The sequence below is a fragment of the Pseudomonas sp. SJZ078 genome (assembly GCF_007828255.1).
In the GTDB taxonomy this organism is placed as follows: Bacteria; Pseudomonadota; Gammaproteobacteria; order Pseudomonadales; family Pseudomonadaceae; genus Aquipseudomonas.
Window position 1 is genome coordinate 114,351 of record NZ_VIUG01000009.1, and the last position, 54,865, is coordinate 169,215.

56 protein-coding genes and 1 pseudogene (2 of these 57 only partly in view) are annotated in these 54,865 nt (G+C 60.3%); 30 read left to right on the forward strand and 27 right to left on the reverse strand.

The annotated features are described in order from the left end of the window. From FBY02_RS11140 to FBY02_RS11150, 3 genes are all read left to right on the forward strand, one after another. Positions 1–94: the final stretch of an arylesterase gene (locus tag FBY02_RS11140; protein ID WP_144927285.1), read on the forward strand. The gene continues 512 nt to the left of window position 1, outside the view; 94 of the gene's 606 nt are visible here — the last part of the coding sequence; the start codon falls outside the window, past its left edge; it ends in the stop codon at positions 92–94. Positions 95–150: 56 nt separating this feature from the next. Then, complete coding sequence (locus tag FBY02_RS11145) at positions 151–444, forward strand: hypothetical protein (protein ID WP_041020059.1); 294 nt, start codon at positions 151–153, stop codon at positions 442–444. Between the two features lie 143 nt (positions 445–587). Next, positions 588–1,559: a L,D-transpeptidase family protein gene (locus FBY02_RS11150; RefSeq protein WP_047701546.1), complete on the forward strand. Its 972-nt coding sequence runs from the start codon at positions 588–590 to the stop codon at positions 1,557–1,559. A gap of 126 nt (positions 1,560–1,685) precedes the next feature. Here the strand turns inward: FBY02_RS11150 and oprI are convergent, their stop codons facing one another. After that, positions 1,686–1,937, reverse strand: coding sequence for an outer membrane lipoprotei OprI (gene oprI, locus FBY02_RS11155; RefSeq protein ID WP_011335311.1), 252 nt, complete (start codon positions 1,935–1,937; stop codon positions 1,686–1,688). Positions 1,938–2,570: 633 nt separating this feature from the next. Between oprI and FBY02_RS11160 the strand changes: the two genes are divergently transcribed. Further along, the gene (locus tag FBY02_RS11160; RefSeq protein ID WP_024776680.1) at positions 2,571–2,852 is read left to right on the forward strand and encodes a GNAT family N-acetyltransferase; all 282 of its coding nucleotides are present in this window, start codon (positions 2,571–2,573) and stop codon (positions 2,850–2,852) included. 74 nt (positions 2,853–2,926) lie between these two features. On the opposite strand, the gene FBY02_RS11165 is transcribed toward FBY02_RS11160, so the two are convergent. After that, positions 2,927–4,003 (reverse strand): 3-deoxy-7-phosphoheptulonate synthase, encoded by a 1,077-nt coding sequence (locus FBY02_RS11165; protein WP_003183777.1) that lies wholly within the window; start codon positions 4,001–4,003, stop codon positions 2,927–2,929. A gap of 266 nt (positions 4,004–4,269) precedes the next feature. Between FBY02_RS11165 and FBY02_RS11170 the strand changes: the two genes are divergently transcribed. From FBY02_RS11170 to cysB, 4 genes are all read left to right on the forward strand, one after another. Continuing rightward, entirely contained in the window at positions 4,270–5,223 is a 954-nt protein-coding gene (locus tag FBY02_RS11170; protein ID WP_144927288.1) for a putative 2-dehydropantoate 2-reductase, read from the forward strand. Positions 5,224–5,243: 20 nt separating this feature from the next. Beyond that, on the forward strand, positions 5,244–6,149 hold the full coding sequence (locus tag FBY02_RS11175) for a 5'-nucleotidase (protein ID WP_144927291.1): 906 nt from the start codon (positions 5,244–5,246) through the stop codon (positions 6,147–6,149). A gap of 87 nt (positions 6,150–6,236) precedes the next feature. Beyond that, the gene (locus FBY02_RS11180) at positions 6,237–6,737 is read left to right on the forward strand and encodes a universal stress protein (RefSeq protein WP_047701543.1); all 501 of its coding nucleotides are present in this window, start codon (positions 6,237–6,239) and stop codon (positions 6,735–6,737) included. Between the two features lie 109 nt (positions 6,738–6,846). Then, entirely contained in the window at positions 6,847–7,821 is a 975-nt protein-coding gene (cysB, locus tag FBY02_RS11185) for an HTH-type transcriptional regulator CysB (RefSeq protein WP_041020064.1), read from the forward strand. A gap of 6 nt (positions 7,822–7,827) precedes the next feature. On the opposite strand, the gene FBY02_RS11190 is transcribed toward cysB, so the two are convergent. Next, positions 7,828–8,310, reverse strand: a complete 483-nt coding sequence (locus tag FBY02_RS11190) for a GreA/GreB family elongation factor (RefSeq protein ID WP_144927294.1) — start codon at positions 8,308–8,310, stop codon at positions 7,828–7,830. A 2-nt stretch (positions 8,311–8,312) separates the two neighbouring features. Then, positions 8,313–8,699 (reverse strand): cytochrome b/b6 domain-containing protein, encoded by a 387-nt coding sequence (locus tag FBY02_RS11195; RefSeq protein ID WP_144927297.1) that lies wholly within the window; start codon positions 8,697–8,699, stop codon positions 8,313–8,315. A 121-nt stretch (positions 8,700–8,820) separates the two neighbouring features. On the opposite strand from FBY02_RS11195, the gene earP reads away from it, so the two are divergent. Next, entirely contained in the window at positions 8,821–9,954 is a 1,134-nt protein-coding gene (earP, locus tag FBY02_RS11200) for an elongation factor P maturation arginine rhamnosyltransferase EarP (RefSeq protein WP_144927300.1), read from the forward strand. Between the two features lie 48 nt (positions 9,955–10,002). Further along, complete coding sequence (locus FBY02_RS11205) at positions 10,003–10,572, forward strand: elongation factor P (protein WP_007955690.1); 570 nt, start codon at positions 10,003–10,005, stop codon at positions 10,570–10,572. An 87-nt stretch (positions 10,573–10,659) separates the two neighbouring features. Here the strand turns inward: FBY02_RS11205 and FBY02_RS11210 are convergent, their stop codons facing one another. The 3 genes from FBY02_RS11210 to FBY02_RS11220 all read right to left on the reverse strand — a co-directional run bounded on the left by FBY02_RS11210 (position 10,660) and on the right by FBY02_RS11220 (position 12,945). Next, complete coding sequence (locus FBY02_RS11210) at positions 10,660–11,673, reverse strand: alpha/beta hydrolase (RefSeq protein ID WP_144927303.1); 1,014 nt, start codon at positions 11,671–11,673, stop codon at positions 10,660–10,662. Between the two features lie 34 nt (positions 11,674–11,707). Next, entirely contained in the window at positions 11,708–12,127 is a 420-nt protein-coding gene (locus FBY02_RS11215) for an organic hydroperoxide resistance protein (protein WP_144927306.1), read from the reverse strand. Positions 12,128–12,483: 356 nt separating this feature from the next. Further along, positions 12,484–12,945: a MarR family winged helix-turn-helix transcriptional regulator gene (locus tag FBY02_RS11220; RefSeq protein ID WP_144927309.1), complete on the reverse strand. Its 462-nt coding sequence runs from the start codon at positions 12,943–12,945 to the stop codon at positions 12,484–12,486. 144 nt (positions 12,946–13,089) lie between these two features. On the opposite strand from FBY02_RS11220, the gene FBY02_RS11225 reads away from it, so the two are divergent. Beyond that, the gene (locus FBY02_RS11225; RefSeq protein WP_144927312.1) at positions 13,090–13,839 is read left to right on the forward strand and encodes a sulfite exporter TauE/SafE family protein; all 750 of its coding nucleotides are present in this window, start codon (positions 13,090–13,092) and stop codon (positions 13,837–13,839) included. On the opposite strand, the gene FBY02_RS11230 is transcribed toward FBY02_RS11225, so the two are convergent. Further along, positions 13,829–14,683: a LysR substrate-binding domain-containing protein gene (locus FBY02_RS11230; RefSeq protein WP_024776693.1), complete on the reverse strand. Its 855-nt coding sequence runs from the start codon at positions 14,681–14,683 to the stop codon at positions 13,829–13,831. The genes FBY02_RS11225 and FBY02_RS11230 overlap by 11 nt on opposite strands. 97 nt (positions 14,684–14,780) lie before the next feature. On the opposite strand from FBY02_RS11230, the gene FBY02_RS11235 reads away from it, so the two are divergent. Further along, entirely contained in the window at positions 14,781–14,999 is a 219-nt protein-coding gene (locus tag FBY02_RS11235; protein WP_082432450.1) for a DUF1127 domain-containing protein, read from the forward strand. Positions 15,000–15,063: 64 nt separating this feature from the next. Further along, complete coding sequence (locus FBY02_RS11240) at positions 15,064–16,293, forward strand: winged helix-turn-helix domain-containing protein (RefSeq protein WP_144927314.1); 1,230 nt, start codon at positions 15,064–15,066, stop codon at positions 16,291–16,293. 133 nt (positions 16,294–16,426) lie between these two features. Here FBY02_RS11240 and FBY02_RS11245 read toward each other — a convergent pair whose 3' ends face one another. After that, entirely contained in the window at positions 16,427–17,773 is a 1,347-nt protein-coding gene (locus tag FBY02_RS11245) for a class II 3-deoxy-7-phosphoheptulonate synthase (RefSeq protein ID WP_144927317.1), read from the reverse strand. A gap of 139 nt (positions 17,774–17,912) precedes the next feature. Between FBY02_RS11245 and FBY02_RS11250 the strand changes: the two genes are divergently transcribed. After that, the gene (locus tag FBY02_RS11250; RefSeq protein WP_047701534.1) at positions 17,913–18,668 is read left to right on the forward strand and encodes a spermidine synthase; all 756 of its coding nucleotides are present in this window, start codon (positions 17,913–17,915) and stop codon (positions 18,666–18,668) included. A 269-nt stretch (positions 18,669–18,937) separates the two neighbouring features. Next, positions 18,938–20,645, forward strand: a pseudogene (locus tag FBY02_RS11260) (DEAD/DEAH box helicase). A gap of 135 nt (positions 20,646–20,780) precedes the next feature. On the opposite strand, the gene FBY02_RS11265 reads toward FBY02_RS11260, so the two are convergent. Next, positions 20,781–21,548 carry a class III extradiol ring-cleavage dioxygenase gene (locus FBY02_RS11265; protein ID WP_144927320.1) on the reverse strand — a complete coding sequence of 256 codons (768 nt, stop codon included), beginning with the start codon at positions 21,546–21,548 and terminating at the stop codon, positions 20,781–20,783. Positions 21,549–21,651: 103 nt separating this feature from the next. Between FBY02_RS11265 and FBY02_RS11270 the strand changes: the two genes are divergently transcribed. After that, positions 21,652–22,305, forward strand: a complete 654-nt coding sequence (locus FBY02_RS11270; protein ID WP_144927323.1) for a thiopurine S-methyltransferase — start codon at positions 21,652–21,654, stop codon at positions 22,303–22,305. A gap of 155 nt (positions 22,306–22,460) precedes the next feature. On the opposite strand, the gene htpX is transcribed toward FBY02_RS11270, so the two are convergent. Both htpX and FBY02_RS11280 read right to left on the reverse strand, forming a co-directional pair. Beyond that, positions 22,461–23,348, reverse strand: coding sequence for a protease HtpX (htpX, locus tag FBY02_RS11275; protein WP_041020684.1), 888 nt, complete (start codon positions 23,346–23,348; stop codon positions 22,461–22,463). A 299-nt stretch (positions 23,349–23,647) separates the two neighbouring features. Next, positions 23,648–24,859 carry a pyridoxal phosphate-dependent aminotransferase gene (locus tag FBY02_RS11280; protein WP_053155200.1) on the reverse strand — a complete coding sequence of 404 codons (1,212 nt, stop codon included), beginning with the start codon at positions 24,857–24,859 and terminating at the stop codon, positions 23,648–23,650. 217 nt (positions 24,860–25,076) lie between these two features. Between FBY02_RS11280 and msrB the strand changes: the two genes are divergently transcribed. The 3 genes from msrB to FBY02_RS11295 all read left to right on the forward strand — a co-directional run bounded on the left by msrB (position 25,077) and on the right by FBY02_RS11295 (position 26,651). Then, positions 25,077–25,472 carry a peptide-methionine (R)-S-oxide reductase MsrB gene (msrB, locus tag FBY02_RS11285; RefSeq protein WP_144927327.1) on the forward strand — a complete coding sequence of 132 codons (396 nt, stop codon included), beginning with the start codon at positions 25,077–25,079 and terminating at the stop codon, positions 25,470–25,472. Between the two features lie 235 nt (positions 25,473–25,707). Then, the gene (locus tag FBY02_RS11290) at positions 25,708–26,193 is read left to right on the forward strand and encodes a glutathione peroxidase (RefSeq protein WP_144927330.1); all 486 of its coding nucleotides are present in this window, start codon (positions 25,708–25,710) and stop codon (positions 26,191–26,193) included. After that, entirely contained in the window at positions 26,190–26,651 is a 462-nt protein-coding gene (locus FBY02_RS11295) for a MarR family winged helix-turn-helix transcriptional regulator (RefSeq protein WP_144927333.1), read from the forward strand. Before FBY02_RS11290 ends, FBY02_RS11295 begins: the two co-directional genes overlap by 4 nt. Here the strand turns inward: FBY02_RS11295 and FBY02_RS11300 are convergent. After that, entirely contained in the window at positions 26,635–28,956 is a 2,322-nt protein-coding gene (locus FBY02_RS11300; protein ID WP_144927335.1) for a response regulator, read from the reverse strand. The genes FBY02_RS11295 and FBY02_RS11300 overlap by 17 nt on opposite strands. A 163-nt stretch (positions 28,957–29,119) precedes the next feature. Between FBY02_RS11300 and FBY02_RS11305 the strand changes: the two genes are divergently transcribed. Together FBY02_RS11305 and FBY02_RS11310 are read left to right on the forward strand one after the other, a co-directional pair. Continuing rightward, entirely contained in the window at positions 29,120–30,010 is an 891-nt protein-coding gene (locus FBY02_RS11305; protein ID WP_144927339.1) for an ATP-binding protein, read from the forward strand. Beyond that, positions 30,007–30,489 carry a GAF domain-containing protein gene (locus FBY02_RS11310; RefSeq protein ID WP_055127277.1) on the forward strand — a complete coding sequence of 161 codons (483 nt, stop codon included), beginning with the start codon at positions 30,007–30,009 and terminating at the stop codon, positions 30,487–30,489. Before FBY02_RS11305 ends, FBY02_RS11310 begins: the two co-directional genes overlap by 4 nt. A gap of 118 nt (positions 30,490–30,607) precedes the next feature. On the opposite strand, the gene FBY02_RS11315 is transcribed toward FBY02_RS11310, so the two are convergent. The 7 genes from FBY02_RS11315 to FBY02_RS11345 all read right to left on the reverse strand — a co-directional run bounded on the left by FBY02_RS11315 (position 30,608) and on the right by FBY02_RS11345 (position 40,923). Continuing rightward, positions 30,608–33,559 carry an HD domain-containing phosphohydrolase gene (locus FBY02_RS11315; protein WP_144927342.1) on the reverse strand — a complete coding sequence of 984 codons (2,952 nt, stop codon included), beginning with the start codon at positions 33,557–33,559 and terminating at the stop codon, positions 30,608–30,610. 141 nt (positions 33,560–33,700) lie between these two features. After that, positions 33,701–37,309, reverse strand: a complete 3,609-nt coding sequence (locus FBY02_RS11320) for a transporter substrate-binding domain-containing protein (protein ID WP_371921413.1) — start codon at positions 37,307–37,309, stop codon at positions 33,701–33,703. Positions 37,310–37,332: 23 nt separating this feature from the next. After that, positions 37,333–37,959 carry a response regulator transcription factor gene (locus tag FBY02_RS11325; RefSeq protein WP_041020693.1) on the reverse strand — a complete coding sequence of 209 codons (627 nt, stop codon included), beginning with the start codon at positions 37,957–37,959 and terminating at the stop codon, positions 37,333–37,335. Between the two features lie 373 nt (positions 37,960–38,332). Then, positions 38,333–39,661 carry a deoxyguanosinetriphosphate triphosphohydrolase gene (locus tag FBY02_RS11330; RefSeq protein WP_144927348.1) on the reverse strand — a complete coding sequence of 443 codons (1,329 nt, stop codon included), beginning with the start codon at positions 39,659–39,661 and terminating at the stop codon, positions 38,333–38,335. A 224-nt stretch (positions 39,662–39,885) separates the two neighbouring features. Next, complete coding sequence (locus tag FBY02_RS11335; RefSeq protein ID WP_144927351.1) at positions 39,886–40,221, reverse strand: hypothetical protein; 336 nt, start codon at positions 40,219–40,221, stop codon at positions 39,886–39,888. Continuing rightward, a complete protein-coding gene (locus FBY02_RS11340) occupies positions 40,218–40,607 on the reverse strand; it encodes a phage holin family protein (protein ID WP_047701522.1) in 390 nt (129 codons plus the stop codon). The genes FBY02_RS11335 and FBY02_RS11340 overlap by 4 nt, the downstream gene beginning before the upstream one ends. Position 40,608: 1 nt before the next feature. Then, positions 40,609–40,923: a YqjD family protein gene (locus tag FBY02_RS11345; protein WP_144927354.1), complete on the reverse strand. Its 315-nt coding sequence runs from the start codon at positions 40,921–40,923 to the stop codon at positions 40,609–40,611. A 350-nt stretch (positions 40,924–41,273) separates the two neighbouring features. Between FBY02_RS11345 and FBY02_RS11350 the strand changes: the two genes are divergently transcribed. Further along, entirely contained in the window at positions 41,274–42,482 is a 1,209-nt protein-coding gene (locus tag FBY02_RS11350) for an ammonium transporter (RefSeq protein ID WP_144927357.1), read from the forward strand. A 4-nt stretch (positions 42,483–42,486) separates the two neighbouring features. On the opposite strand, the gene FBY02_RS11355 is transcribed toward FBY02_RS11350, so the two are convergent. Continuing rightward, the gene (locus FBY02_RS11355) at positions 42,487–44,199 is read right to left on the reverse strand and encodes a monovalent cation:proton antiporter-2 (CPA2) family protein (RefSeq protein ID WP_144927361.1); all 1,713 of its coding nucleotides are present in this window, start codon (positions 44,197–44,199) and stop codon (positions 42,487–42,489) included. 179 nt (positions 44,200–44,378) lie between these two features. Between FBY02_RS11355 and FBY02_RS11360 the strand changes: the two genes are divergently transcribed. The 3 genes from FBY02_RS11360 (at position 44,379) to FBY02_RS11370 (ending at position 45,994) form a co-directional block, all read left to right on the forward strand. Next, on the forward strand, positions 44,379–44,618 hold the full coding sequence (locus tag FBY02_RS11360) for a glutaredoxin family protein (protein ID WP_144927364.1): 240 nt from the start codon (positions 44,379–44,381) through the stop codon (positions 44,616–44,618). Between the two features lie 93 nt (positions 44,619–44,711). Further along, on the forward strand, positions 44,712–45,032 hold the full coding sequence (locus FBY02_RS11365; RefSeq protein ID WP_144927367.1) for a transcriptional regulator: 321 nt from the start codon (positions 44,712–44,714) through the stop codon (positions 45,030–45,032). Positions 45,033–45,103: 71 nt separating this feature from the next. Then, complete coding sequence (locus tag FBY02_RS11370) at positions 45,104–45,994, forward strand: pseudouridine synthase (protein ID WP_144927370.1); 891 nt, start codon at positions 45,104–45,106, stop codon at positions 45,992–45,994. 82 nt (positions 45,995–46,076) lie between these two features. Here FBY02_RS11370 and FBY02_RS11375 read toward each other — a convergent pair whose 3' ends face one another. Both FBY02_RS11375 and mobA read right to left on the reverse strand, forming a co-directional pair. Further along, positions 46,077–46,298, reverse strand: a complete 222-nt coding sequence (locus tag FBY02_RS11375) for a YgdI/YgdR family lipoprotein (RefSeq protein WP_024776721.1) — start codon at positions 46,296–46,298, stop codon at positions 46,077–46,079. 103 nt (positions 46,299–46,401) lie between these two features. After that, on the reverse strand, positions 46,402–47,013 hold the full coding sequence (gene mobA / locus FBY02_RS11380) for a molybdenum cofactor guanylyltransferase MobA (protein ID WP_144927373.1): 612 nt from the start codon (positions 47,011–47,013) through the stop codon (positions 46,402–46,404). A 79-nt stretch (positions 47,014–47,092) separates the two neighbouring features. On the opposite strand from mobA, the gene moaB reads away from it, so the two are divergent. Both moaB and glp read left to right on the forward strand, forming a co-directional pair. After that, on the forward strand, positions 47,093–47,632 hold the full coding sequence (gene moaB, locus FBY02_RS11385) for a molybdenum cofactor biosynthesis protein B (protein ID WP_047701515.1): 540 nt from the start codon (positions 47,093–47,095) through the stop codon (positions 47,630–47,632). Between the two features lie 22 nt (positions 47,633–47,654). Then, positions 47,655–48,842, forward strand: a complete 1,188-nt coding sequence (glp, locus tag FBY02_RS11390; RefSeq protein ID WP_178115354.1) for a gephyrin-like molybdotransferase Glp — start codon at positions 47,655–47,657, stop codon at positions 48,840–48,842. 143 nt (positions 48,843–48,985) lie between these two features. Here glp and FBY02_RS28375 read toward each other — a convergent pair whose 3' ends face one another. Further along, the gene (locus FBY02_RS28375) at positions 48,986–49,294 is read right to left on the reverse strand and encodes a hypothetical protein (RefSeq protein ID WP_256662484.1); all 309 of its coding nucleotides are present in this window, start codon (positions 49,292–49,294) and stop codon (positions 48,986–48,988) included. Positions 49,295–49,631: 337 nt separating this feature from the next. Between FBY02_RS28375 and yegS the strand changes: the two genes are divergently transcribed. Continuing rightward, complete coding sequence (gene yegS / locus FBY02_RS11400) at positions 49,632–50,549, forward strand: lipid kinase YegS (RefSeq protein WP_144927381.1); 918 nt, start codon at positions 49,632–49,634, stop codon at positions 50,547–50,549. Here yegS and FBY02_RS11405 read toward each other — a convergent pair. The 3 genes from FBY02_RS11405 to FBY02_RS11415 form a co-directional block, all read right to left on the reverse strand. Next, positions 50,533–51,195 carry a response regulator transcription factor gene (locus FBY02_RS11405; protein WP_144927384.1) on the reverse strand — a complete coding sequence of 221 codons (663 nt, stop codon included), beginning with the start codon at positions 51,193–51,195 and terminating at the stop codon, positions 50,533–50,535. The two genes, yegS and FBY02_RS11405, sit on opposite strands and share 17 nt — an antisense overlap. Beyond that, positions 51,192–52,085 (reverse strand): sensor histidine kinase, encoded by an 894-nt coding sequence (locus FBY02_RS11410; protein ID WP_144927466.1) that lies wholly within the window; start codon positions 52,083–52,085, stop codon positions 51,192–51,194. Before FBY02_RS11410 ends, FBY02_RS11405 begins: the two co-directional genes overlap by 4 nt. Before the next feature lie 235 nt (positions 52,086–52,320). After that, entirely contained in the window at positions 52,321–52,791 is a 471-nt protein-coding gene (locus tag FBY02_RS11415; protein WP_144927387.1) for a hypothetical protein, read from the reverse strand. Between the two features lie 418 nt (positions 52,792–53,209). Between FBY02_RS11415 and FBY02_RS11420 the strand changes: the two genes are divergently transcribed. Both FBY02_RS11420 and FBY02_RS11425 read left to right on the forward strand, forming a co-directional pair. Then, the gene (locus tag FBY02_RS11420) at positions 53,210–54,133 is read left to right on the forward strand and encodes a chemotaxis protein CheV (RefSeq protein WP_144927390.1); all 924 of its coding nucleotides are present in this window, start codon (positions 53,210–53,212) and stop codon (positions 54,131–54,133) included. 69 nt (positions 54,134–54,202) lie between these two features. Continuing rightward, positions 54,203–54,865, forward strand: partial view of an MOSC domain-containing protein gene (locus FBY02_RS11425; protein ID WP_144927394.1) — the 5' portion only. Its footprint extends 147 nt past the window's final position; only the first 663 of its 810 coding nucleotides appear in the window; its start codon is at positions 54,203–54,205; its stop codon lies off the right edge, out of view.

Genomic DNA, 54,865 nt, shown 5'->3' on the forward strand with positions numbered 1-54,865 from the left:
AGGGATGATGCAGGGTGACGGACTGCACCCGTCCGTCGCGGCCCAGGGCAAGTTGCTGGAAAATGTCTGGCCGACACTGAAACCGCTGCTTTGACGCTTTTCTAGAGACGGTCTTTCGGCTAATGTGGCGCCCCCGATTTGGAGCCCCCGATGCCGCGTCCTGCCTGGTCCCTGTTTGCCTACCAACTGATCGAGCCTGACGAACAGCTGGACCTGTTCGCCTGCCAGGAAGTGCGGGTGCATCTGGTGACCCGGCAACTGGAGCTCGGTGGTTCGGCGGACCGCACGCTCTGCGGCAGCCTGCTGCCGGCCCAGCCGCGCTGGTCGGGCGTCGATCGGCGGATATTCCAGGATCATCGCCTGTGCTCGCTGTGCCGGGCGATCCTCGAGTCCCAGAAGCGCGGTACCTCCCCGATCTGGCCGGAACTGCGGTTCGAGTTGTAATTTTCAGCTTCGAAACTTGCCCTGTGAGGTGAGCTGGACGGCAGTGTATCGGACGGACCATCGCCGCTCTCCCCGTAATACCGGGCTGCGGTGTACAATCGCCGTTTTCATACCCTCTGTTCGATCTGCGAAGGATGTCCCGGATGTTGCTGCGCTTGCCTGCCGTCGCCCGCTGCCTGTCTCTTGCCGCCCTGTGTACGGCGGGGCCCGTTGCTGCACTGGAGCTGCCTCTGCCGCCGCCGGGCGAGGACATCGTTGGTCAGGTGCAGGTGATCAAGGCCAAATACGAAGACACCTTCGCCGACCTGGGCACGACCTATGACCTGGGTTACACCGAGATGGTCGCCGCCAACCCGGGCGTCGACCCCTGGTTGCCCGGAGCTGGCACGGAGATTGTACTGCCAACGCGTTTCATCCTGCCGCCAGGTCCGCGCGAAGGCATCGTGATCAACCTTGCCGAATACCGCCTCTACTACTTCCCCAAGGGCAAGAACGTGGTCTATACCTTCCCGTTGGGAATCGGTCGTGAAGGTTGGGGCTCGCCCATCGCCCACACGAGCATTACTGCCAAGACGCCGAACCCGACCTGGACCCCGCCGGCGTCGATCAGGGCCGAACACGCCGCCGACGGCGACCCGTTGCCCAGCGTGGTGCCGGCGGGACCCGATAATCCGCTGGGGCCATTCAAGTTCACCCTGGGCACCCCGGGCTATCTGATCCATGGCTCGAACAAGAAATTTGGTATCGGTATGCGCACCAGCCACGGTTGCTTCCGGATGTTCAACAACAATGTCCTGGAAATGGCCGGTATGGTGCCAGTGGGCACGTCGGTACGGATCATCAACGACCCTTACAAGCTGGGCTTGAGCGGCGGCAAGGTTTATCTGGAAGCCCATACGCCGTTGGATGACAAGGGCAACCCATCGGTGGTGGACAAGCACACCGCGGTGATCAACGCGATGCTCAAGCGTGAAGACATCACCAGCAACCTGCGCATGGACTGGAACGTAGTGCGTGACGTGGTGGCCGCCGAAGATGGCCTGCCGGTCGAGATCGCCGTCCCGAATGCTTCGGCGCCGATGGTCTCGAGCGCACCGATCGACCTGCAGCAGTAAGGTCCTGTTTCGACCCGCCGGCGTCTTGCGATGCCGGCGGGTTTTTTATTGCCTGGGGGAAAACACCGGGCAATAAAAAAGCCGACCCAAGAAATGGATCGGCTCGATAACAATCCCGGAGGACTATTACTTGCGGCTAGCTTTTTCCAGCATGCGCAGAGCACGCTCGTTAGCTTCGTCAGCAGTCTGTTGTGCTTTTTGAGCAGCAGCCAGAGCTTCATCAGCTTTACGGTAGGCTTCGTCTGCACGAGCCTGGGCGCGAGCTGCTGCGTCTTCGGTAGCAGTCAGACGTGCTTCGGTTTCTTTCGATGCGCTGCTGCAACCGGTAGCCAGAACTGCGGCCAGGGCCAGAGCAGAGAATTTCAGAACGTTGTTCATCGTGTTCCCCTTCAAGGACTTTCTATTTAGTGACTGTCTCCTCAGAGTGAGGAGTTAGCCGGCGTACATACTACCCATTACTTGTAGTAAGTAAACTGACGTAGCGCAAGAAGCAAAAAAATTGTAGGCGGTGATTCTTTTTCGAGCAACTTTTCTTGCTGTTGTTTAAAAAATATACAGCGCCAAGCCCTTGAATGGAGCGTGCCCGTGCACAAAAGTTCCGCTGGCGAGAGGAACTCTTGCGGGGGCGCTAAAGTCGCTGTTTATTGATTCGGCTACACTTTTGTTCATTTTTTGCGCAGTGTCCCGGGCATCTTTATTGGCAGGGCCGGTGACTTTAACTACGCACGCTCGTCTCAAGACTCAACAACTGGCGATGTTCAGCTATTGCGCCTTCGCTGACTTCAGCGCAACGCTGGCGTTCAAGTCGCTAAATCCGACGAGGCTACCTCCAATGACAGGTGTGCCTTGAGCATTTGCGTCATTGGTGCTTACTATTCACGACGTGCTCGGGTTTGAGTGATTGATTTTTTGCGCTCGGTGACCGGACAGGCACGGGGTGGCGTAGATGTTCCTTCGCCGGAAAAACATCGGTAAGGTAGGGGTCAGCATTCAGACCCGCGAGGAGTAGTGATGAGCGAGGCGTTGTCCATCCACCATGACCAGGCTGGTCATCAGTTCGAGACCACTGTGGACGGTCATCGTGCCTATCTGACCTATATGGACCTGGGAAAACAGACCCTGGATATCTATCGGACGTTCGTGCCCAACGCCCTGCGTGGCAGGGGGATTGCGGCGGCACTGACTGAAAAGGCGCTGCAGTACGCCGAAGACATGGGCTACACGGTGATCCCGTCCTGTTCCTACGTGGAGCGCTACATGGAGCGTCACCAGCGGCACGCGGCGAAGCTCTGAGACAACGGATCCCACAATAAAAAACGCCGGGTTTGAAAGCCCGGCGTTTTTTTATTGTGCGGCGAAATGATCGATCAGCTGCGCTGACGCTTTGGCAGCACGTCCTTGAGTTTGGCGTGCATGCTGCGCAGGGTGTTCTCGGTCGCGCTCCAGTCGATGCAGGCATCGGTGATGGAGACGCCGTACTGCAAGTCGGCGAGGTCTTTCGGGATCGCCTGGCAGCCCCAGTTCAGGTGGCTCTCGACCATCAGGCCGATAATCGACTGGTTGCCTTCCAGGATCTGGTTGGCCACGTTCTCCATCACCAGGGGTTGCAGTGCCGGGTCCTTGTTGGAGTTGGCGTGGCTGCAGTCGACCATGATGTTCGGCTTGATCTTCGCCTTGTTCAGCGCCTGTTCGCACAGGGCGACACTGACCGAGTCGTAGTTGGGCTTGCCGTTGCCACCGCGCAGCACCACGTGACCGTAGGCATTGCCCTTGGTAGTGACGATCGAAACGCCGCCTTCCTGGTTGATGCCAAGGAAGCGGTGAGGGCTGGAAACCGATTGCAGGGCGTTGATGGCAACGGTGAGGCCGCCGTCGGTGCCGTTCTTGAAGCCCACGGCCGAAGACAGGCCGGAGGCCATCTCACGGTGGGTCTGGGATTCGGTGGTGCGCGCGCCGATGGCGGACCAACTGATCAGGTCTTGCAGGTATTGCGGGGAGATCGGGTCCAGGGCTTCGGTCGCGGTGGGCAGGCCCATTTCGGCCAGGTCCAGCAGCAGTTGGCGACCGATGTGCAAGCCATCCTGGATCTTGAACGAGTCGTCCAGGTACGGATCGTTGATCAGGCCTTTCCAGCCGACGGTGGTCCGGGGTTTCTCGAAATACACCCGCATGACCAGGTACAGCGTGTCGGAAACTTCCGCCGCCAGCACTTTCAGGCGCTCGGCGTATTCGTGGGCGGCCTTGATGTCATGGATCGAGCAGGGCCCGATGACCACGAACAGGCGGTGGTCGGTGCCGTCGAGAATGTTGCGGATGACTTCCCGCCCCTTGGTCACGGTGCGCAGGGCAGCGTCGCTCAGGGGGATATCGCGCTTGAGCTGGTCAGGCGTGATGAGGGTCTCGTTGGAGGCGACGTTAAGGTCATTGATCGGTAAATCAGCCATCGTGTTACTCGTCAGGTCACGGGTGCCGGCCGCCAGCGATCCCCGCGCGGCGGTGCACAGCGGATTTAAGCGCGTCGGGGAGCCGAACCTTAGCGCGTTACGAGGCTGCTCGACAATGGGCAGGGGCTGGTTTCAAGGGGATTTATCCCAGCTTTTGTGGGCGCAAGGCTTGCCCGCGATGAAGGTGCCTCGGTTCCAAGGTAAACCGCGTAGACTTTATCGCGGGCAAGCCTTGCTCCCACAGCTTTACAAGAGGAGTCGCAAAGATGCAGGCAGGCGTAAAACCCCGGATCGGGATGATCGGTACCGGAGCCATCGGTGGGTTCTATGGGGTCATGCTGGCGCGTGCCGGCTTTGATGTGCACTTTTTATTGCGCAGCGAATTCGCTGCGGTGGCCGAGCACGGCTTGCGTATCGACAGCGCGGTCCACGGGTCCTTGAACCTGAATCCGGTCCAGGCGTATCGCAGCGCGGCGGACATGCCGCGCTGCGACTGGCTGCTGGTCGGTGCCAAGACCACCAGCAATGCCGACCTCGCTCCGGCCATCGTCCAGGCAGCGGCTGACGGTGCGAAGGTCGTGTTGCTGCAGAACGGCCTCGATGTCGAAGAGGCGCTACGTCCCTTGCTGCCAGAGTCGATGCATCTGCTGGGTGGCTTGTGCCTGATCTGCGTACACCGTGCCAGCCCGGGCATCATCGCCCACCAGGCCCTTGGCTCGGTCAACATCGGCTATCACAGCGGCCCATCTCACGACCAGGCTGAACGCATGACGGTTGTCGAGGCGGCGGCAGGGCTGTTCCGGGCCGCCGGTGTCGAGGCTCAGGCAATGCCCGACCTGCAACAGGCACGCTGGCAGAAATTGGTGTGGAACGTGCCCTATAACGGTCTTTCGGTGCTGTTGGGGGCCAGCACCACGCCGCTGATGGCCGACGATCACAGCCGTGGGCTGATTCAGGCGCTGATGGCCGAAGTGGTGCGCGGCGCCCGGGCCTGCGGTCATCATATTGCATCGGACTACGCCGGGTATTTGTTCGCGATGACCGAAAAGATGTCCGATTACTGGCCGAGCATGTATCACGACTATTCCCACAAACGCGTGCTGGAACTGGATGCAATCTACGGCCGGCCATTGGCGTCGGCGAAAGCGGCGGGGTGTGAACTACCGAAAATCGAGGCCTTGTACCAGGCGTTGGCGTTCATGGATCGGCGCAACCGCTGAACAGGTGAAGGGGGAGCGACATGGCAAGCAACATCGATGACAAACTGGTGCTGGCGATTTCGTCGCGGGCGCTGTTCGATCTGAGCGAAAGCCACAAGGTTTATCTGTCGAGCGGCGTCGAGGCCTATCGGCAATACCAGATCGAACATGAAGACGAAGTCCTCGAACCTGGCGATGCGTTCGCCCTCGTGCAGAAGTTGTTGAGCCTCAACCAGTACCTGGGGCGTGCCCGGGTCGAGGTGATCCTGGTGTCACGCAACAGCGCCGACACGGGCCTGCGGGTGTTCAACTCGATTCACCACTATGGCTTGGCGATCTCCCGCGCCGCGTTCGTCGGCGGGCGCAGTCCTTATCCTTACCTCAAGGCGTTCGGCTGTGATCTTTTCCTGTCCACCCATGCCGAGGATGTACGCAATGCCCTCGATGCCGGCTTTGCTGCGGCCACCATCCTCTCGGGCGGTGCCAGCCGCGCCGCCAGTGAGGAACTGCGTATTGCCTTCGACGGCGATGCGGTGCTGTTCTCCGATGAGTCGGAGCGCATCTATCAGACCGGTGGTCTCGAAGCGTTCCAGGCCAGCGAACGGCAGTCGGCCCGCGAGCCGTTGCGAGGCGGGCCGTTCAAGGGCTTCCTGGCGGCGCTCAATGCCCTGCAACGGGAGTTCCCGGAGGATGTCTGCCCGATCCGCACGGCGCTGGTCACCGCCCGTTCGGCTCCGGCCCACGAGCGGGTTATCCGGACCTTGCGCGAGTGGGACATCCGTCTGGACGAATCGCTGTTTCTCGGTGGCCTGACCAAGTCTGCGTTCCTCGAAGCCTTTGCTGCCGACGTGTTTTTCGACGATCAGACGGGCCACTGCGAACTGGCTCGCGAGGTGGTCGCCACCGGCCACGTGCCCCACGGCATCAGTAACGAAGTGAAGCCCTGACTGTCCCGTTCTCCGGCGCCCGTCGCACTCTTCAAGGCACTGCTAAGCTGAATCCATCTCCGCCATTCTGGCACGCGAGGAGGTCACATGATTCGCTCGATGCTGTACGCCACAGACTTGGGGCTCTACGCCCCTTATGTGATGCAGCATGCCTTGGCGTTGGCACGGACGTTTAAAGCCGAGTTGTATGTAGTGCATGCGGTAGAACCGATGGGGCTGTTCGCCGAATCGGTGTTACAAAGCTATCTCGACGAGCAGGCGCTGAACGAATTTCATCGACAGGGTCTGAATACGGTGATGGCCAATATCGAACAGCGGGTACTCGACAGTTTTCGGGAGGAGCTGGGGGAGGGGCAGCAGGATTTGAAGCTGATCAGGTCGGTCAGGGTGTTTCAGGGCGATCCTTCCCAGGTCATTCTCGAACAGGCTGCGAAACTCTCCGTCGATTTGCTGATCGTAGGCAGTCACTGTCAGGGGGCCAGTGGTGAAACGCCCTTGGGCCGGACCGCCGCCCGGGTTTTGCAGTTGGCTCGGGTGCCGGTCTATCTGGTGCCGCTGGTGCAGCGTCGGCGCCAGGGAGAAGCTTAAGGTCAAATGATGGCTTTTATAAAAAGTTCTAGATTTCTTGCCACGACCATTCATATAGTTATATACCGTCGCTGATGCCCGTGGCGTCCAACTGCTTTGAGGGATACATATGAAGCTTCAACAACTGCGCTACATCTGGGAAGTGGCGCACCACGACCTCAACGTTTCCGCCACTGCGCAAAGCCTCTACACATCACAACCCGGCATCAGCAAGCAGATTCGCCTGTTGGAAGACGAACTGGGCGTCGAAGTCTTCGCCCGCAGCGGCAAGCATCTGACCCGCGTGACGCCGGCGGGCGAGCGCATCATTACCACGGCCGGCGAGATCCTGCGCAAGGTCGAAAGCATCAAGCAGATCGCCCAGGAATTCTCCAACGAGAAGAAAGGTACCTTGTCGATCGCCACCACCCACACCCAGGCGCGTTATGCGCTGCCGCCGGTGATCAGCAACTTCATCAAGCAATACCCGGACGTGGCACTGCACATGCACCAGGGCTCGCCGATGCAAATCGCCGAGATGGCTGCCGACGGCACGGTGGATTTTGCCATCGCCACCGAAGCCCTCGAGTTGTTCGGCGACCTGGTGATGATGCCCTGCTATCGCTGGAACCGCTGCGTGGCGGTGCCCCAGGGCCATCCGTTGACCAAATTGCCCAAATTGACCCTGGAAGCCCTGGCCGAATACCCCATCGTGACTTACGTGTTCGGCTTCACGGGCCGTTCGAAACTGGACGAGGCCTTCAGCCATCGCGGGCTGACGCCCAAAGTGGTGTTCACTGCCGCCGACGCCGACGTGATCAAGACCTACGTACGCCTTGGCCTGGGCGTGGGCATCGTGGCGAAGATGGCTGTCGATGCCAAGCTCGACAGCGACCTGGTGGTGCTGGATGCCAGCGAGTTGTTCGAATCCAGCGTGACCAAGATCGGCTTCCGCCGCGGTACCTTCCTGCGGGGGTTCATGTGCGATTTCATCGAGAAGTTCGCGCCGCACCTGACCCGGGAGGTCATGGCCAAGGCCATCCAGTGCCACAACAAGCAGGAGCTCGAAGAGCTGTTCGAGGGCGTCGAGCTGCCTGTGCACTGATCTTCGCTATATCGCCTCGGTGACAGCGAACTGTTGCCGGGCGCCCGCTACGACGATCTCCACTTCATCCCCTTCGAACTTACCCAGCAAGCCTCGGCCCAATGGCGAGCGAGGGGTGATGACCGTGATCGGTTGCCCCACCAGCGACACTTTCAATCCCGCGGCATCGGGCCCCAGGAACAGCCATTGCTGGCGACCATCTTCATCCTCCAGGCCGACCAGGGTACCGACCTGGATGCCGCGTTGCGCATCATAGGGCCTGAGGGGCAGGTTCTGGCAGAGGGCGAGGGCCTGGCGGATTTCCTCCACGCGCCTGGCTTGTCCAGCGGCGAGGTAGGACGCTTCGAGGCCCAGGGTGTCGTATTTGTTCTCGGCGATGTTTTCTTCGTGGGTCGCGGTTTCGTAGGCGGTCTGCGCGGCGCGTTCGGCGATGTCCAGATCGACCTTGAGTTTGTCGATGATCAATTGGTGAACGGTTTGTTTGTTCATGATCAGTCGCAGAATTGCAAAACGTTGGCGCGGGTCTTCTCGCTCGGAGCGTTCCGGTCCTGTTCCAGCCAGAACTGGCATTTGGGGTTGGATTGATTGCGCGGGTTGCTGCGAGCCTGGTCGAGGGCCTGCCGTTGTTCGTTGCGCTGAAGGTTCTGCTGGTACTGTTCGAACATGGGATTCTGCGGTTCGGGAGGTGGCTGCACGGCCGGCGGTCGCACGAGTTGGTGCACCGCGGCGGCCACCGGGGCGAGTTGTTCGCCCAGGAAGAATTTAGACAGCAGCCACCCCGTCAGCACAATAGCGAGGAATCCCAGCCACAGGCCCAGGGCGATGCTGATGGTCAGTTGCAAAGCGGTGAGACGCGGGGCGGGTGGGTGATCAGGCATGGCTGCTTCCTGGCAGGGACACGGGTAGGCAGTGATTGTCGCATGAAGATTAATCGCCGTCGGCTCTTCTGCATCATCGGTTTATTCGGGACAATCGAAGCTTTGCCACAGGGAATCGGGAATGACCGTGCGTTGGGATATTTTTTGCACCGTCGTCGATAACTTTGGCGACATCGGCGTCACCTGGCGCCTGGCCCGGCAATTGGTGGCCGAACACCAATGCGCGGTTCGGCTATGGGTCGATGACCTGCGAGCCTTCGAACGGCTCTGCCCGGAAATCGACGTTGCGCTGGCCGAGCAATGGCAACAAGGCGTAGATGTACGCCATTGGCCCAAGGACTGGCCGGGCGCCGACGCCGCCGATGTGGTGATCGCTGCGTTTGCCTGCCAGTTGCCGGGCGCCTATATGGACGCAATGGCGGAGCGCCAGACCACGCCGCTGTGGATGAACCTGGACTACCTGAGCGCCGAGGACTGGGTCATCGGCTGCCACGGGTTGCCGTCGGTCAAATACAGGCATGTCCAGAAGTATTTCTTTTTCCCCGGCTTTCGCGAGGGGACCGGCGGCTTGCTGCGTGAGTCTGGATTGCTGGAGCGGTGCCGGCAGTTCCAACAGGACGTCGCGGCGCAACAGACGTTCCTGCAAGGATTGGGCGTCGAGCGGGCAGCGGATGCGCAGCTGATTTCGCTGTTTGCCTACGAAAATGCCGGCCTGGCCAGCTGGTTCGATGCGATGGCCGGCGATGCCCGGCCGTCCCATGTGCTGGTTCCCGAAGGGCGGGTGCTGGGGGATGTCGAGCGTTGGCTCGGGATTGCCGACCTCAAGGTCGGTGCGTTGCATCGACGCGGAGCTCTGACGGTACAGGTGCTGCCGTTCGTCAGACAGGATCAGTACGATCAGTTGCTCTGGTGCTGCGATTTCAATGCCGTGCGGGGCGAAGACTCTTTCGTGCGCGCGCAATGGGCGGGTCGACCTTTCCTCTGGCATATCTACCAGCAGGAAGAAGACGTTCATCTGGAAAAACTCGACGCATTCCTCAGGCTTTACACCCAGGGGCTTCCTGGGCCGGCCGAAAAAGCGATGAGCGGTCTCTGGCGGGCGTGGAATGCCGGCCAAGACATGTCCCAACACTGGAAAACCACCTGCGAGCAGCAGCCGAAGCTGGCTGAACATGCCCGTGCGTGGTGCCTGGAACAGGCTTCGCGACCCGATCTTGCCGCGGCGCTGGTGAAGTTTTATGGAAATTGGATATGATACGCGGCCTAGATTTTTGTCACTCCCATCCAAATTCGGATATTCGCAATGAAAACTGGTAAAGAACTCAAACCCGGTACCGTGATTCGTATCGACAACGATCCTTGGCTGGTTCAGAAAGCTGAATTCACCAAGTCGGGTCGTAACAGCGCGATCATGAAGACCAAGCTGAAGAACCTGCTGACCGGTTACAAGACCGAAACCGTTTACGGTGCGGACGACAAACTGGACGACGTGATCCTCGACCGCAAGGAAGCGACCCTGTCCTTCATCAGCGGCGACTCCTACACGTTCATGGACACCACTGACTACACCATGTACGAGCTGAACGCTGAAGACATCGAAAGCGTTCTGCCATTCGTGGAAGAAGGCATGACCGACGTCTGCGAAGCCGTATTCTTCGAAGGCCGTCTGGTTTCCGTAGAACTGCCGACCACCATCGTGCGTCAGGTTGACTATACCGAAGGTTCCGCCCGCGGCGACACTTCCGGCAAGGTGATGAAGCCTGCCAAACTGAAGAACGGTACCGAGCTGTCAGTTGCTGACTTCATTGAAATCGGCGACATGATCGAGATCGATACCCGCGAAGGCGGTTCCTACAAAGGCCGCGCTAAATAAGCGAAGTCTAGTGTGTGAAAAAGCCCGACCATTGAGTCGGGCTTTTTCATTCTGTGGGGGCCTGTCAGTCAGTTCCCTCGCCATTTTTCATTTCAAATGCTGTTTCAACTCCTCCGACACCTGCAACATCGCTGAACGCACCGCGGGCACCTGGCTGACCACGTTGAGCAGGCCATAGTCGTGAATCATGCCGTTGTAGCGCACCGCCGTGACCGGCACCCCGGCCGCATCCAGTTTACGTGCGTAGGCTTCACCTTCATCGCGCAGCACATCGGCTTCGGCGGTCTGCACCAACGCGGGCGGCAGGCCCTTGAGTTGTGCGGTGCTGGCCCGCAGCGGCGAAGCGTAGATCTCGTTACGTTGTCCGGCATCGGTGGTGTAGTTGTCCCAGAACCATTTCATCATGTTCTTGCTGAGGAAATGTCCCTCGGCGAATTGGTTGTAGGACGCGGTCTCGAAACTCGCATCGGTCACCGGCCATAACAACGCCTGGAAGCGAATTGCCGGCGTGCCCTTGTCCTTGGCCATCAAGGCCACGACGGCTGCCATGTTGCCGCCGACACTGTTACCCGCCACGGCCAGGCGTTTGCCGTCGACATTGATCTGCTTACCGTGCTCGGCCACCCATTTGGTCGCGGCATAGGCCTGGTTGATCGCTACTGGGTAATGCGCCTCAGGGGAGGGCGTGTAGTTGACGAATACCGCCACGGCTCCCGATCCCGCCACCAGATCCCGAACCAGGCGTTCATGGGTTGGGAAATCTCCCAGGACCCAGCCACCGCCGTGGAAGAACATGAACACGGGTAGCTCACCCTTGACCCCGGCCGGGCGAACGATGGTCAGGCTGATCGACTGGCCATCGACCTGGATGGTCTTCTCGCTGACATCCGCCTTGGGCAAGGTCAGTTTTACCCCCGCCTGGGCACCGACCAGTACTGCCCGGGCATCCTTCGGCGAAAGTTGTTCCAGGGGCTTGCCGGTGCCGGCATTCAATGCATCGAGAAACGCCTGGGTGTTGTGCTCGACGATGCCGTCGGCGAAGGCGCTGCTGACGCCAAGTGCGAGTAGGGTGCCGGTCAGGGCCTGGGTGAACGTGTTCATGGGAATCTCCTTGGGTTCGGTCCGGATCGGTGGGTTAAACGGTCACGTGCAGGCGCACATCAACGTTGCCACGGGTGGCGTTGGAGTACGGGCAGACCTGGTGAGCCGCGTCCACCAGGCTTTGCGCGTCGGAATGGTCCAGGCCGGGCAAGCTGATGTGCAGGTCGATGTCGAGGCCGAAACCGCCGGGAATCTGACCGATGCCGACGTGGGCGGTAATCGAGGCGGTGTCCGGGATCTTGCGTTTGCTTTGGCCGGCGACGAATTTCAGGGCGCCGATGAAGCAGGCCGAATAGCCGGCGGCAAACAGCTGTTCCGGGTTGGTCGCCGCACCGCCGGCGCCACCAAGTTCTTTCGGGGTGGCGAGTTTGACGTCGAGAATGTTGTCGCTGGAGATCGCACGACCGTCACGGCCGCCGGTGGAGGTTGCGATTGCGGTGTAGAGAGTTTGCATGATGAGAGCCTCGTTTCCGGGTTGTGTTGTTGCGCTAAATATTTGCGCGCTAAGTAGATGCGAGGAAAATATAGATCGCTAATATTTAGTGCGCAAGTTAAATTTTGGATCGACTTCCTGTCTTTCAAGCTAAATAGCCATGAAAGCCTTGAGTTAGAGCTGTTCGGTCGTGATGGATTTTTTTGCGGAGGCTGGAAAGACGCCATCGCGAGCAGGCTCGCTCCCACAGGGATCCGTGGTGGACGCGATTTCTGCGGACACTCAGAACCAGGGTGGGAGCGAGCCTGCTCGCGATGGCGGTGGGTCAGTCGAAGAAGGGGGATGTCTTCGCGAGCGAGCTTACCCCTGGGGATGGGTTACAGACTGTCTTGCAAGTGGCTGCGCAGTGCCTGCAGGTCCAGTTGTAGCTTTTTCAGCTGTTCCAGTGTCTGGCCGCTGGCGGCGAGGATGCACTGGGGGATATCGAGGGCTTTTTCATGGAGTGCGCGGCCCTGTTCGGTGAGCTCGACGATTACCACGCGCTCATCTTCACGGCTGCGGGTGCGGCTGAGCAGGCCTTCGACCTCCAGGCGCTTGAGCAGCGGCGTCAGCGAGCCGGGGTCGGTGAGCAAGCGCGTGCTGATTTCACCGACGGTCAAGCCGTCTTTTTCCCACAACACCATCATCGCCAGATACTGCGGATAGGTCAGGCCCAGGGCTTGCAACAACGGCTTGTAGACCTTGGTCATCATCAGCGACGTGGAATGCAGGGCAAAGCAGACCTGGTTGTCGAGCAACAGGGCTTCGCAGGGGGCGGGGGTGTCGCGCTGGGGGCTCATGGCAAAACCTTCAATCGATAATGCTATGAATCTAGCGTGCGAACCTTTAAGGCGCCAGATAATTCCGACATTCTGATCGGATGTTGCGTTTCCCCGCCGACGTCAACTGCGTAGGATAGACGCCCTGATGAAGGGGGAACGTCTGTGATCGAAGTTGCATTGTATCTGGTGCTGGGGGCTGCGTTGGGCACCTTGGGGGGATTGTTCGGTATCGGTGGTGGGCTGATCGCGATTCCGGTGCTGGGCGTATGGTTCGGTCTGGATCAGCAGATCGCCCAAGGCACTGCCCTGGTGATGGTGGTCCCCAATGTGATGCTCGCGTTGTGGCGTTATCACCAGCGCAATCGCATCGAATTGCGTCATGTGCTGCCGCTGGCCTCCATGGGTTTCTGCTTTGCCTGGCTCGGCTCGATCTGGGCCGTCGGTGTCGACGCCGAAAGCATGCGAATCGGCTTCGTCGCGTTCCTGGTCGCGCTGGCGGCCTATAACCTGATCCGAATGTTTTCCGCCACCGCACCGGCTTCAGCGCAGATGCGCCACGGCTGGCCATGGCTGGGGGTGCTGGGGGCGGCATCCGGGACCATGGGCGGTCTGTTCGGGGTCGGCGGTGCTGTCGTCGCGACACCAATCCTGACCAGCGTGTTCGGCACCACCCAAGTGGTCGCTCAAGGATTGTCGTTGTCGCTGGCCTTGCCCAGTACCGGCGTTACCCTGGCCACCTATGCATTCCACCATCAAGTGGATTGGTGGATCGGCTTGCCATTGGCCGTCGGCGGTCTGCTGAGCATCAGTTGGGGCGTGAAAGTCGCCCACGCCATGCCGGAGCGGCTGTTGCGCGGGCTGTTCTGCGGGTTCCTGGTGCTGTGCGCGGTGCTGCTCGCCTTTAAAGTTTGAAGCCTTCGACGATGTGCTCGGCCAGGCACTCGGTGATGGGCGACGGATTGTGCAGGTTGCGGATCAGCATGATGCTGGCCTCGGGCAGCTCCGGCAGGTTTTCGGCTTCGCCGAGCACGCGCATGTCCGGTGTCAGCAGGCTTTCCAGTTGCGCGGTGATCGCCAGTCCCGCGCCCACCACTGCCATGAGAGCCGACAGGCTGGAGCTGTTATAGGCCACACGATACTCGCGGCCCATGGCATCCAGAGCATTGCAAGCCCACTGTCGACAGAAGCAATCGCTATTGAACATCGCCAGCGGCAGCGGTGTTTTCTCATGGGCGCTGAAGCACGCCGCTTCGGCCCAGACAAAGCGCTCCTTGCGCAATAGCTGACCGATTTCATCCCCCGGTTTGCGAGTAACGATCGACAGGTCCAGGTCCTGGCGCAGCAGCAACTGCTTGGACGATTCGCAGTGCACTTCAATCTCGATCAACGGATAAAACTGGGCGAAGCGCTGCAGGATGCCGGGCAGGAAGCGCATGACGTAGTCATCCGGCGTGCCGATGCGCACGGTGCCGACCATGTGCGGTTCACGCAGGGTATTGAACACCTCGCTGTGCAGCTTGAGGATGCGTCGGGCATAGCCCAACAGCACCTGGCCTTCGGCGGTGAGTTTGACCTGGCGCCCGTCACGCTCGAACAATCGTCGCTGCAGCACATCTTCCTCGAGGCGCTTCATCTGCATGCTGACGGCGGATTGGGTGCGATTGACCAATTCACCGGCGCGGGTAAAACCGCCCTGGTCGGCGATGGCGACGAAGGTCCGCAGCACTTCCGTATCGATGCTCGGGTAACTCGACAATTGATCAATCTCCGAGATGTATTGCATAAGAAACATTCGTTGGATTGATCTTAGCCTTGGGGCGAGACTTGAACCACCCCCAACGGAGGACATCACGATGAAAGGTCAGAAAGGATACGTATCGATAGATAGGCATTCATTCCATTTTTCCCTCAGCGATCTGCTGCACAAGTTTAGCCGCTGGTATGAATTGCACCACGAGCGCGAATTGCTCGCCGGTCTGAGCGACGAGGCGCTCAAGGATATCGGCGTCAGCCGTGCAGATGTAGAACAGGAAGTGGTTCGGCCATTCTGGGATGATCCACTGCACAAATGAGCCTTCCCTCCCTACACAAATCGATAACTGGTGAGGTAGGTTGCGAGCAGAGAAGGAGATCTCCATGCCCGCGACTGTATCCTTTACCCTCAAACAGGCCCGGCGTCTGGCGTTGGCCGCCCAGGGATTCAATGGGCGGCTGCCGCCGGCTTCGGTGCAACCCTCACGCCTCAATCGTCTGATCGAACGCCTCGGCGTGCTGCAGATCGATTCGGTCAATGCCCTGGTACGTTCGCATTACCTCCCGCTGTTTTCCCGTCTCGGTCACTACAACCCCGAACTGCTCGATCAAGCTGCCTGGAGCCGGGGGCGACGGCGCACGCTGTTCGAATACTGGGGGCACGAATCGTCGTTGTTGCCCCTGTCGATGTATCCGCTGATGCGCTGGCGCATGGCCCGTGCGGCCCGTGGCGAAGGCATCTATCAACAATTGGCGCGGTTCGGCCGTGAGCGGCAGGATGTCATTCATCGCGTCCTGGCAGCGGTCCGGGAGCAGGGCGCCCTGGGCGCCGGGAGTCTGTCCACACGGGCGGAAAAGGCCGGCCCCTGGTGGGACTGGAGTGCCGAGAAGCATGCGCTGGAGTGGCTGTTCGCCGCGGGCGAAGTCACGGTGGCCGGGCGACGCGGCTTCGAGCGGCTCTACGACTTGCCGCAGCGGGTGTTTCCGGCTTCGATCCTGGAGCAACCGGTTCCGGACGAGGCCCAGGCCCAGCGCGCCTTGCTGCTGCATGCCGCTGGGGCGTTGGGTGTCGGCACCGAAAAGGACCTGCGCGACTATTTCCGCCTCGATCCGGCCGATAGCCGTGGGCGACTGGCCGAGCTGGAGGAAGCCGGTGAGCTGTGGCGCTGCCAGGTGCAAGGCTGGAGGCAGCCGGCCTGGTGTCTGCCGGAAGGGAAAATTCCCCGCAACGTGACGACCAGCGCCTTGCTCTCGCCGTTCGATTCATTGGTCTGGGAGCGCAATCGTACCGAACGGCTGTTCGACTTCCGTTATCGCCTGGAAATCTACACCCCGGCGCACAAGCGGGTGTATGGCTATTACGTGTTGCCGTTCCTGCATAACGAACGCATTGCCGCTCGGGTGGACCTGCGGGCGGAGCGAGCCCATGGCCGGTTGGCGGTGCACGCCGTGCATGAGGAGCAGCCAGGGTTGGACGAGGAGGGGGCGCACGCGCTGGCGGTGAACCTGCGGCGCATGGCCGACTGGTTGGGGTTGGAGCGGGTTCAGCTTAATTGCCAGCGGGTGGGTGGGGTTCGGTTGGCGGAGGTGTTGGCCGGGATCTCGGGTGACTGATCCGGCGCTATCGCGAGCAGGCTCGCTCCCACAGTGGAATGCTGGCGAACACATAATCTGTGAACGGCACGGTCGATGTGGGAGCGAGCCTGCTCGCGATGAGGGATTCACAGGCGCTGCATAATCACCTGACTCACCGCCGAACCTGCTTCAACGTCTCGGCAATCAAGAACGCCAGTTCCAGCGACTGGTCGGCATTCATCCGCGGATCGCAATGGGTGTGATAACGATCCGATAGTCCATCCTCGGTAATCGGCCGTGCGCCGCCGATGCATTCGGTGACCTTCTGCCCGGTCATCTCGATGTGAATACCGCCGGCATAAGTGCCTTCGGCTTCGTGGACCTGGAAGAACTGCTTCACTTCCCCGAGGATCTGCGCAAAGTCCCGGGTCTTGTAGCCGCTGCTGGCCTTGATGGTGTTGCCGTGCATGGGGTCGGAGCTCCACAGCACCTGCTTGCCTTCGCGTTGCACGGCACGCAATAGCTGCGGCAGATGATCGCCGACCTTATTCGCGCCCATCCGCGCAATCAGGTTCAGCCGACCCGGATCGTTGTCCGGGTTGAGTACGTCGATCAGGCGGATCAGGTCGTCAGGGTTCATGCTCGGGCCGACCTTGACCCCGATAGGGTTGTTCACGCCGCGCAGGAATTCGACATGGGCACCGTCCAACTGACGGGTGCGGTCGCCGATCCACAGCATGTGGGCCGAGCAGTCGTAATAATCGTTGGTCAGGCTGTCCCGGCGCACAAAGGCTTCTTCGTAATTGAGCAGCAGCGCTTCGTGTGCGGTGAAGAAGCTGGTTTCACGCAGTTGTGGCGAGCTGTCCATGCCGCAGGCGCGCATGAATGCCAGGGTTTCGTCGATGCGGTCGGCCAGGTGGCTGTATTTTTCCGCCAGGGCCGAGTTGGCGATGAAATCCAGGTTCCACTTGTGCACCTGGTGCAGGTCTGCAAATCCGCCCTGGGCGAACGCCCGCAGCAGGTTCAAGGTGGCGGTGGACTGGTGGTAGGACTGCAGCAGGCGTTCCGGATCCGGCACGCGGCTCTGCTCGTCGAAACCGATGCCGTTGACGATGTCGCCCCGGTAGGCCGGCAGGGTGACGCCGTCGATGGTTTCATCGTTGGCCGAACGTGGCTTGGCGAACTGCCCGGCCATGCGCCCGACCTTGACCACCGGGCAACCGGCGGCAAAGGTCATGACGATCGCCATTTGCAGCAGGACCTTGAAGGTGTCGCGGATCTTCGCCGCCGAGAACTCCGCGAAGCTTTCGGCGCAATCGCCGCCTTGCAGCAAAAAAGCCCGGCCCTGGGTGACTTCGGCGAACTGGCGACGCAGTTCCCGGGCTTCTCCGGCAAACACCAGCGGCGGATAGCTGGCGAGGGTCTGCTCGACTTGCAGCAGGTGCGCCGCGTCGGGGTAGCGGGGTTGTTGCTGGATCGGCAGGGCGCGCCAGCTGTCAGGGCTCCAGGGTTGGCTCATCATGATCTCTAGGTGGTTGACGCTCGGGCGGCCATGTTATCAGCAAAGTTATCAGCAAATTAGTGCGTGACCTGCTCCCGTCGCTTGGCCGACAATTACGCTTTTGCCGCAGCCCGCCCGGCAAGCATCAGGAGATGAAATGACAGAGGAGCGCGTCGAGCATCTGCTCGCCGAGGTGCATGACGAGTTCGGCATGATCCGGGTCTTCGAAGTGGCCGATTACCGGTTTCTCGAATTCGGCGATGCCATCGAGCAGAGCTGCGTGTTCACGGCCGATCCAAGCTGGCTCGAATATGACTACACCCGCGCGATGCTGATCGGTGCGTTGTGCCACGAGCAACCGGAAAGCGCGCTGTTCCTGGGCTTGGGTGCCGGTACGTTGACCCAGGCCTGCCTCCGGTTTCTGCCGCTGGAAGACGTCGAGGCCATCGAACTGCGTCCCGACGTGCCGCGCCTGGCCATCGAATACCTGGGCCTGGATGACGATCCACGGCTGTACATCCGTGTCGGCGATGCGTTGGAGTTACTGGAAACCGCAGAGCCCGCGGACCTGATTTTCGTCGACCTCTACACCGATGTCGGCCCCGGCGTCGGTCATCTGGCCTGGGGCTTCCTGGAAAACTGCCAGAAGCGCCTGAACCCCGGCGGCTGGCTGGTGATCAACCAGTGGGCCACCGACGACGGCAAGCCGCTGGGCGCTGCGCTGTTGCGTGGCTTGTACCACCGGCACTACTGGGAGCTGCCGGTGAAGGAGGGCAACGTGATCCTGATCGTGCCGGCGGATCTGGAGCAGACGATGGACATGGAAGGACTGATTGCCCGTGCCGAAGCGTTGGCGCCACGGCTGGGCTATTCGTTGCTGCCATTGATCAAGGCGATTCGGCCGGCGACTTGATACAGCCGAGAATCCCCTCGCCACAAAGGTGAACCGGTTTAGCCACTGTAAAAAAAGCTCCCTTTTTTGCCGAATTCCGGTATAGTGCGCGCCGGCCTTTAGCCGGGCCGCGTCAAGGTAGCGCAATTTCGAAGTCAGCTTCGATTGCATGTCCACACAACGGATGCTCCCACGACGTTCTTTTTCATTCATTCGTTTTCGCAAATCCCCGCCGACAAAGCTGCCAGGGCGACTCTTGAGTCTCAACACGGCATGTGCAGCTTTGGAGCATGGGTCTTTGCGGATGCACTTAGAGGCAGACCCATGACCCAGGAAATCGGCGGCTTCGCCGCTCTTGAACTTCATCCCAATATTGTCGCTGCAGTAGTCGCTACCGGCTATGAAGAGCCTTCGGCCATTCAGCAGCAGTCGATCCCGATCATTCTCGCCGGTCACGACATGATTGGTCAGGCGCAAACCGGTACGGGTAAGACCGCCGCGTTCGCCTTGCCTATCCTGCACCGCATTGATCCGTCCAAGCGCGAGCCGCAAGCTCTGATCCTGGCCCCAACCCGTGAGTTGGCGCTGCAAGTTGCAACTGCTTTCGAAACCTACGCCAAGCAAATGCCGGGTGTAACGGTTGTGGCTGTCTACGGTGGCGCGCCGATGGGCCCACAATTGAAAGCCATCCGTAATGGCGCACAAATCGTTGTCGCCACCCCTGGCCGTCTGTGCGACCACCTGCGTCGCGACGAGAAAGTCCTGGCCACCGTGAACCACCTGGTTCTCGACGAAGCCGATGAAATGCTCAAGCTGGGCTTCATGGATGACCTGGAAGTGATCTTCAAGGCCATGCCGGAAACCCGTCAGACCGTACTGTTCTCGGCTACCTTGCCGCAGTCGATCCGTGCGATCGCCGAGCGTCACCTGAAGGATCCGAAACACGTCAAGATCCAGAGCAAGACCCAGACCGTCACCGCGATCGAACAGGCCCACCTGTTGGTTCACGCCGACCAGAAGACCTCCGCTGTCCTCAGCTTGCTGGAAGTGGAAGACTTCGATGCCCTGATCATGTTCGTGCGCACCAAGCAAGCGACCCTGGACCTGGCCAGCGCCCTGGAAGCCAAAGGCTACAAGGCCGCTGCGCTGAACGGTGACATTGCCCAGAACCAGCGCGAGCGCGTGATCGACTCCCTCAAGGATGGCCGCCTGGACATCGTTGTGGCGACCGACGTGGCTGCCCGTGGCCTGGACGTTCCACGCATCACCCACGTGTTCAACGTGGACATGCCGTACGATCCTGAATCCTACGTTCACCGTATCGGTCGTACCGGTCGTGCCGGTCGCGAAGGTCGCGCACTGTTGCTGGTGACTCCGCGCGAGCGCCGCATGCTGCAGGTGATCGAGCGTGTTACCGGGCAGAAGGTGGCTGAGGTTCGCCTGCCGGACGCCCAGGCCGTTCTCGATGCCCGCATCAAGAAGCTGACCAACAGCCTGTCGCCGCTGGTGGCTGACGCCGAATCGACCCACGGTGATCTGCTCGATCGCCTGACTGCCGACATCGGTTGCAGTCCACGTGCCCTGGCCGCCGCCCTGCTGCGCAAAGCCACCAATGGTCAGGCGTTGAACCTGGCTGCCATCGAGAAGGAACGCCCCCTGGTGCCGAACAGCGCGCCACGTGGCGATCGTCCCGAGCGTAGCGGTGACCGTCCGGACCGTGGCGACCGTGAGCGTCGTGCACCGATCCCGCTGGCCGAAGGCCGTGCCCGTTGCCGCACCGCGCTGGGCGCCCGTGACGGCATCGCCGCCAAGAACCTGCTGGGCGCGATCCTCAATGAGGGTGGCCTGGCCCGTGAAGCCATCGGTCGCATCCAGGTGCGTGACAGCTTCAGCCTGGTGGAGCTGCCGGAAGATGGTCTGGAGAAATTGCTGACCAAGCTCAAGGATACTCGCGTAGCCGGCAAGCAACTCAAGCTGCGTCGTTATCGCGAAGACTGATCAACCCTTGGGTTGATTGATCGAGCATGAAAAATCCCCGACTGGTTCGGGGATTTTTTATGCCTGTCGTTTGGTGTTCGGTCGGTTGATGGTGTTGCCCCTTTCGCGAGCCTGCTCTCGAAGGGCGCGACTCGGTCAATCGAACTGGTAGATGTCCATCCCCAGCGTTCCCATCGTGAACCCCTCATGGGCCACGCTGAACCTGGCGCCGGCACCGCGGGCAAAATACAGCGGCAGCAGGTGCTCGTCGCTGGGGTGGCTGCGCACGGCATTGGGTGCCTGGCGACGGTAATCATGCAGCGCGCCCTCATCGTCGGCCGCCAGTTTTTCCACGATCCAGTCGCGAAAATCCTTCGCCCAAGGCTCGACGCTCTCGGGGCCGGCGTTCCAGTCGAGGTCGCGCAGGTTATGGGTGATGCTGCCGGAACCAATCAACAGGATGCCCTGCTGGCGCAGGCTTGCGAGCGCCTGGCCGACCCGTGTCTGCAAAGCGGGCCCCTGGTCGCTGGGCAGGGAGAGCTGAACCACCGGGATGTCGGCCTGGGGATACATCAAGGACAATGGTACCCAGACGCCGTGGTCGGATGGCCGCTGGACGTCGAGCCGTGCCGGCAGGTGCGCGGCGTTGAGCAGTTCGGCCACCCGGGCGGCCAGTTCCGGCTGTCCCGGTGCGGAATACTGCACTTGGTACAGGGCTGGCGGGAAGCCGCCGAAGTCATGCCAGGTACGCGGTTGCGGATTGGCGCTGACCAACAGCTCGCTGCTTTCCCAATGGGCGGACACAATGAGGATGGCCGTAGGCCTGGGCAATTGCGCGGCCAGGCGAGCCAGCGCCGGGCCGCTGTCGCCGGGCTCGAGGGCGAGCATCGGTGAGCCGTGGGAGATAAACAGGCTGGGCAGCATGAACGAGCTCCTGAGCGTTAAGATGTGGTCATCTTCTGTCAGGTCAATGATCTAAATCTAATATAAGTTTTAACCTGTTTTGATCGAATTTTTGGAGCGAATCATGGAGCCCGAGTTCTGGCATAAGCGCTGGTCAACCAATCAGATCGGTTTTCATTCATCGGAAGTCAATCCGTACCTGCAGCGATTCTGGCCGCAAATGGGCTTGGCGCAGGGCAGTCGGGTACTGGTGCCATTGTGCGGCAAAACCCTGGATCTGCTGTGGCTCGCCCAGCAGGGGCATTCGGTATTGGGGGTGGAGCTGTCGGAAAAAGCCATCACTGATTTTTTCGATGAACATCAGTTGAGGCCGAGCGTGAGTGAAGAGGGGGCTTTCAAGGTGTTTCGTGCCGGGGACATCGAAATCCGTTGCGGTGATTTCTTTGCCTTGGGTCGGGATGATCTGGACGATTGCGTGGCGCTTTATGATCGGGCAGCGTTGATTGCCTTGCCTGGGCAGATGCGTGAGCAATACACGGCGCACCTGCAAAGCATCCTGCCAAGCTGCGCCGGTTTGCTGATCACCCTTGAATACAACCAGGCTGAAATGCCCGGTCCGCCATTTTCCGTGAGTGATGATGAAGTGCAGCGGTTGCTGGGGTACAACTGGAAGCTGGAGGTCTTGCAGGAGCAGGATGTGCTGGGGGAAAGCTGGAAGTTCCTGCAGGCTGGGGTGACCAGGTTGGACGAGCGGGTTTATCGGATTTTCAATCGCTGAGTAGCGGGTGATCGTTCCCATGCTCTGCGTGGGAATGCAGCCTGGGACGCTCTGCGTCCCTAAAGGCCGAACGCGGAGCGTCCGTTGAGGCGTTCCCACGCAGAGCGTGGGAACGATCATCGAATAGCTGCGGGCTTCTCTTCAGCTCCGGACGATCAACCGCGGCGACGCAGTGCGTCGATACGCTCTTCCAGCGGTGGGTGGCTCATGAACAGACGAGCCAGGCCCTGCTTGATACCACCGTTGATCCCAAAGGCATTCAAGGTGTCGGGCATGTGCACCGGCAAACCTTGCTCGGCACGCAGACGTTGCAGGGCGCCGATCATGGCGCTGGTGCCGGCCAGGCGTGCGCCGGCGTCGTCGGCGCGGAATTCGCGCTTGCGCGAGAACCACATGACGATGGCGCTGGCGAGGATGCCCAATACCAGTTCAGCGAAGATGGTTGCCACGTAGTAGGCGATGCCCTGGCCTTCTTCGTTCTTGAAGATCACCTTGTCGACGAAGTTGCCGATGATGCGGGCAAAGAACATCACGAAGGTGTTCACCACGCCCTGGATCAAGGCCAGGGTCACCATGTCGCCGTTGGCGACGTGGCCGATCTCGTGGGCCAGCACGGCCTTGACTTCATCCGGGGAGAACCGTTCGAGCAGGCCCTGGCTGACGGCGACCAGTGCGTCGTTCTTGTTCCAGCCCGTGGCGAAGGCATTGGCCTCATAGGCCGGGAAAATCCCGACTTCCGGCATCTTGATGCCAGCCTCACGGGACAGCTGCTCGACGGTTTGCAGCAGCCATTGCTCGTGGCGAGTGCGCGGCTGGCTGATGATCTGCGTGCTGGTACTCATCTTCGCCATCCACTTGGAGATGAACAGCGAGAACAGGGAACCGGCGAAGCCGAACACCGCACAGAAGATCAGCAGCTGATTGAGGTTGAGATCAACCCCGTTGGCCGCCATGAACCCGTTGAAGCCGAAAAGGCTCAGGGTGATGCTGGCAATCAGCACGACCGCCAGGTTAGTGGCCAAGAACAGCAGGATGCGCATCATGGTGGTAGCAATCTCCTCATGCTAAAGATGTAGCGTTATGCGGGGTATATAAGGTGCTGCCGCAGGCTATTCAACTCAGCGACTATTTCAAACTGTGTCCTACAGGCGTCCTAAATGAATGAAAGACTTTTCTGAAAGTCACTGAGGAAAAGCCGGATGCCATTCTTGTCCCGTGAACGTTGGGCCGCATCGCCCGCCCGCTGTTGAGAATTCAGTGTAGAGGGCCTGCCGAGGCTGGCAGGGCGGATATGTTGCTGAATCAAACAGCGCGCGAGGCGAGGTGCCTCGCGCGCTACGGCTTATTGTCGGTAGGACTTGAGGAAGTTGCCGATCCGGCCAATGGCCTGCTCCAGATCGTCGACCCTTGGCAGGGTCACGACGCGGAAATGGTCCGGCCACGGCCAGTTGAACGCCGTACCCTGGACGATCAGCAGTTTTTCCGACAACAACAGGTCGAGCACGAACTTTTCATCGTTGTGGATCGGACAGACCTTCGGATCGATCCTCGGGAAGGCATACAGCGCACCCATCGGCTTGACGCAGCTGACGCCGGGAATGTCGTTGAGCAGTTCCCAGGTGCGATTGCGCTGTTCCAGCAGCCGGCCAGGCGGCAGGACCAGGTCGTTGATGCTCTGGTAGCCCCCCAGTGCCGTCTGGATCGCGTGCTGGCTCGGTACGTTGGCGCACAGGCGCATGTTGGCCAGCATGTCGATGCCTTCGATGTAGCTCTGGGCATGATGCTTGGGACCGGAGATGGCAATCCAGCCGGAGCGGAAACCCGCCACCCGGTAGGATTTGGACAAGCCGTTGAAGGTCAGGCACAGCAGGTCCGGCGCCAGGGACGCGGTGCAGATGTGCACGGCATCGTCGTAGAGGATCTTGTCGTAGATCTCGTCGGAAAACACCACGAGGTTGTGCTGACGGGCCAGTTCGAGCATGCCCAGCAGCACTTCCCTGGAGTACACCGCGCCGGTCGGGTTGTTTGGATTGATGATGACCAGCGCCTTGGTGTTCGGGGTGATCTTGGCCTTGATATCCGCCAGGTCCGGGAACCAGTTGGCCTGCTCGTCGCACAGGTAATGCACGGGGTTACCGCCGGACAGGCTCACGGCGGCGGTCCAGAGCGGGTAGTCCGGCGCCGGTACCAGTACTTCGTCGCCATTGTTGAGCAGGGCCTGCATGGACATCACGATCAGCTCGGACACCCCGTTGCCCAGGTAGATGTCTTCGATACCGACACCTTCGACCTGCTTCTGCTGGTAGTACTGCATCACGGCCTTGCGCGCGCTGAACAGGCCCTTGGAGTCGCTGTAGCCTTGGGCGGTCGGCAGGTTGCGGATGACGTCCTGGAGGATTTCATCGGGCGCTTCGAAACCAAAGGGCGCCGGGTTGCCGATGTTCAGCTTGAGGATGCGATGGCCTTCCTCTTCCAGGCGTTTGGCGTGCTTGAGCACCGGGCCGCGAATGTCGTAGCAGACGTTGGCGAGCTTGTTCGATTTGCTGACCTGCATGGCGATGTGTTCCCGAAGATGAACGATCCAGGCGGCGTATGGACGACCGTGCTGGTGATCTTGCGTCTGTGGCGGGCCTGACGCGGCATGGCGTCACAATCCGTTTGAATACCCATGACGCGACTGCCAGACTGGCGCTGACGAGGCGCAATCATACGTGCCGCCCGACCCGCGGAAAAGCGTCGGATCGGGCTTTTTCAATTGCCGAGGTGGGACGATGGAAAAGCTGAAGAAAACCCTTGAGGAATGGCACGCCATGCTCGACCCGGAGCAGTACAACGTCTGTCGGTTGAAAGGCACTGAACGGCCGTTTTCGGGTAAATACAACGGCACCAAGACCGACGGTGTCTATCACTGCATCTGCTGCAACGAGCCGCTGTTCGATTCGCGGACCAAATTCGATTCCGGTTGCGGCTGGCCGAGTTTTTACGCGCCCATTGGGGACAGCGCGGTAATGGAGATGCGAGATGTCAGCCACGGCATGATCCGCACCGAAGTGGTCTGCGCCAAATGTGATGCCCACCTGGGTCATGTATTTCCCGATGGCCCGCCGCCTACGGGCTTGCGTTACTGCATCAACTCGGTGTGCCTGGATCTCGTTCCCCGCGCGTAAATCTGTGGCGAGGGGATTTATCCCCGCTGGGTTGCACGGCAGCCCCATTAGGCTCCCCTTGAAGTGCGAGGCTGATGTATCCCTCCTTTGGGGTCGCTACGCAACCCAACGGGGATAAGTCCCCTCGCCACAAATCTGTATCAAATCATTCGCGGAGGTGGCTGAATAATTAAATTGCATACAATTGAATTGCTCGCTATCTTGCACGTCAGTCCCATTCCTTTGGAGCCTTGCCATGAGCGACAACCTGCTGAGCATTCCCTGCACCACCATCAAGGGTGAGCAAAAGACCCTGGCCGATTTCGCTGGCAAGGCCGTGCTGGTGGTCAACACCGCCAGTCAGTGCGGCTTCACCCCGCAGTACAAGGGGCTTGAGCAGTTGTGGCAGACCTACAGGGATCGGGGCCTGGTGGTGTTGGGCTTTCCCTGCAATCAATTCGGCAAGCAGGAGCCGGGTAATGAAGGGGCGATTTCCGAGTTCTGCGAGCTGAACTTCGGTGTGAGTTTTCCGTTGTTCAAGAAAATCGAGGTCAACGGTGCCAACGCCCATCCGCTGTTTGTCCAGCTCAAGCAGCGTGCCCCCGGTGTGCTCGGGTCCAAGGGCATCAAGTGGAATTTCACCAAGTTCCTGGTCGGCAAGGACGGTCAAGTGGTCAAGCGTTTCGCCCCGACCACTAAACCCCAGGACCTGACCCATGAGATCGAAGCCCTGCTCAAATGAACGAGCTGCCCGTCGATTCGCTGAAGCTCGACAGCCAGTTGTGTTTCAAGCTGTACGCCGCTTCGCGGGCGGTGATCCGTGGTTACAAGCCGATGCTCGACCAGCTTGGCCTGACTTATCCGCAATACCTGGTGATGCTGGTGTTGTGGGAATGGCAGGACACCGCGCCGAAACAACCGACGGTCAAGGCCCTGGGTGAACGGTTGCTGCTGGATTCCGGCACATTGACGCCGCTGCTCAAGCGCCTGGAGCAACTGGGCCTGGTCCAGCGCCGGCGTTCGGCCCGGGACGAGCGGGAGGTACACCTGGGCCTGTTGCCGGCGGGTCTGGCGTTGCGCGAACAGGTCGGGCCCCTCAAGGCTCGTCTGCTGTGCGACAGCGGGATTGATCTCGACCGCCTGGGGGCGTTGCGTAATGGTCTCGATCATCTGCTTGGGCAGATCAAAGCGCTGACGTAGTCGGCACCCATTGATCCAGTATCGCCGCCAGTTCTTCGCGTCGGAATGGCTTGGACAGATAATCCGTCATGCCGGCACCCCGGCAGCGTTCCCGCTCCTCTGGCATGGCGTTGGCCGTCAGCGCGACAATCGGCAGGTCCGGCCAGCGGCCGCTGCGACGAATCTGCCGACTGGCTTCGTAGCCGTCCATCACCGGCATGTTGCAGTCCATCAGCACCAGGTCGAAAGTGCTCCGTTCGAGTTGATCCAGGGCCTCTGCGCCATGGGCGGCGACAAGGACTTCGCAGCCGAGCTTGACCAGCATGCCTTTGGCGACCAACTGGTTGACCGGATTGTCCTCCACCAGCAGCACTCTTGCGCGCCTGGACGGTGGCAGAGCTTCGATCTGCGTGTCAGTGATGGTGGTCGTCTCGCTCTGCAGCGCCCGACGCAGGATCTGATACAGCGCGTGGCGCGCCAGTGGTCGGGCCTGTTGAAGTAGCGGGGCCAGGGCGGCCGCCTGTTCGCTGGGCATGAAGCTGCCGTAGGCGGTGACGAGCAGGATCGGCGCGTTGAAGGTTGGCCGCAAGTTGAACAGGCACTCAGGGCAGTCGGTAATCAGGACATCAGGCTTGAGGCCCAGCAGGTTGTCATCCACCGAGCGTCTCAAATAGTCCACCCCCCAGCCCGGCAACAGGCTGTCCAGCAGTTCGGCCAGGCCGCTGCTGTTGGCGGTAATCGCGACGATATTGCCACGCAAGGGGTCGACCGGCGCCGCCGGTGTATGACAGGGCAGGGGCAGGTCGGCGCAGAACTGGCTGCCGAAACCGGCTTCGGAGCTGATCGTCAAGCGGCCCTGCATGGCTTCGCAGAGGTTGTTGGTCAGCGCCAGGCCCAGCCCGGTGCCACCGAACTGGCGGGTGATGCCGGCGCCGGCCTGGGTGAAGGGCTGGAAGATTCTTGCCTGAGCATCCTGGGGAATGCCTATGCCGGTATCGCAGACTTCAATCCGGACCCCGCCTTCATAGGCGCTCAATCGCACATCGACCCGGCCGAAACGGGTGAATTTGAGGGCATTGGACAACAGGTTGCTGACGATCTGCCGCACACGGGTTGGATCGCCGAGCACTTGCGCCGGGAATTGCGGATCAATCAGGCAGGCCAGCTCGACGCTGGGGGCGGCATTCTGCGAAAGCAGGTTGGCCGTGTCTTCGATCAGGGAGCCGAGATCGAACGGGATACGTTCGAGTTCCAGTTGGCCGGCATCGAATTTCGACAGGTCGAGGATGTCGTTGAGCAGCTCGACCAACACCTTGCCAGAGTCATGGGCTATCGATAGCTGTTGCTGTTGTTCGGCGGTCAGGGGGCCGTCCAGGGACAGGGCGATCATGCCCAGCAGGCCGTTCAGCGGTGTGCGGATCTCATGGCTCATGCTGGCCAGGAACGCGGAACGTGCTTCGGCCATGTCCAGGGCAGTACGCCTGGCCACTTCCAGTTCTTCGTTGGACTGGCTGAGGCGGGCGTTGATGGCCTTGAGTTCGGCGGTACGAGCCGAGACGATGTTTTCCAGCTGCGCCAGGTATTCGGTCAGGCGATTTTCGGCCATGCGCCGCTGCTGGATTTCGGTGGAGATATTTTCGAACTGCTGGTTGGCGACCGACACCAGTACGCCGATTTCGTCGTATTGATGGCCGGTGGGGCATTCCAGGCTGCTCTGCTCATTACTGCCCGGGTCGCGGCTGCTCAGTTCGCGAATGACCCGCACCAGGGGTTTGGTCAGCATCACGTAGAACAAGGCCAATAACAGGCCGGTCAGGATCAGGCTGCGAGCGAAGCCGTTGAGCAACGTGACCTCGGCCCGACGCAGGAAGCGACTGCCGAAAGCGTAGGTGTCGACGTCCAGCCGCAGCACGCCCAGAGATTCATTGGGCAGATGGTCCAGGTAGAGCCGGTCTTCGAAGCGGCGCTGGGCGCCAAACAGGAAATCGCTGATGAAACGGTAACTGTTCTGCAGTTCGGGTCGCTTGACATTGGCCAGCACGGTATTGTTGTTGTCGACCAGCTCGGCGCCGATGATGGCGGGCGAGCGCAACAGGCCCAGGGCCAACTCCTGGGCCAGTTCGGCATCGATGTTGTAGGCGATGCGCGAGGCCGGGTTGTGGCTGATTTCCAGCAACGACAGGATCTCGCGGTTGATCGACGCGTCTTCGCTGGCATAATCGATGCCGATCTGCATCAGGCTGAGCAAGGTGCCCAGCACGAAGCCCACCAGGACGGTCAGTCGGGCCTGCTTGTAAGAGAGCCGTTGGGTGAATCTGATGTCCATGGAATGGTGAACCACTTACGTTTCCCTTCGCCGGTCAAGCATAGCTGATCATCTCCGGATACCGGCGCGGCCGGTGTGTGCTGGATGGGATGGCGCCATCCTTGAGAGCGGCGTTTCGGCGCAGCAGCGCCATCATTACTGTGAATTTGTCCGAGGAGAAGACGTGGACGCCCGATTGAATGCTTTTCTTGAGCGTGCCGATGCCGTACTGGCTCGCATCGAGCCCCTGTTGCCCGCTCCCCGTCCCGCCATCGACTGGACCGTGACCCTGGCCGCCCGCTGGCAACGCGACGGACGCAGCGGCTATCTGCTGCCGCTGCAGGTCAGCCTCGACATGCGCCTGTCGGACCTGATCGGCGTCGATCGTCAGGTCGAGCAATTGGGTCGCAACACCCGGCAGTTCATCGACGGCCTGCCGGCCAACCATGCGCTGCTCTGGGGGTCGCGAGGGACTGGCAAGTCGTCCCTGGTGCGTGCCTTGCTGGCCGAGCATGCGATCGCTGGCCTGCGCTTGATCGAGATCGAGCGCGATCACCTGGCCGACCTGCCGCGGGTGGTCGAGCAGATCGCCAGGCTGCCACAGCGCTTCGTGCTGTTCTGCGATGACCTGTCGTTCGAATCCGGCGAGGGCGATTACCGCGTGCTTAAAAGTGTGCTGGACGGCTCTCTCGAACAGGCGCCGGACAACGTGTTGTTGTACGCCACGTCGAACCGTCGTCACCTGGTGCCGGAGAAGGAAAGCGACAACGAGAACTGGAAACGGGTCGATGGCGAGCTTCACCCCAGCGAAGCCGTGGAGGACAAGATCGCGTTGTCCGACCGTTTCGGATTGTGGCTGTCGTTCTATCCGTTTACCCAGGAGCACTACCTCGACGTGGTGGAACACTGGATCGGCGAGCTGGCGGCGAAGGCCGGGCTGGCCTGGCAGCGTGACGAAGCGCTGGACGTGCTGGCGGTACGCTGGGCCACCGGGCGCGGCAACCGCAACGGCCGTTGCGCCTATCAGTTTGCCCGTTATTGGGTAGGCCTGAAACTCCTGGAGCACAAGGCATGATCGATTTGAAGAGCACAGGCATGGGCCTCGACGGCTACGGCTTGCTATCGGCACAGCTGGAGTCCCTGTTGGCGGATGAGCGCGATTTCATCGCCAACGCTGCGCAGTTCTCGGCTTTCCTGTTCAGCCAGCTGGACGACTTGAACTGGGCCGGTTTTTACCTCAATCGCAACGAAGAACTGGTGCTGGGGCCGTTCCAGGGCCAGATCGCCTGTGTGCGAATTCCCTTCGGGCGAGGTGTCTGCGGCACCGCGGCGGCGACTGGCCAAACCCAGCGTGTCGAGGATGTCCACGCCTTCCCCGGCCACATTGCCTGCGACAGCGCGTCGAACAGCGAATTGGTGGTTCCGCTGCTCAAGGACGGGCGCCTGATCGGCGTGCTCGACCTGGACAGTCCGAAACTGGCGCGTTTCAGCGAACATGACCAGGCCGGCATCGAGCAATTGGCGGAGATTTTCCTGCGTCTGACCGATTGCTGAATGGGCAGGAACCGTGGGAGCAAGGCTTGCCCGCGATGACGGCGGTAGGGTCGGCATTGCCTTCAACTGAGTCACCGATTCGCGAGCAGGCTCGCCCCCACAGGGAATTGTGGCGCGATCAGCATGACCGCAATCCCGCCTGGGCCAACAGACTGTCTGTGTCGACGTCATCAATCTGGTCCGGATCGAGGAACTGGTTGGCATAGCCCAGGTAGATCTGTTCATCGATGAACAGCCCGAACAGCTCGGGGTCGATGTGGGCCTCACGGCACATGGTGGCCATGATGCCCAGGGCTTCGCTCAGTTTCTTGGCTTTCTTGTACGGGCGGTCGGCTGCTGTCAGTGCTTCGAAAATGTCTGCAATTGCCATCATGCGCGCCGGCAGGCTCATCTGCTCGCGCTTGAGCCGCTTGGGATAGCCGGTGCCATCCATTTTTTCGTGATGACCGCCGGCGATTTCCGCCACGTTGTCCAAATGGCTGGGGAAGGGCAACTGGCTGAGCATCATGATCGTTTGCACCATGTGGTGATTGATGACGTAACGCTCTTCACGGGTCAGCGTGCCCCGCCTGACGCTGAGGTTGTAGAGTTCGCCACGGTTGTATTTCCATTGCGGGACGTCCAGCTGGAAGCCCCACGGGTTGTCTGTCGGAATCACTTCGGCTTCGTGGCGCTCGAACAGATGCTCGGGCCTGTCGGCCAGCAACGGTTCCGTCACCGGCAACGTTGGCTTGGGCGTGCGCGCCTGGCGCTGGTTTTCCTCCCAGGAAACCCCCAGTCGATCATCCAGGGTCCGGGTCCACTGGCGTTGGGCAATGCGTTGCAAGCGTTGCAGATCGGCATCGGCCATGGCTTCGGAGCCCAGGTTGCAGCGGGCGACGAAGGCGAAGTCATCGTCGAGGCCGGCGAGTGTCGCATCCCGTGACTGCGCCAGTGAAGACGGCTCGCCGCCCATCGCCATGGCCTGCCAGTAATCGATCCAGGCGTCGCGTTTCAGCACTTCGAAGCGGGTACGGATTTCGTGGATGCGGTCGTTCAGGGTTTCCAGTTTGGTGGCTTTGTCCACCACGAACTCGGGAGTGGTGACTTTTCCGCAATCATGCAGCCAGGCGGCGATGTGCAAGGCTTCCCACTCATCTGCCGTTGGTTGGTAGCCCGCGAACGCTGGCGCCTGGCTGTTGGCGGCAGCTTGGGCGAGCATCAGCGTCAGGGCCGGTACTCGTTGGCAATGGCCACCGGTGTAGGGGCTCTTGGCATCGATTGCACCGGCCAGCAGTTGAATGAAGGCGTCCAGCAATTGTTTCTGTCTGGCCTGCAGGTGCTGGCTTTCGATGCTCACGGTGGCGGCACCGGACACGGCCTGCAGGAACGCGATGCGGTCGGGTTGCAATTTCTCCAGGTCGGCTTCGGTGCCGCTGTCGGTGATCAGCAGTACCAGGATCCCCACGGTTTCCTGGTGACGGTTGCGCAGGTGGATGCCGATCAGATGAACCCGCGGAGAGTCCAGCGCCCGCAGGACGCCCTGCAGGTCTGCCGCCTGCTCGAAACCCAGGGCAGTGACAAGGTTATCCGATGCCGCCAGTTGCTTAAGCCAGGGAGGGCTGTCGTTGCCGGCCAGGGCGTGACCTTGCAAGTCGAAGGCGGCCAGGTCCTGCGGGGTCTGCTCGATCACCAGTCCATAGGGGTTTACCCGGTCGCTGTCGTTCTCGCGCAGGTAGATCAGGCCGGCCTGGGCCTGGCCGATATTCGCGGTCTCGAACAGTACCCGCTCCAGCAGCGGTGCGAAGCGGGTCTCGGCGCGCAGGCTGGCGGTGATTTCGAAGAAGCTCGCCAGGGTCTCTTTCATTCGGGCCATCGACAGGCTCAACTGATCGACCTCCAGCACCAGGGAGCGACGGGACATCGGGTAATTGAAGTCGAAGCTGCGAATGGCGTCGGCCTCTTGCACCAGCGCGTCCAAAGGCTTGACCAGGATCCTGGAGGTCAACCAGCCCAGAGGCAGACACAGCAGCAGGGTCGCAAGGGTAATCAGCGCGCCTTGCCAGCGCATGCGATAGGCATCGGCCAGCAGTTCATCTTCCGGAACCAGCAACGCCAGTTCCAGGCCCAGGGGGCCGCCTTCCTGCATATGGCTGCGGGAAACGATCCACCGACGTCCAGCCGCCTCCAGGCGCGAGGCACCAGCGCTTGCGTCCAGCACGGCGGCGATAGCCGGATTAAGGTCGCGGGCCTTGATCAGGCGTGCCGAGCGGGTGTCTGTCAGCAATCGGTTGCTATCGGGGTAGCCCACTGCGTTGCCAAGTGGGTCGAGCAGTACGATTTCGGTGCCGGGGGTAACCTTGTGCTTGGCAAGGGTCTGCGAAAGGGCCGCCAGGGTCAGGTCGGCACCGATGACCGCCTGATCGCCGCTGCGCCGGGCGAGGGTGGTGCCGATGTCGTGGGTGGAGAAGAACACGTAGGGTTCGGTGGTGATCTGGCCAGCCGTCTCCAATGCGCTGCGAAACCAGCTTCGGTGGCGCGGATCGAAGGTGTCGTCGGGGTTGTCCTGGCGGCTGATGAGCACCAGTGCCTGGTCGTAGAACAATGACTGGGAGCGGATCGGGCCCACAGGGTTTGCGCGTTCCACGGTCCAGACCTGATAAAACGCGTTGGCGGGCGCTTTCAGGGCGCTCTTCAGTGCGGCGGTGCGCAGCGGCCGGACCATCAGGAAGTCGCCCTTGCTATCGCCCAGGTACAACGATGCCAGGTTCGGGTTGTCCCGCAGCGCCTGGCTGAAGGGCCCGAGCAGGGCCAGGCGCTGGTCGGGATTGGATGCCTGTGTTGCCGGATAGTCGGCCAGCAGGCTCAGCACATGGCGGATCGGTTCGTAGGTGCCGTACAAGTCCAGGCGCACGTCCTGTTCGATCCGGTTGAACAGCTTTTCACTGCTGGACAGGATGATCTGCGTCGTCTGCCGGTAGTTGAAGACCCCCAGCACCACACCGGTCAGCAGCAAAAGCAGTGTAAACATCACGCTGATGTGGACGTGCAGAGGAAACCGGCGTTGTTCCGGGCGCGGCGCGCTGGGCATTGCAGTCACTCCAGGGGGCAGGCGTTCTCAATGGTTTTGCACCGCGTTGTGTATTGAAGCGGGCCGCAAGGCGCGGAGGGGTACACCATTGAGAACGCCCCTGGTGCGCGCTGCTGAGCCAACAGCATAGTAAACACCAGCTTATTTTGCCTTGGCGATCTCTGTTTCCAGGACCCGCTCCAGCTCGGTCATGGCGTGTTCGAGGGCACTGGTGCATTCGTCAATCAGGTCGCGTGCCTGCGCCTTATGGCAGGCCTGCTCCAGCGCCTCGCATCGCTGGATCAACAAGGGCGACTGCACGATTCGAGCGGCACCTTTTATCTTGTGTGCTGCTTCGGTAAGTGCCTGCTGGTTCCCGCTCCGGGCGATGTCGAGCAGTACCTGGCGATCCGATCTGTTGCTGTTGAGCAATTCTTCCAACAGGCGCTGGGTGTACAGGGGATTGCCGCCGGTCAGCGCGTGCAGGTTCTGTACATTGAAGACATTGGAGCGACTGATGGGCTTGATGGCCTTCATCCATTGGCTGAGGGCGCTCAGGCTGATCGGTTTGAACAGGCAGTCGTCCATGCCCGCTGCCTGGCAGCGCTGTTTTTCCTCAGGTTGTGCATTGGCGGTGAATCCAAGAATGGCGCAGGGTGTCAATCGGTGTTCGGACTCGTGCTTGCGAATCGCCCCGGCCAGTTCGTAACCGCTCATGACGGGCATGTTGCAATCGGCAATGACCAGATCGAAGTCCCCTTCAAGCCAGGTCTTGAGCCCTTCGGCACCCTCGTGGGCGACTTGGTAGCGATGGCCGAGATATTCCAGTTGTTGCGACATCAGCAAGCGATTGGCCGAATGATCGTCAACCACCAGAACGTTCAGGGCGGCCGTGGCGGTTTCTATCGCCGGTTCAGGAGGTGTGGAAGCCGTTACCGGAGGCAGGAGGGTCAGCTTCAGGCAGACCCGGACCTGGGTGCCGGTGCCCGGCTGGCTGTGCAAATCCAGGCTGCCACCCATCATCCGGCACAGGTTGCGACTGATCACCAACCCCAGCCCGGCACCCTTTCGAGCCATCCGGCCGGCATTGTCGGCTTGGGCAAAGGGTTCGAACAGACGTTGCAGGTCGCTGGGGCTGATACCGATACCGCTGTCGCTGACCAGCAGTTGCATGTGCAGGGTATCGTCCCGGGCGGATCGAGTCAGCCTGACCTCGACCTTTACCCAGCCCTGTTCGGTGAATTTGAGCGCATTGCTGATCAGGTTCGACAGCACCTGTTTGAACCGCAGGGGGTCGACCAGCACATCCGGATTGTCGTCAGATGGTTCGAACTGCAATGACAACGCGAGATTCTTCTGGCGCGCCACGCCTTCGAATACCCGTATGACCGATTGCAGCATCGCCCTGAGATTGACCCGCTCGGGTGCCAGGCTCAGGTGGCCCGATTCGATGCGGGCGATGTCCAGGATGTCGCCTATCAACTCCAGCATGCCGGAGGCCGACTCGTAGGCCACTGCGATTGTCGAGCGATCCACGTGGCCCTTGTCGGCGTGCATCAACGCCAATTCAAGCATTCCGATCACCGCGTTCATGGGGGTGCGGATTTCATGGCTCATGGTTGCCAGGAAGGTGCTCTTGGCCCGGTTTGCGTCATCGGCCCGCTCCTTGGCGGCGCGCAGCTCATCGAAGAGCTGGCGTCGTTCACTGATGTCGATCCAGCCACCGATGATGCCCTGTACCTGCGCGGCGGAGTTTCGGTAAGGCAGGATCCAGTGATAGATCGTCAGTTTCCTGTCCCCGATGAGCAACGGCCGGTCCACGATCAACGCGGTGCCTTCGGCCATGACGCGCTGATAGTCCGCCTGGTACTCCTGTGCTTCGAAGGCATTGCTCACCGGTCCGGACATCACGTCCTTGCCGATGACGTCTTCGCGTTTTACATCGAACACTTCCAGGTAACTGTCGTTGCAGCTTTGCAGAACGCCGTTGCGATCCCTTACGTAGATGGGGTGAGGGGTGCCGTTGACCAACGAGCGCATGAACTCGAGCTGGTCGTTCAACGCCAGTTCGGCCCTTTGCCGTTGGCGGATCTGCCTCTGCATGTAGGCGTTCCAGGCCAATGAGATCAGCAATAGCAGGCCGACGCCCGCAACGACCTGGAAGAACAGGCGGTTATAAGTGCGCCAGGTGTGTTCCGATGCCGAGACATAGCCTCGCCAGCGGTTGTTGATCACGCCCAGTTCCTCGGGGTCGATGCTGGTCAGGGCTTTGTCGAGAATGGTGTTCAACTCGGGCGCGCCCCTGGCTGTGGCCAGGGAAAACAGGGCCTGCTGGGTGCCGACGGTGCTGCTGATTTGCAGGGTGTCCCGGAACGAGTGCGACGAGAGAAAATAATTGGCCATGACCAGGGCATTCACGCTGCCGTCGGCTTGGCCTTGGGCGAGCAGTTCAATGGCGTGCGAAGGGTCGTTGGCTTCGATGATCCTGATGTCTGGATACTGTTTGTGCAACCACTCGATGAGCGGGTTGCCCTTGGTAATCGCCAGAGTCCTGGTCCCGAACTGGTCGAGTGTGGCGGGCGTGTCGGACTGCTTTCGAGTCAGCAGGACTAATGAGCTGTCGAGATAGGGGCGGCTGAATTTCACTTGTTGCTGCCGTTCGCTGCTGGGTACGAGTGCCGCAATCAGATCGGCTTGACCGTTCAGGAGCGCGTTGATCGCGTCGCTGTCGTTGCGCTTGTGCTGAATTTCCAGGCGCAGGCCTGTACGCAGCCGGATCAGTTCCAGCAGATCGGCGCTGATCCCGCGGAAATCGCCGTCCGAATCAAAAAAAGTGAACGGGGCGAACGTTTCGTTCACGGCTACCCGAACCACCGGATGCCCGCTCAGCCAGCGTCGCTCCCGATCGGTCAGTTGTATCCTGTGTTCTGTGAGATAAAGGTCGGCACCTGCACTCCAGCGTTTGGAAATCGCGGCTTGCTCGGCGATCGGGATCTGGTTGAGCGTCGCGTTGATGATCTCCAGCAGTCGGGTGTCGTGACGTCGTAGCGCAAAACCGAATCCGTAGGATTCATGTTTGCCGAAGCTGGCCATGCGAATGTTGCTCAGGTATCCCTTGCTGATCATGTAATGAGTGGAGATGGTATCGCCGAGAAATACATCGGCCTGGCCGAAGGCAACGGCATTTATGGCGTTCTGATAGGACGGGTAGGTGGTGATGCGCGCCTTCGGGTAAAGTTTTTCGATGTCCTGCAATGGCAGGTAGTGATAGACCATACTCAGCCGCAATCCCTCGAGATCCTCGTTCAGGGATCGGTTTTCATTGGTTCGGGTGACGAGAACGGGCTGGTCCACGGCATAAGGAGCCGACAGGACAAGCTCGGGGTCGCGGGCTTCGAAACCGTTCGCGCTACCCAGCAGGTCGATTTGTCCATGCTTGAGCGCGGCAACGGCTGCCTCACGGGACTCGAATCGCAGGACTTTCATCGGCAGGCCGGTTGCGGCGGCGATGAGCCCGGCGTAATCGGCGGTCATGCCTTCGTAGTCGCGTCCGCTGGTAGAGAGATCGAAAGGCGGGTAATCCGGTGCGGAAGTTCCCAGGACCAACGCCTTGCGGCCACGCAACCAGTCACGCTGGGCCTCATCCAGGCTGACCTCGGGATGAGCCGTGGTCGAGCGACCCAGAAGCATGTAGTGCTCGGGCGCATCCGGCGCCGCAGCGAGTAATCCTGCATATAACCCTGCCATCAATAGCAGGAGGCATCCTTTCATGCATCTGAACATCCTGTTTATTCTCACACCAATGCGTTTCGTTTCGCCATTTCAATCAGTTCTACCAGAGACTTGACCTTGAGTTTCTGCATCAACCGCTTCTTATAGGTGCTGACAGTCTTATTGCTTAGAAACATACCTTTGGCTATTTCCTTGTTGGTGCGACCCTGGGCAAAAAGTTGCAGTACCATCAATTCCCGATCATTGACGTTCTTGAAGAGATCCAACTCTATACTGCGCGGGTCGTCAGGGCGCATCGGATTGAGAGCCTGACTGGGAAAATAGTTGTAGCCGGATAATACGGCCTTGATTGCGCTGACAAGTTCGCTGAGGTCTTCCTGTTTACAAACGTAACCGGAGGCTCCGGACTGCATGCACCGGATGCCGAACAGCGTCGGTGACTGTGCCGTGAGCACCAGCGTTTTGAGCGGGGTGGTCATGGCATTGAAGCGCGAGAGGATTTCCAGCCCGTCCAGCTTGGGAATGCTGATGTCCAGGATAACCAGATCCGGCATGCATTCGCGCACCATTTGCATCGCGTCGACGCCATTGTCGGTTTCTCCTACGACTTTATAACCTTCGTGCTCCAGGAGCATGCGAACGGCGAGGCGAATGACCGGATGATCGTCGACAATGAAAACGGAGTTCATGAATAAAGTCCCTTGCGAGCTTAAATAAAGCGCGCACCTTAGCCCAGTTACAGCTGTGGTCGTACGAGGAGACGGGTGTACATATTCAATTTCAGAAGTTTCCTACAAAAAAAGAAGTGGGGTACTACGAGGTAATTAGGTTTTTAGTAGGTAATGGGCATGAGACGGGCGCGTTTTATGAGCGGACCACCCATTAGGACGTTGTATTAGAGCGCCTGCTCTTACGGGTAGGTTGAAAGTATGTTGTCAATACTGTGCAACTTACGTTGCAAATCCGTTGTGGGGGGGCCGGCTTCCGAAGCGAGGCGTCCGTCGCCACGAGGGCAAACGGATCGGACGCCATCAAGAACAGGCTCGCCCCACCGGGGAAATGTCACTGGCGAGTACGACCGGTCATCTCCTGTGCCATTTCGCTGGCGTAGCTGTCGGTCATCCCGGCGATGAAATCGATCATCCGCAGGAACGCAGCATGCAAAGGACCATTGGGGTCGGGTGCATTGTTCCCCAACAGGTCGAGAATGCGACGATTCTTGAACGAGGGTGAGCGGCCCCCATGCTGTTCCAGGGCTGCACCGCAGAAGCCGTTGAGCAGGATTTCGAGTGTGGTGTATGCACCGATTTCATTCAGGGTCTTGCGCTTGTCCTGGAATATCTTCTTGCGTGCCATGTCCTTGGCATTCAACACGCAACGCTTTGCCGGGCCATGCATATGCTCCACCAGATCACCTGCCAGCGTGCCGGCCAGTAACGCTTCCTGTTGCTCGACGAACGCCCGGGCGGCGGCGTTGGTCAGGTGTTCGATGGCCTTGCCCCGCAGGATCGCCAGTTTGCGTCGCCGGGAATCCAGCGGTCCGAGCTGGCGGTAGGTGTCCGGAATATCATCGCCCACCAGGTCCAGGAGCAGCGACTCCACCTGGGAGTAGTCCAGTAGCTCCATTTCCACGCCATCTTCCAGGTCGATCAGTGCGTAGCAAATGTCATCGGCAGCCTCCATCAGGTACACCAGTGGATGCCGTGCCCAGCGCTGATCTTCAAGTTGGGGCAGGCCGAGCTTGTGGGCAATCTGTTCCAGCAATGGCAACTCGCTCTGGTAGCAGCCGAACTTGTGCTTCTTGTAGCCCAGGGAGTCGGCATGGCGGGCGGTCCACGGATATTTCAGGTAGGTGCCAAGGGTGGCGTAGGTCAGTCGGGTGCCTCCATCGAATTGATGGTATTCAAGCTGGGTGAGGACCCGGAACCCCTGGGCGTTGCCTTCGAAATTGAGAAAGTCGCTGCGCTCGGCCTCGCTCATGGCGTCGAGCCAGCCGCGACCTGCTGCCTGCTGGAACCAATAGCGGATAGCGTCTTCGCCGGAATGACCGAAGGGGGGGTTGCCGATATCATGGGCCAGGCAGGCCGATTGCACCACCATCCCCAGATCGCTCGGCTCACACCAGTCGGGCAGGGCGCTGCGGATGGTTTCCCCTACGCGCATCCCCAGGGAGCGACCGACGCAACTGACTTCCAGCGAATGGGTCAGGCGCGTGTGGATGTGGTCGTTGCTGGAAACCGGGTGTACCTGCGTCTTGCGTCCGAGGCGGCGGAAGGCTCCGGAAAAGATAATGCGGTCATGGTCCTTGTGAAAAGGGCTGCGGCCCAGCTCTTCCGGGCTGTGCACAGGTTTTCCGAGGCGTTCGCGAGTCAGCAGGGTATGCCAGTCCAAGGCCGGTTGCTCCGTTGAGGTAGAGGTGCTCTAGTGTCCTGTATCACAAATACTGTGTTTTTTGACGGTGTCTGTTGCCGTCATGCTGCGTTGCCGCTCCTCGCCATAGCGGGCTATGACTCGTCGCTGCGCCTTGCCTGACGACAACAGCCACTCGTCAAAAAAGAACGTATTTGCGAAACAGGACACTAGCTTCCCGGTTCGTGAAGCGTCCCGCAAGCCCGTCAGGGTTTGCGTACGTTGCGGGCAAGTTTGATCAGCGGCACCAGCGTCGTTGCCAGCCGGATCAGGCGAACCAGGCCACTGCTGCGTCCGCTGCGGGTCCGCTTGCCACCGATGAAACCGAGCAAGGACACGGCTGCCATGCCCCAGAGTGGCGCATGCTTGATGCCGAAGCCTTCATGCCAGCTCTGCCCAAGGCCACGCACCCGTTGCAGGGGGTGCAGCAGCTGGCGCGTTTCCTGGCGGATTTCCTGGCGATGCATTTCCATGCGCAGGCGTACCAGCGCTTTGCGCATTTCCTGCCGGGTGCGGGCTTGAGGAATGTCGGGCAGGCTCATGGCAACAGACGCTCCCGGTCGTTGGTCAGTTCTTCGAGTGTGGCATGGAAGGGGGTCGATTCATCGTAGATCGCGGCCCGGAGTCGAAGGCCACAGAACAATGCCGCCAACAGATAGAACAGGCACAGGCCGATGATGCCCGCGAGTCGATAGGTGTCCCATACCAGGATCAGCACCAGGGTCGAGAGGCCTACCAGGAGCAGCAAGGCAAAGACCAGGGCCAGGCCGGCGAACAGCAGCAGGCTGACAGTCCGGGCTTTCTGCTCCTGCAGTTCCATGCCGAACAGTTCGACGTGGCTGTGCAACAGCCCGAGAAACGCCGCGCCCAGGCGGCGGGCTGAAGAAGTTGTGCCCGATTCGGACGCGCCGGAGTCGTTGATATCCATATCAGCGCCGTGTCGCCAGCAGGCCGATCAGAAAGCCCACGCCAGCAGCGATGCCAACGGACTGCCAGGGATTGGCTTGTACGTATTGCTCGGTGGCGATGACCGCAGCCTGGCCACGTTCACGCATGGAGTCTTCGGTCAGTTTGAGGGTGTCGCGGGCGCGCAGCAGCGTTTCGTGGATCTGGCTGCGCAGCTCATCGGCCTGGTCGCCCGCCAGCGTCGCGGTATGGTCCAGCAGCCGTTCGGTGTCGCTGACCAGCGTCTGAAAGTCTTCCATCAGGATTTCTTGAGCAGTCTTTGCCTGGGGTCTGGCCATGGGTGAATCTCCGTAAATGACGTCTGAAGCGTTCGAGTATGAGCCTTGTCGGAAGGTTCAGTGAAAGTGCCTGGTACAACTTTTGCTCGGTTTTGGCCCAAGGTTCTGCCATGTACTGGTGCGTTGCCCGCGCCGCTGCGCTGAAGCTGGGCGCAGCCCGTAAAACCTTAACCCAAATAATCAAAACCCGCGAAGCACCTCGCAACGGAACATCGCCTCGCCATTTTTCAACGCACCAAAGCGGTTCGTCAGCCTCTGACTGGCAGGCGAGCGGTTTCAACTTGGTGCGCTGACAAGTCGAGCGAACCGCTTTGGTGCTTCTTTCAATTTTTTTCAGGTCTGCCAACACCATGGAAAATATGCAAAGCGCCGTGGACAGTCTGGTCCACAGCTCCAACACCCTGTTCATCCTGCTAGGTGCGGTCATGGTCCTGGCCATGCATGCCGGCTTTGCGTTCCTGGAAGTTGGAACCGTTCGGCTGAAAAACCAGGTCAACGCACTGTCGAAAATCCTCAGCGATTTTGCCGTCTCGACCCTGGCCTATTTCTTCATAGGCTACTGGATTTCCTACGGCGTGACGTTCCTGCAACCGGCCGCCGTGTTGAGCACCGATCACGGCTACAGCCTGGTGAAGTTCTTTTTCCTGCTGACATTTGCCGCCGCCATTCCGGCAATCATCTCCGGCGGTATCGCCGAACGTGCCCGCTTCGCACCGCAGCTGTGCGCCACGGTGTTGATCGTGGCCTTCGTGTATCCCTTCTTCGAAGGTGTGGTCTGGAATGGCAATTTCGGCCTGCAAGCCTGGTTGCAGGGCCGCTTCGGTGCCGGTTTCCATGACTTTGCCGGTTCCGTGGTGGTGCATGCCATGGGCGGCTGGCTGGCGCTGGCGGCGGTGCTGCTGCTCGGTCCTCGTAACGGCCGTTACCGGGAGGGGCGCCTGGTGGCGTTCGCGCCGTCGAGCATTCCATTCCTGGCCTTGGGTTCGTGGATCCTGATTGTCGGCTGGTTCGGTTTCAACGTGATGAGCGCCCAGACCCTGCCAGGGGTGAGCGGATTGGTGGCGGTCAATTCGTTGATGGCCATGGTCGGTGGTACCGTGGCGGCATTGATCGTTGGGCGCAACGACCCCGGCTTCCTGCACAACGGTCCGCTGGCCGGGCTGGTGGCGGTCTGTGCCGGTTCCGATCTGATGCATCCGGTAGGCGCGCTGGCGACCGGGGCCATTGCGGGCGCCTTGTTTGTCTGGTGCTTCACCGCGGCCCAGGGCAAGTGGAAGATCGACGATGTACTCGGTGTCTGGCCTTTGCATGGGTTGTGCGGCGTCTGGGGTGGCATTGCCTGTGGCATTTTTGGCCAGGACTTCCTGGGTGGTCTGGGTGGCGTCAGCCTGGTCAGCCAACTGCTCGGTACTGCACTGGGCGTCGTTATCGCACTGGCCGGCGGGTTCGCGGTCTACGGCGTGATCAAGGCGCTGCTTGGGCTGCGCCTGACCCAGGAGCAAGAGTATTACGGCGCTGACTTGTCGATTCACAAGATCGGTGCGGTCAGCCAGGACTGAGTCGTCATGTTTCCTTGTCCTGATTGCCGGGATAAAAACCGTGCAGCAGTCGGTAGCGATCGTGACGGACCTGATCCACATGCTGTCGGACCCGCTGTTCCGGCAGCCCAAGCATGATCAGGGCGTGGGAGGCCAGCATCAGGCTCGACTCCAGCAATTCCGGGACCACTTCGTCGGCCCCGGCGGCCTGCAATTCGGCCAGTTGGCTGTCGTCGCGAGTGCGTACCAGGATCGGTACCTGCGGGTTGACCCGCCGGGCTGCCCTGAGCACGGTCAGGGCGATGTCCGTCTTGTCGACCGCGATCACCAGCAATCGGGCGCGGCTCAGCCCCACGGCAGCCAGCAGGTCTCCTCGTCTCGAATCTCCGTAATGCACGCTGCTTTCCCCGACGGTGGCTTCCTGGATGATGACCGGGTCATCATCCAGGGCAACGAAAGCCTGGCCTTCCCGGCGCAGAAATCGTCCGATGGACTGGCCGACGCGTCCGTACCCACAAATGACGACGTGATCCGAGAGGCCTGCGTTCAGCGCGTTGATCTGGTCCAGTTGCGCCTCTTCGTTGGGCTTGCGGTGCAGGCGGGCGGCGATGTTCGGCGCGGCTCGTAGCAAGAGTGGTGTGAGCAGCATCGAACAGAACGTCGCTGCCAGCAGCAGGCCACCGATGTCGGCGGGCATGAGGCGGTTCTGTTGCATCAGCGCCATCAGGGCGAAACAGAACTCGCCGCCCTGGGCCAGGGCCAGGCCGCTGCGCCAGGCGGTCTCAACGTCGCTGCCGCGCCATTTCACCAGGACGACAACCACGCTGCCCTTGATGAGCATCAATCCCAGGGTCAGCCCAAGTATCAACAAGCCGTCATCGACGAACAGCCGCAGATCGATCAGCATGCCGATGCTGACGAAGAACAACCCCAGCAGAATGTCGCGGAACGGACGGATATCGGCTTCGATCTGGTGCCGGTAATGACTTTCCCCCAGCAGCATGCCCGCCAGAAAGGCCCCCAGGGCCGGCGAGAGACCAAGCAGGTGGGTCAGCCATGCCGTCAGCAACACAATCACCAAGGCCAGCAGCACGAACAGCTCAGCGGAGCGGGACGCGGCGACTTCATGGAACAGGCGTGGCAGCAGCAGGCGGCTGGCCAGCAGCAAGCCGCCGAACAGGACCAGGGTCTTGCCCAACGTCAGGGGCAAGGCCCAATACCACGCCTGTGAACTGCTGCCAGCGAACACCGGCACCAGGGTCAGCAACAGCACCGCGACAACATCCTGGAACAGCAGCACGCCGATGGCGTTCTGGCCATGGCTGCTGAAGATTTCCCCAAGGCTGGTCAACTCCTTGCTGACGATGGCCGTCGACGACAACGCCAGCCCGGCGCCGAGCAGCAACGCGGCCAATACCGGCGCGCCGCAGAGCGTCAGCAACACACCCAGAAGCGCTCCCGAACACAGCACCTGGAGGCTGCCGAGGCCGAACACCACACGGCGCAGCTCGAGCATCCTGGACAGGGAGAATTCCAGCCCCAACGAAAACAACAGGAACACCACACCGAGCTCGGCCAGGTCCGGTAATTCATCGCTGTCATTCACCCAATCCAGGGCGGTGGGGCCTATGGCCAACCCGACGCACAGGTAGCCCAGCACCGGCGGCAGGCGCAGTCGTCGGAACAGTGCGATGACCACCAATGACGAGGCGAGAATGATCAGCAGGTTGGCAAACAAGGGACACTCCGTTTCAAGGTCTGGTACACAGCGTAGAAGGGGAAAGCTGATCAGGGTTGTCGAAAAGGCATTTGTGTTCAGTGATTTGCATCAGCATTTTGCAGACGCGGGACGCCCGGCTCGACGGTTTTCGAGGGCGCGCCTAGAATGACCGTCTATCTTTTGTGGGTCTACCTGCCATGCCTCCTGAATGCCAACTGTTCGGTACCCTCGGTTGTCATCTTTGCGAAGTCGCCGAAGACGTACTGATGCCTTTCGTCGAACACGGCTTGCTGGTGGAACTGGTGGATATCGCAGAGAACGAGAAGTTGTTCGAAACCTATGGGCTGCGTATCCCGGTGCTGCGCAGGGTCGACACCGGTGAAGAACTTGATTGGCCGTTCAATGATTCCGATCGGATTGCCGCCTTTCTCAGCTGACACCGTTCCGTCCATCGTGTCCTTACGTCGCCATTGGCGAAAATGCTGTTCTTCGGTTACTGTATGCCTATACAGCTATCTGGAGTGCACCCCTTGGTCAATGTCGAACAATTGAAGAACAGCGTGAACAGAATGTCCGTGGACGTTGTTCGCGAGGCCGTCATGGAGCTGCGCCTGGACGGACTGGTGACCGAAGGCAAGACACCCTTCAACAAACTGCATTTCAACACCTGTTTCGCTGAGATCGAAGCGCTGTTCCAGCGTGCCGGCTATCACAAGCAACTGGATGTGGTGGGTTACCAGGGCCTGTTGTATGCGTTGTACGACCCGGGTCGCTGGGAGGCGGTAGAAGTGTTGCGCTGGTTGAAGGAGTTCACCGAGGCCGCAGCCAGTCCCGCCTCGCTTCCGGCGTGAGGTAATCATTGCTGGGCTGGCCTGTGCGACTGTCGGATAATGTTCCCCCGCAAAATGTTCAAGAGTGTTCGATGTCCGGTTCATCGTTTTCTGCTGCACACCATCAGGCCAGCACTTTGTACCTGCCCCCCGGTTCCTGGCAGACCGTGCTGGATTGCCTGTGCGAGCATTTCAGCGCCATCAGTCGCGAGCAGTGGCTGGACCGGATTGCCCGGGGGAGGGTGCTGAACGCAGAGGGCAAGGCGATCCCTGTCGATTTGCCCTACCGTGAAGGCCTGCGCATTCATTACTTTCGCGAAGTGCCCGACGAGAAGCCGATTCCGGTCGTGGAGTCGATCCTGTACGCGGACGAGCATCTGGTGGTGGCGGACAAACCGCATTTCCTGCCGGTCACCCCGGCGGGGGAATATGTCGAGCAAACCTTGCTGCGACGCTTGATCCGACGGTTGGACAATCCTCACCTGGTGCCCTTGCACCGGATCGACCGGCATACGGCCGGGCTGGTTCTGTTTTCGGCCAATCCCCACAGCCGATCGGCTTACCAGTCATTGTTCCCGACGCGAAAGATCGAGAAACACTACCAGGCCATTGCCCGTGCGTTGCCCCAGCTGACCTTTCCACGGGTGCATAGAAGCCGGATGATCGATGGCGAACCGTTTTTCCGGATGCAGGAAGGACCGGGCGAACCGAATACCGAAACGGCCATCGAGGTGCTGGAAAAGAACGGCGAGTTATGGCGCTATGGCCTGTCTCCGGTGACCGGGAAGAAGCATCAGTTGCGGGTCCATATGAATGCCCTGGGGGCGGCCATCTGCAACGACCCGTTCTACCCTGACGTGCTCAGGGATGTGGAGGATGATTACGCCAACCCTCTTAAACTGCTGGCCCAGGGACTACGTTTCAGCGATCCGGTCACGGGCGAGGAGCGCGTATTCGAAAGTGGTATTGCGCTCCAGTGGTAGCTACGGCTTTCGAGCAGGCATCAAAAAGCCCGCAATGTTGTTGCATTGCGGGCTTTTTTATATCGGGTTGCGACGTCAGAGCTTACAGATCTTTAACGGTGCGAACCTGATCCTTGTTCACGCGGGTATGCTTGCCGTCCAGTTGTTCGAACTCGTAGAAGCCGGTGTCTTCATCATACTGGGGGGTGTCGACGGCCTGGATTTCGCGACCGTCATTCAAGGTAATCACTGTAGGCGATGCGCACCCGGCAAGAGTGGCGAGGCCCAGTGCGAGCATGAAAGTGGCGAGGGTCCGTTGTGTCATGGTGTTTCTCCGAAATGAATTCTTCAGGTTACTGACCTTCAGACGTATACATTGCACGCAAGTTCCTGGCTAGGGGCCTGTACGGTTAATTCGAGTAAACGAATTAGCCACACAGGCCACTAGTGCCTTTATGTCGCGTCAGCAGTTCCGGTGTATTCAGGTTCGCCAGCCGGGGATCGTCGGCCGGGCATTGCAGCGCAACGGCGTGCAGCGTGCGCATGATGCGGCCGGGGCTGCGTTCGCCTTCGCTCCAGGCCTTATCGAACGCCGCTGTCAGGGCCAGTGGGATGACGCACAACAGCGGTTCCCAATGTTCGCCGTGGCGTACCATCAGCGGCACATGGGGATGCTGGCTGGCCATTGCGCGCATGCTGTCGAGAAGATTGGAATCGATCTGCGGTACATCGCACGGCAGCACCAGCAAATACGGGTGCCTTGCGGCCTTGAGGCCGGCCCGGATACCTGCCAGGGGGCCGGGGTAATCACCTTCATCGTCATGCACCAAACGATCGGCATACAGCGCATAGCGGTCAGGGTTGCGGTTGCAGGAGATGATCAGGTCATCGCTCAATGCGCGGGTCTTGCGATGAAGGTGGGCGATCAACGGTTCGCCCTGCCATTCCACCAGACCCTTGTCCTGCCCACCCATGCGTTGTCCGCGGCCACCGGCCAGCAGCAGGATGGAGCAAGGTGGTAGCGCAGTGTTCGAGGTCATGGGTGTGTCTCCGCACAGGCGAAAAAATCAAGCGCTGTGATATAACACCGGGCTGTTCTCCCTACAACTGGACGAGCCTATGAAAGCCAAGGCTGATGTACCTTTCGTGCCGCTCAATATCGCGGTGCTGACAGTCAGTGATACCCGTACCCTGGAAACCGATACGTCCGGGCAGGTCTTCGTCGATCGACTCGGCGCGGCCGGGCATAACCTGGCGGCGCGGGTGCTGCTCAAAGATGATCTGTACAAGATTCGGGCCCAGGTGGCGACCTGGATTGCCGATGAGGTGGTCCAGGTGGTACTGATCACCGGTGGCACCGGCTTTACCGGCCGTGACAGCACGCCAGAAGCGGTCGCGTGCCTGCTGGATAAGCAGGTCGACGGTTTTGGTGAGTTGTTCCGGCAGATTTCCGTGGCCGACATCGGTACCTCCACCGTTCAGTCCCGAGCGCTGGCGGGGCTGGCCAACGGCACGCTGGTGTGCTGTTTGCCGGGATCTACCAACGCCGTGCGCACCGGCTGGGACGGGATTCTCGCGGAACAGCTGGATGCGCGGCATCGCCCGTGTAACTTCGTGGCCCATCTGAAACAGGCGGCTCCTTGTGAATCCCGTGGGTAAACCTGGCAAGACCGGCGCCTTGATGGCTGTCGAGGTTGCATTGGAGCGCCTGCTGGCAATGGCGGCGACCACACCGGTGACCCAGCGTGAGCGGCTGCCGCTGGCCGAGGCGCAAGGGCGGGTGTTGGCGCAGGATCTGGTGTCGACCCTGGATCTGCCGCCGTGGCCCAACAGCGCCATGGACGGTTATGCGCTGCGGCGGGCTGACTGGAAAGGTGAACCGATGGTGGTCAGCCAGCGGATTTTCGCCGGGCAAGCTCCGCAACCGCTGGCCGCTGGGACCTGCGCGCGGATCTTTACCGGGGCACCTGTTCCCGCTGGAGCCGACTGCGTGGAAATGCAGGAAAACGTCCTGGTTGAAAGCGACCAGCGAGTACGGTTTACCGAGCCCTTGGCCAGTGGACAGAACATCCGTCCTCAAGGGCAGGAAACCACTGCTGGCGAACAGGTGCTGGCTGCCGGTACTCGCTTGGGACCGATCGAGCTGGGCCTGGCCGCTTCCCTGGGTTGTGCATCCCTGGACGTGATACGCAAGGTCCGGGTTGCGGTCCTGTCCACCGGTGATGAACTGGTCGAGCCCGGCCAGCCACTGGGCCCTGGCCAGATCTATAACAGCAACCGGGTACTGCTCTGTGGCTGGTTGCAGCGCCTGGGCTGTGAAGTGGTCGACGCAGGTATCCTGCCGGACGACTTGCCCACCACCCGGACCCGCTTGGGCCAGCTGTCGGATGTTGATCTGATCCTGTCCACTGGTGGTGTATCGGTCGGGGAGGCTGATTTCCTGGGCGTCGTGCTGCGCGAGGAAGGTGAGCTGACACTCTGGAAGCTCGCCATCAAACCCGGGAAGCCGCTAACGGTTGGGCACTTGCGCGGCGTGCCGGTCATAGGCTTACCTGGAAACCCCGCCTCGACACTGGTGACGTTTGCGTTGCTGGCCAGGCCTTACCTGCTGCGGCGCCAAGGCGTTCAGTCTGTGGCGCCGCTCAGGTTCAAGGTGCCGGCTGGGTTCGTCTGGGCCAAAGCCGGCAGTCGGCGAGAATATCTGCGAGGCCGCATGGACAGCGGCCGGGCAATTATCTACCGGAATCAGAGCTCTGGGGTGCTGCGCAGTGCGGCCTGGGCTGAAGGTCTGGTCGAAGTGCTCGAGGGGCAGACGTTGGTCGAGGGCGACGAAGTGAGTTTCATCCCCTTGAGCGAGCTCCTGGACTAGTGGCCTGTCTCGCAAATACCTTTTTTTGACGACAGCCTTCGTGGTAACCGACGTCATCAGAGACAAACGGTATTTGTGAGGCGGAACACCACCTCTGCAGGCGGTGCACTCCCTGTTCAAATCGATGGTTGCCTCCATCGCTTTTATCGCGACAGCAGCATCACCAGTTGATCGAAGCGGCTGTTCGCGACCCAGCCCAGGAGGCCGACGATCACCGCCGCCGCACCGGCCGAATAGGCCAGTCTGTGACGGATCACCTTCACATCGGTACGGATTTCATCCATGTCTCGACGGATGTATTTAAGGTGGGTTTCCAGTTCAACGACGCGCGGTTCCAAATCAATTCCTCCAACGGGATTACTGCAACTTTTGCATTCGTTCTGAGCATCGGTCCGCTCGCCCCCGATAGGTGCGAATTGACGAGGCGACAGTTTGTATTCATGGCTATGCATGGGACGCTTCATCCCTTTGGCCACAACTGTTCGAACCACTGATCCGTCCCTTGCGGGCCGTGACGTATCCATCCATGGGTTAGCACATCCTTGTGTAATGAGTGTTTTTATCGGTCCAGCACAACAGAATGCCAAGGTGTCTCAATACGGTTGGAGGGTCAATTGAGCTGATTCGCCAAGTCTTGTAAGAAAACTCTTTGAGTGCAGAGGCATCGTTCCAGTGGGCCGACTGGCCATCCATCCGGGGGGCTTTCTCAATTAAAATTGACGCGGCGAGGGCTTTTTCAGCCGAATGCGCGGTCCCATTCCTGGAACCTTCCAATGACGGAGATAAGGGATGAGCAAGGGCAAGGCGCTATTGATTTTGCATGGCAAGCAAGCGCTCAACGAAGAGGTTCGCGCCGCTGTGATGCTCAGGCGCAAGCAGGGCTGGGACCTGGCGGTACGGGTGACCTGGGAGGCGGGCGATGCCCGGCGGTGCGTCGAAGAGGCGCTGGAGGCCGGTTATACGCGGCTGATCGCCGGCGGCGGTGACGGAACCTTGCGAGATATCGCCGAAGCGATGGCCCTCAGCGCCAGCGATGCCAGCCTGGTGCTGCTGCCCCTGGGGACTGCCAATGATTTTGCCAGGGCGGTCGGGGTCCCGCTGGAACCGGATCGAGCCCTGGATCTGCTGGACCTTGAACCGCAACCCATCGATCTGGGGGAGGTCGGTGGACGGATTTTCCTCAACATGGCCACGGGCGGTTTCGGCAGCCAGGTGACGGCGAATACTTCCGAAGACCTTAAAAAGGTGTTGGGAGGCGCTGCTTACCTGTTTACCGGACTCACGCGCTTCAGTGAATTGAGCGCGGCCTATGGTGAATTGCAGGGGCCGGGATTCAGCTGGCAGGGCGATCTGCTGGCGTTGGGCATCGGTAATGGTCGGCAGGCCGGAGGAGGCCATGAGTTGTGTCCGCAGGCATTGGTCGATGACGGATTGCTGGACATCAGTATCCTGCCGGCGCCCCAGGAAGTGGTCGGCACGCTGAAAGACTTGCTGGCCGGTGGCCTGGGTATCGACAACATGTTCGTGCGTGCACGCTTGCCATGGGTGGAGATCAAGGTGGCCCAGGGTCTGGATATCAATCTGGATGGCGAGCCCTTGCAGGTCGACAGCCTGCGGTTCACGGTGCGTCCGAAAGCGCTGCGAGTACACCTGCCACCTGATTCGCCCTTGCTGGTTGCCTCTCCGGCGCTCAATCGTCCAGGCTGATGATTTGCTCGCGCACGGCGAAAAGTACCAGCCCGGCCACGTCATGGATCTGCAGGCGCTTCATGATCTGGGCCCGGTGGGTTTCTACGGTCTTGATGCTCAGGCTCAGGCCATTGGCAATTTCGCGAGTGGATTTGCCCCGCACGATCAGTCGCAGTATTTCCAGCTGGCGTGCCGTCAGATTGTGGGTCTGGACAGGGGAGGGTTGATGTTTCTGCTGGGTGCGGGTCAAGGCCTGGTTGATCACTGTATGAGCGATGGCTGGGCTCAGGTAGTGTTCATCGTTACGTAGTGCGTTCAGGGCGTGCTCCAGCTCGGTGGCCGTCGTGTCCTTGAGCAGATACCCATGGGCACCGGATTCAAGCGCCTGCATGATCAGCGCCGGGTCGGTGTGCATCGACAGGATCAGTACCTTGCTGCGTGGCCGTACCTGCTTGAGTTCGCGCAGGGCGTCCAGGCCGCTGGTGTTCTTCATGGTGATGTCCAGCAACACGATATCGGGGTCCAGTCGTTCGACCAAGGCCCGCAGTTGTGCACCGTCACTGGCTTCACCGATGACGGCATAGCCGGGCAGATCCGTTATCAGTGCGCGCACGCCGGCGCGGATCAGTGAGTGGTCATCTACCAGGAGCAAATTACAAGTCAATGGAGAACCTTATTCTTGTTGGCCCGTGCCAGGGCGCGAGGAGCCCAGGGGAAACGGGCTTCGATATGCGTGCCCTTGCCAGCTTCACTGATGACTTTCAATGTGCCGCCCAACTGCTCGACTCGCTCTGACATGCCGGCCATGCCGCGTTGACCTTCGCGAGCGGGATGGGGCGCCGGGACGAACCCATGACCGTCATCGTGGATCAGCAGCAACAGGCCTTCGGGCAGGCGTTGCAGGCGCACCAGCAGATTGTGCGCTTGAGCATGGCGCAGGACGTTGGTGACCGCTTCCTGGGTGATTCGAAAGGCGGCGACCGTCATTTCCTCCGGGATACCCGTCATGCGCTGCTGGCAGTCGAGGCTCCATTTAACCGGGGTGTTGGCCAATGTCTTGAGCAAGTGCGCGCGCAGGCTGGCTTCAAGTCCGAGGCTGGTCAACTGCCGGGGGTTGAGAATGGCCGATACGTCGCGGACTTTGTCGAGGGTCTCATCCAGGGTTTCGCAGAGGATCGAGCACTGCGCTTGCAATTCGTCCGGCAGCCGGCGCTTGAGCCATTCGCTCTGCAGTTTCGCTGCCGTCAGTAGCTGGCCGATGTCGTCATGCAATTCGCGACTGAGCCGATGGCGTTCGTTTTCCTGGACTTCGAGCAGCCGCTCGGCCAACTCCTGAGGTTGCAGCTTGATGGATTTTCGCGACGACTGGTACTGGATCAAGACACAGACCAGGGCCGCGATATCCAACACCAGCAAGGCCAATGGCAATGTCTGGGCAAACAGATAGATCAGCAGGCAGCCAAGGGTCGAGCAGACGCACAGAAATAGTGTGAACCGGCGGGCGTTTTCTTGGGAGGGTGGCCAGGTGATGAATGAATTGAGGCTGGCGTGCATGACGGATGGAGCCACTGAATGTTCGCTGCGGGCGAGCCGGTCAGCACAGGGGACGGCCCGGGTCGGTAAATGGTTCAGGTCGAGGCTGGCTTCAGATTGATGGCATTTCCTGCTGCTGTTTCGAAGCGCCCGACGCGAGACATAGTACCACTTCATCCATGGTTGGTCGCGCTCGGCATGGCGGTGTGAAAGCGCCGTGGAGCAGACGCGTCGAGCTGCGCCGGCATCATTGGTATCACGCTTGTTTCTGGGAATAGGAAAGCAGGCTCAGGGGACGTGCCGCAGGCAATACCTCGCAGGGGCGCTGGCCCACCTGGAGCGCAAAGGCTTCGATCAACGAGGCCTGTTCGCTGTTGTCCAGGCTGAGCTGGCCGGTAGTGGGGTCGACGAGTTCAAGTTGCCATGCCATCAGCGTGAAGCAGTCCTTCAACGCCTCCAGGGCCTGATCATGCAATTCCATGTGGTTTTGCGCGTGGCTGAGCAAGCCATGGATATGCAGCGAAAACTCCGAAACGGCTTCCAGTGCCAAGGCGTTTGCCTTGTTTGCCAATTTCAGCAGGGAGCTGAGCATGCAATCGATCGCATCCTTGTCGTTACTGATCAATTGCAGGTGGCTCAGGCATTCCTCCGACTTGGCCAAAAGGGTCTCGGCCTCGGTCAGGAATTCTGGAAAGCGCTGGATCCAGTTCTTACGATCGTTCGGCATGCTTATCTCCACAACATCATGTCAGGCGAAAGGAAACCGCTTGTGGCGAGCGACGGGACCGGTCGGCAACGAGCGGACTTGCGTCGTTGCACCCTTGGCTGGGGTCCTGCGGTCGCGCACAAAGGCCTGACTCCGTTCAGCAATGAGAATGGCGTCACATTAATGGCTATTGGATATCGGGAATATCAGGTTAGACCTGATTGTGCCTAGGGGAATCCCTTAGGCAGGGGAACCTTTTACGCAAAACGAAGTCGCGCAGCGGGTGAATAAAGCGGGATGAGAAGGTGAGGGCAGTAAAACATGATGTTAAGGTGATATCAATCCTCTACGCAGCTATTTCAGGTCAGGGTCAAGATCCGCGTTGGGCGGCCGATAGCTGTTCTATTGGATTCATCCGAATAATCCCCAGGAGTCATCGATGGCCAGCATTCTCGACACAGTAGATCAACGAACCCAGCTGGTGGGTGAGAATCGCCTGGAAATTCTCATGTTTCGCCTGGCGGGCCGGCAATTGTTCGCCATTAACGTGTTTAAGGTCCAGGAAGTGTTGCAACTGCCCAAGTTGACCCTGATGCCGCAGCGCCATCCATTTGTCTGTGGCGTGGTCAACCTGCGGGGCCAGACGTTGCCGGTGATCGACCTGTCCCAGGCTATCGGCATGCGTCCATTGGTGCCGGGGGCCAACAGCACCATTATTGTGACCGAATACAATCGTTCGGTTCAGGCGTTCCTGGTGGGAGGCGTGGACCGCATCGTCAACATGAACTGGGAAGCGATCATGCCCCCACCGGGCAGCGCCGGCCGTGAGCACTACCTGACCGCCATCAGCAAGGTGGACGATCAGTTGGTGGAAATCATCGACGTGGAAAAAGTCCTGGCTGAAATCGTGCCCTACAACGCCAAGGTTTCCCGGGACAAGCTCGAGGACCCGGTACTGGAACGTGCCCGTGGGCGCGAAGTGCTGTTGGTGGACGACTCCAAAGTCGCGCTCTCGCAACTGCGCGACACCCTCGGGCAGTTGGGCATAAAGATGCACGTTGCCGGCGACGGCTTGAAGGCCCTGAACATGCTCAAGGCCTGGGCCGATAGCGGCGAGGTGATGACCGACAAATTGTTGATGGTCTTCACTGACGCGGAAATGCCGGAAATGGACGGCTACCGCCTCACGACTGAAATCCGCAACGACCCACGGTTGCGTGGGCTCTACGTGGTACTGCACACCTCGTTGTCCGGCAGCTTCAACGACTCGATGGTCAAGAAGGTCGGCTGCGACAACTTCCTCTCCAAATTCCAGCCGGACAAACTGGTCGATGTGGTGCGCCAGCGACTGATGCTCGACTGAAGCTGATCATGGTTTGCTTCGATGGCCGGCTCGTATATGGTGGCGTTTTTTCAGCACCGGGAGCTGGCCATGTTGCGTCTGAGCGCGCTGTATCGTTATCCGTTGAAATCCGGCAAGGGCCAGTCTCTGCAAGGGACTGGCCTGGACAAGCTCGGCCTGGACGGTGACCGGCGCTGGATGCTGGTGGATGAGGGCACCGGGCGATTCCTGACTCAACGGGCCGTGGCGAAGATGAGCCAGCTCTCGGCATTGTGGAACGAAACGGGTGGCTTGACCCTCAGTGCGCCGGGCTACGACAGCATTGATGTGCCGCTACCATCGGCCCGGGAAGAACAGCGCCGCGGGGTGATCATTTGGCGCGATACCCTGCGTGTTCCGGATGCCGGTGACGAGGCGGCGGCCTGGGTCAGCGAATTCATCGGCAACGCCACCCGCCTGGTGCATGTGCCGGTAGAGTTGGCACGCACCACGGCGGCTGGTTATGGCAAGGATGACGACAAGGTTGCCTTCGCTGACGGATTCCCGTTGTTGCTGATCGGCCAGGCCTCGCTGCAGGATCTGTCGAATCGGGTCGGTCGCCCGCTGGAGATGTTGCGTTTTCGACCCAACCTGGTGATCGAAGGCAGCCAGGCGTTTGCCGAGGATGGGTGGAAGCGAATCCGCATCGGCGATGTGGAATTGCGGATAGTCAAACCCTGCTCGCGTTGCATCATGACCACGGTAGACCCACAG

What these genes read in the sequence shown, in the direction of transcription:
- FBY02_RS11325 (WP_041020693.1), bottom strand. Translation starts at nt 37,959, where the DNA reads ATGAACTCCGTTTTCATTGTCGACGATCATCCGGTCATTCGCCTCGCC.
- FBY02_RS11180 (WP_047701543.1), top strand. Translation starts at nt 6,237, where the DNA reads ATGATTCGCTCGATGCTGTACGCCACAGACTTGGGGCTCTACGCCCCT.
- FBY02_RS11300 (WP_144927335.1), bottom strand. Translation starts at nt 28,956, where the DNA reads ATGGACATCAGATTCACCCAACGGCTCTCTTACAAGCAGGCCCGACTG.
- FBY02_RS11340 (WP_047701522.1), bottom strand. Translation starts at nt 40,607, where the DNA reads ATGGATATCAACGACTCCGGCGCGTCCGAATCGGGCACAACTTCTTCA.
- FBY02_RS11410 (WP_144927466.1), bottom strand. Translation starts at nt 52,085, where the DNA reads ATGCACGCCAGCCTCAATTCATTCATCACCTGGCCACCCTCCCAAGAA.
- FBY02_RS11270 (WP_144927323.1), top strand. Translation starts at nt 21,652, where the DNA reads ATGGAGCCCGAGTTCTGGCATAAGCGCTGGTCAACCAATCAGATCGGT.
- FBY02_RS11415 (WP_144927387.1), bottom strand. Translation starts at nt 52,791, where the DNA reads ATGCCGAACGATCGTAAGAACTGGATCCAGCGCTTTCCAGAATTCCTG.
- FBY02_RS11195 (WP_144927297.1), bottom strand. Translation starts at nt 8,699, where the DNA reads ATGCCTGATCACCCACCCGCCCCGCGTCTCACCGCTTTGCAACTGACC.
- FBY02_RS11295 (WP_144927333.1), top strand. Translation starts at nt 26,190, where the DNA reads ATGAACGAGCTGCCCGTCGATTCGCTGAAGCTCGACAGCCAGTTGTGT.
- FBY02_RS11250 (WP_047701534.1), top strand. Translation starts at nt 17,913, where the DNA reads ATGACAGAGGAGCGCGTCGAGCATCTGCTCGCCGAGGTGCATGACGAG.
- FBY02_RS11240 (WP_144927314.1), top strand. Translation starts at nt 15,064, where the DNA reads ATGCCCGCGACTGTATCCTTTACCCTCAAACAGGCCCGGCGTCTGGCG.
- FBY02_RS11210 (WP_144927303.1), bottom strand. Translation starts at nt 11,673, where the DNA reads ATGAACACGTTCACCCAGGCCCTGACCGGCACCCTACTCGCACTTGGC.
- FBY02_RS11350 (WP_144927357.1), top strand. Translation starts at nt 41,274, where the DNA reads ATGGAAAATATGCAAAGCGCCGTGGACAGTCTGGTCCACAGCTCCAAC.
- FBY02_RS11205 (WP_007955690.1), top strand. Translation starts at nt 10,003, where the DNA reads ATGAAAACTGGTAAAGAACTCAAACCCGGTACCGTGATTCGTATCGAC.
- oprI (WP_011335311.1), bottom strand. Translation starts at nt 1,937, where the DNA reads ATGAACAACGTTCTGAAATTCTCTGCTCTGGCCCTGGCCGCAGTTCTG.
- FBY02_RS11370 (WP_144927370.1), top strand. Translation starts at nt 45,104, where the DNA reads ATGTCCGGTTCATCGTTTTCTGCTGCACACCATCAGGCCAGCACTTTG.
- FBY02_RS11290 (WP_144927330.1), top strand. Translation starts at nt 25,708, where the DNA reads ATGAGCGACAACCTGCTGAGCATTCCCTGCACCACCATCAAGGGTGAG.
- FBY02_RS11375 (WP_024776721.1), bottom strand. Translation starts at nt 46,298, where the DNA reads ATGACACAACGGACCCTCGCCACTTTCATGCTCGCACTGGGCCTCGCC.
- mobA (WP_144927373.1), bottom strand. Translation starts at nt 47,013, where the DNA reads ATGACCTCGAACACTGCGCTACCACCTTGCTCCATCCTGCTGCTGGCC.
- FBY02_RS11335 (WP_144927351.1), bottom strand. Translation starts at nt 40,221, where the DNA reads ATGAGCCTGCCCGACATTCCTCAAGCCCGCACCCGGCAGGAAATGCGC.
- FBY02_RS11360 (WP_144927364.1), top strand. Translation starts at nt 44,379, where the DNA reads ATGCCTCCTGAATGCCAACTGTTCGGTACCCTCGGTTGTCATCTTTGC.
- FBY02_RS11315 (WP_144927342.1), bottom strand. Translation starts at nt 33,559, where the DNA reads ATGCCCAGCGCGCCGCGCCCGGAACAACGCCGGTTTCCTCTGCACGTC.
- FBY02_RS11175 (WP_144927291.1), top strand. Translation starts at nt 5,244, where the DNA reads ATGGCAAGCAACATCGATGACAAACTGGTGCTGGCGATTTCGTCGCGG.
- FBY02_RS11215 (WP_144927306.1), bottom strand. Translation starts at nt 12,127, where the DNA reads ATGCAAACTCTCTACACCGCAATCGCAACCTCCACCGGCGGCCGTGAC.
- FBY02_RS11165 (WP_003183777.1), bottom strand. Translation starts at nt 4,003, where the DNA reads ATGGCTGATTTACCGATCAATGACCTTAACGTCGCCTCCAACGAGACC.
- FBY02_RS11220 (WP_144927309.1), bottom strand. Translation starts at nt 12,945, where the DNA reads ATGAGCCCCCAGCGCGACACCCCCGCCCCCTGCGAAGCCCTGTTGCTC.
- yegS (WP_144927381.1), top strand. Translation starts at nt 49,632, where the DNA reads ATGAGCAAGGGCAAGGCGCTATTGATTTTGCATGGCAAGCAAGCGCTC.
- FBY02_RS11310 (WP_055127277.1), top strand. Translation starts at nt 30,007, where the DNA reads ATGATCGATTTGAAGAGCACAGGCATGGGCCTCGACGGCTACGGCTTG.
- msrB (WP_144927327.1), top strand. Translation starts at nt 25,077, where the DNA reads ATGGAAAAGCTGAAGAAAACCCTTGAGGAATGGCACGCCATGCTCGAC.
- FBY02_RS11420 (WP_144927390.1), top strand. Translation starts at nt 53,210, where the DNA reads ATGGCCAGCATTCTCGACACAGTAGATCAACGAACCCAGCTGGTGGGT.
- htpX (WP_041020684.1), bottom strand. Translation starts at nt 23,348, where the DNA reads ATGATGCGCATCCTGCTGTTCTTGGCCACTAACCTGGCGGTCGTGCTG.
- FBY02_RS11170 (WP_144927288.1), top strand. Translation starts at nt 4,270, where the DNA reads ATGCAGGCAGGCGTAAAACCCCGGATCGGGATGATCGGTACCGGAGCC.
- FBY02_RS11265 (WP_144927320.1), bottom strand. Translation starts at nt 21,548, where the DNA reads ATGCTGCCCAGCCTGTTTATCTCCCACGGCTCACCGATGCTCGCCCTC.
- FBY02_RS11280 (WP_053155200.1), bottom strand. Translation starts at nt 24,859, where the DNA reads ATGCAGGTCAGCAAATCGAACAAGCTCGCCAACGTCTGCTACGACATT.
- FBY02_RS11345 (WP_144927354.1), bottom strand. Translation starts at nt 40,923, where the DNA reads ATGGCCAGACCCCAGGCAAAGACTGCTCAAGAAATCCTGATGGAAGAC.
- FBY02_RS11145 (WP_041020059.1), top strand. Translation starts at nt 151, where the DNA reads ATGCCGCGTCCTGCCTGGTCCCTGTTTGCCTACCAACTGATCGAGCCT.
- cysB (WP_041020064.1), top strand. Translation starts at nt 6,847, where the DNA reads ATGAAGCTTCAACAACTGCGCTACATCTGGGAAGTGGCGCACCACGAC.
- FBY02_RS11320 (WP_371921413.1), bottom strand. Translation starts at nt 37,309, where the DNA reads ATGAAAGGATGCCTCCTGCTATTGATGGCAGGGTTATATGCAGGATTA.
- FBY02_RS11190 (WP_144927294.1), bottom strand. Translation starts at nt 8,310, where the DNA reads ATGAACAAACAAACCGTTCACCAATTGATCATCGACAAACTCAAGGTC.
- glp (WP_178115354.1), top strand. Translation starts at nt 47,655, where the DNA reads ATGGCTGTCGAGGTTGCATTGGAGCGCCTGCTGGCAATGGCGGCGACC.
- earP (WP_144927300.1), top strand. Translation starts at nt 8,821, where the DNA reads ATGACCGTGCGTTGGGATATTTTTTGCACCGTCGTCGATAACTTTGGC.
- FBY02_RS28375 (WP_256662484.1), bottom strand. Translation starts at nt 49,294, where the DNA reads ATGCATAGCCATGAATACAAACTGTCGCCTCGTCAATTCGCACCTATC.
- FBY02_RS11160 (WP_024776680.1), top strand. Translation starts at nt 2,571, where the DNA reads ATGAGCGAGGCGTTGTCCATCCACCATGACCAGGCTGGTCATCAGTTC.
- FBY02_RS11235 (WP_082432450.1), top strand. Translation starts at nt 14,781, where the DNA reads ATGAAAGGTCAGAAAGGATACGTATCGATAGATAGGCATTCATTCCAT.
- moaB (WP_047701515.1), top strand. Translation starts at nt 47,093, where the DNA reads ATGAAAGCCAAGGCTGATGTACCTTTCGTGCCGCTCAATATCGCGGTG.
- FBY02_RS11245 (WP_144927317.1), bottom strand. Translation starts at nt 17,773, where the DNA reads ATGAGCCAACCCTGGAGCCCTGACAGCTGGCGCGCCCTGCCGATCCAG.
- FBY02_RS11150 (WP_047701546.1), top strand. Translation starts at nt 588, where the DNA reads ATGTTGCTGCGCTTGCCTGCCGTCGCCCGCTGCCTGTCTCTTGCCGCC.